Annotated in this window: 54 protein-coding genes and 1 tRNA gene (2 of these 55 running past the window's edge); 18 read left to right on the plus strand and 37 right to left on the minus strand. The window is 52.9% G+C overall.

What is annotated here, in order from left to right; all coding sequences use genetic code 11:
• The 6 genes in view from agaF to agaR are tightly spaced (at most 23 nt apart) and all read right to left on the minus strand, a layout consistent with a single transcriptional unit that may run on beyond the window.
• On the minus strand, positions 1-17 hold the beginning of the coding sequence (gene agaF, locus AC1RKC_RS20250; RefSeq protein ID WP_020828420.1) for a PTS galactosamine/N-acetylgalactosamine transporter subunit IIA. The gene continues 418 nt to the left of window position 1, outside the view; the window shows 17 of its 435 coding nt (coding positions 1-17); the start codon lies at positions 15-17; its stop codon lies off the left edge, out of view.
• A gap of 10 nt (positions 18-27) precedes the next feature.
• Positions 28-921, minus strand: a complete 894-nt coding sequence (locus tag AC1RKC_RS20255; RefSeq protein ID WP_046372743.1) for a PTS system mannose/fructose/sorbose family transporter subunit IID — start codon at positions 919-921, stop codon at positions 28-30.
• Entirely contained in the window at positions 911-1,690 is a 780-nt protein-coding gene (agaW, locus tag AC1RKC_RS20260; protein WP_020828422.1) for a PTS N-acetylgalactosamine transporter subunit IIC, read from the minus strand. The genes AC1RKC_RS20255 and agaW overlap by 11 nt, the downstream gene beginning before the upstream one ends.
• 14 nt (positions 1,691-1,704) lie before the next feature.
• Positions 1,705-2,181: a PTS N-acetylgalactosamine transporter subunit IIB gene (gene agaV / locus AC1RKC_RS20265; RefSeq protein ID WP_044553202.1), complete on the minus strand. Its 477-nt coding sequence runs from the start codon at positions 2,179-2,181 to the stop codon at positions 1,705-1,707.
• A 1-nt stretch (position 2,182) separates the two neighbouring features.
• Positions 2,183-3,466, minus strand: coding sequence for a D-tagatose-bisphosphate aldolase, class II, non-catalytic subunit (locus AC1RKC_RS20270; protein ID WP_261279818.1), 1,284 nt, complete (start codon positions 3,464-3,466; stop codon positions 2,183-2,185).
• A 23-nt stretch (positions 3,467-3,489) separates the two neighbouring features.
• Positions 3,490-4,263, minus strand: a complete 774-nt coding sequence (agaR, locus tag AC1RKC_RS20275; protein ID WP_012146552.1) for a transcriptional repressor AgaR — start codon at positions 4,261-4,263, stop codon at positions 3,490-3,492.
• 513 nt (positions 4,264-4,776) lie between these two features.
• On the opposite strand from agaR, the gene AC1RKC_RS20280 reads away from it, so the two are divergent.
• Positions 4,777-5,997, plus strand: a complete 1,221-nt coding sequence (locus AC1RKC_RS20280; protein ID WP_262017159.1) for a CynX/NimT family MFS transporter — start codon at positions 4,777-4,779, stop codon at positions 5,995-5,997.
• On the opposite strand, the gene AC1RKC_RS20285 is transcribed toward AC1RKC_RS20280, so the two are convergent.
• The 3 genes from AC1RKC_RS20285 to AC1RKC_RS20295 all read right to left on the minus strand — a co-directional run bounded on the left by AC1RKC_RS20285 (position 5,987) and on the right by AC1RKC_RS20295 (position 8,234).
• Positions 5,987-6,160, minus strand: coding sequence for a YciX family protein (locus AC1RKC_RS20285; protein WP_020828426.1), 174 nt, complete (start codon positions 6,158-6,160; stop codon positions 5,987-5,989). The genes AC1RKC_RS20280 and AC1RKC_RS20285 overlap by 11 nt on opposite strands.
• An 11-nt stretch (positions 6,161-6,171) precedes the next feature.
• Complete coding sequence (locus AC1RKC_RS20290) at positions 6,172-6,285, minus strand: YmiA family putative membrane protein (protein WP_262017160.1); 114 nt, start codon at positions 6,283-6,285, stop codon at positions 6,172-6,174.
• A 296-nt stretch (positions 6,286-6,581) separates the two neighbouring features.
• Positions 6,582-8,234 (minus strand): multidrug ABC transporter permease/ATP-binding protein, encoded by a 1,653-nt coding sequence (locus tag AC1RKC_RS20295; protein ID WP_046372741.1) that lies wholly within the window; start codon positions 8,232-8,234, stop codon positions 6,582-6,584.
• 153 nt (positions 8,235-8,387) lie between these two features.
• Here AC1RKC_RS20295 and AC1RKC_RS20300 point away from each other — a divergent pair, with 153 nt between their 5' ends.
• The 3 genes from AC1RKC_RS20300 (at position 8,388) to lldD (ending at position 12,404) form a co-directional block, all read left to right on the plus strand.
• Entirely contained in the window at positions 8,388-9,308 is a 921-nt protein-coding gene (locus AC1RKC_RS20300) for a LysR family transcriptional regulator (RefSeq protein WP_020828429.1), read from the plus strand.
• A gap of 336 nt (positions 9,309-9,644) precedes the next feature.
• Complete coding sequence (locus AC1RKC_RS20305) at positions 9,645-11,228, plus strand: L-lactate permease (RefSeq protein WP_260629830.1); 1,584 nt, start codon at positions 9,645-9,647, stop codon at positions 11,226-11,228.
• A 33-nt stretch (positions 11,229-11,261) separates the two neighbouring features.
• A complete protein-coding gene (gene lldD / locus AC1RKC_RS20310) occupies positions 11,262-12,404 on the plus strand; it encodes an FMN-dependent L-lactate dehydrogenase LldD (RefSeq protein ID WP_020828431.1) in 1,143 nt (380 codons plus the stop codon).
• A 36-nt stretch (positions 12,405-12,440) separates the two neighbouring features.
• Here the strand turns inward: lldD and AC1RKC_RS20315 are convergent, their stop codons facing one another.
• Positions 12,441-13,385 (minus strand): LysR family transcriptional regulator, encoded by a 945-nt coding sequence (locus tag AC1RKC_RS20315; RefSeq protein ID WP_273850193.1) that lies wholly within the window; start codon positions 13,383-13,385, stop codon positions 12,441-12,443.
• A gap of 148 nt (positions 13,386-13,533) precedes the next feature.
• Here AC1RKC_RS20315 and AC1RKC_RS20320 point away from each other — a divergent pair, with 148 nt between their 5' ends.
• Positions 13,534-13,923 (plus strand): tautomerase family protein, encoded by a 390-nt coding sequence (locus AC1RKC_RS20320; protein WP_020828433.1) that lies wholly within the window; start codon positions 13,534-13,536, stop codon positions 13,921-13,923.
• A gap of 42 nt (positions 13,924-13,965) precedes the next feature.
• Here AC1RKC_RS20320 and AC1RKC_RS20325 read toward each other — a convergent pair whose 3' ends face one another.
• Together AC1RKC_RS20325 and AC1RKC_RS20330 are read right to left on the minus strand one after the other, a co-directional pair.
• Positions 13,966-15,732, minus strand: a complete 1,767-nt coding sequence (locus AC1RKC_RS20325; RefSeq protein WP_046372737.1) for an ABCB family ABC transporter ATP-binding protein/permease — start codon at positions 15,730-15,732, stop codon at positions 13,966-13,968.
• A 254-nt stretch (positions 15,733-15,986) separates the two neighbouring features.
• A complete protein-coding gene (locus AC1RKC_RS20330; protein ID WP_020828435.1) occupies positions 15,987-16,664 on the minus strand; it encodes a hydrolase in 678 nt (225 codons plus the stop codon).
• 268 nt (positions 16,665-16,932) lie between these two features.
• Between AC1RKC_RS20330 and AC1RKC_RS20335 the strand changes: the two genes are divergently transcribed.
• The 5 genes from AC1RKC_RS20335 to AC1RKC_RS20355 all read left to right on the plus strand — a co-directional run bounded on the left by AC1RKC_RS20335 (position 16,933) and on the right by AC1RKC_RS20355 (position 20,984).
• Positions 16,933-17,805, plus strand: coding sequence for a LysR substrate-binding domain-containing protein (locus AC1RKC_RS20335; protein ID WP_258090640.1), 873 nt, complete (start codon positions 16,933-16,935; stop codon positions 17,803-17,805).
• 116 nt (positions 17,806-17,921) lie between these two features.
• A complete protein-coding gene (locus AC1RKC_RS20340; RefSeq protein ID WP_020828437.1) occupies positions 17,922-18,491 on the plus strand; it encodes an HdeD family acid-resistance protein in 570 nt (189 codons plus the stop codon).
• A 155-nt stretch (positions 18,492-18,646) separates the two neighbouring features.
• Complete coding sequence (gene cbpA / locus AC1RKC_RS20345; protein WP_020828438.1) at positions 18,647-19,579, plus strand: curved DNA-binding protein; 933 nt, start codon at positions 18,647-18,649, stop codon at positions 19,577-19,579.
• Positions 19,572-19,877 (plus strand): chaperone modulator CbpM, encoded by a 306-nt coding sequence (gene cbpM / locus AC1RKC_RS20350; protein ID WP_020828439.1) that lies wholly within the window; start codon positions 19,572-19,574, stop codon positions 19,875-19,877. The genes cbpA and cbpM overlap by 8 nt, the downstream gene beginning before the upstream one ends.
• A gap of 978 nt (positions 19,878-20,855) precedes the next feature.
• Positions 20,856-20,984 carry a hypothetical protein gene (locus AC1RKC_RS20355; protein ID WP_020828440.1) on the plus strand — a complete coding sequence of 43 codons (129 nt, stop codon included), beginning with the start codon at positions 20,856-20,858 and terminating at the stop codon, positions 20,982-20,984.
• Between the two features lie 109 nt (positions 20,985-21,093).
• On the opposite strand, the gene AC1RKC_RS20360 is transcribed toward AC1RKC_RS20355, so the two are convergent.
• The 3 genes from AC1RKC_RS20360 to AC1RKC_RS20370 all read right to left on the minus strand — a co-directional run bounded on the left by AC1RKC_RS20360 (position 21,094) and on the right by AC1RKC_RS20370 (position 22,636).
• Positions 21,094-21,399 carry a type II toxin-antitoxin system RelB/DinJ family antitoxin gene (locus AC1RKC_RS20360; protein WP_020828441.1) on the minus strand — a complete coding sequence of 102 codons (306 nt, stop codon included), beginning with the start codon at positions 21,397-21,399 and terminating at the stop codon, positions 21,094-21,096.
• A 203-nt stretch (positions 21,400-21,602) separates the two neighbouring features.
• The gene (locus AC1RKC_RS20365; RefSeq protein WP_493092745.1) at positions 21,603-22,013 is read right to left on the minus strand and encodes an Hpt domain-containing protein; all 411 of its coding nucleotides are present in this window, start codon (positions 22,011-22,013) and stop codon (positions 21,603-21,605) included.
• Positions 22,010-22,636, minus strand: coding sequence for a response regulator (locus AC1RKC_RS20370; RefSeq protein ID WP_020828443.1), 627 nt, complete (start codon positions 22,634-22,636; stop codon positions 22,010-22,012). The genes AC1RKC_RS20365 and AC1RKC_RS20370 overlap by 4 nt, the downstream gene beginning before the upstream one ends.
• Before the next feature lie 647 nt (positions 22,637-23,283).
• Between AC1RKC_RS20370 and AC1RKC_RS20375 the strand changes: the two genes are divergently transcribed.
• Positions 23,284-27,705, plus strand: a complete 4,422-nt coding sequence (locus AC1RKC_RS20375; protein ID WP_493092744.1) for a transporter substrate-binding domain-containing protein — start codon at positions 23,284-23,286, stop codon at positions 27,703-27,705.
• A gap of 50 nt (positions 27,706-27,755) precedes the next feature.
• On the opposite strand, the gene AC1RKC_RS20380 is transcribed toward AC1RKC_RS20375, so the two are convergent.
• Positions 27,756-28,487, minus strand: a complete 732-nt coding sequence (locus AC1RKC_RS20380; RefSeq protein WP_046372732.1) for a FadR/GntR family transcriptional regulator — start codon at positions 28,485-28,487, stop codon at positions 27,756-27,758.
• A 446-nt stretch (positions 28,488-28,933) separates the two neighbouring features.
• On the opposite strand from AC1RKC_RS20380, the gene AC1RKC_RS20385 reads away from it, so the two are divergent.
• Entirely contained in the window at positions 28,934-30,247 is a 1,314-nt protein-coding gene (locus AC1RKC_RS20385) for an MFS transporter (RefSeq protein ID WP_046372731.1), read from the plus strand.
• Between the two features lie 9 nt (positions 30,248-30,256).
• Positions 30,257-31,195 carry a 2-hydroxyacid dehydrogenase gene (locus AC1RKC_RS20390; protein ID WP_116691823.1) on the plus strand — a complete coding sequence of 313 codons (939 nt, stop codon included), beginning with the start codon at positions 30,257-30,259 and terminating at the stop codon, positions 31,193-31,195.
• A gap of 25 nt (positions 31,196-31,220) precedes the next feature.
• On the opposite strand, the gene AC1RKC_RS20395 is transcribed toward AC1RKC_RS20390, so the two are convergent.
• The 5 genes from AC1RKC_RS20395 to AC1RKC_RS20415 all read right to left on the minus strand — a co-directional run bounded on the left by AC1RKC_RS20395 (position 31,221) and on the right by AC1RKC_RS20415 (position 36,691).
• Positions 31,221-31,811, minus strand: coding sequence for a DUF1120 domain-containing protein (locus AC1RKC_RS20395; RefSeq protein WP_048760733.1), 591 nt, complete (start codon positions 31,809-31,811; stop codon positions 31,221-31,223).
• Positions 31,812-31,825: 14 nt separating this feature from the next.
• Positions 31,826-34,261, minus strand: a complete 2,436-nt coding sequence (locus AC1RKC_RS20400) for a fimbria/pilus outer membrane usher protein (protein WP_493092750.1) — start codon at positions 34,259-34,261, stop codon at positions 31,826-31,828.
• Positions 34,262-34,272: 11 nt separating this feature from the next.
• Complete coding sequence (locus AC1RKC_RS20405) at positions 34,273-34,971, minus strand: fimbria/pilus chaperone family protein (RefSeq protein WP_020828449.1); 699 nt, start codon at positions 34,969-34,971, stop codon at positions 34,273-34,275.
• A 126-nt stretch (positions 34,972-35,097) separates the two neighbouring features.
• Complete coding sequence (locus AC1RKC_RS20410; RefSeq protein WP_493092743.1) at positions 35,098-35,793, minus strand: DUF1120 domain-containing protein; 696 nt, start codon at positions 35,791-35,793, stop codon at positions 35,098-35,100.
• 205 nt (positions 35,794-35,998) lie between these two features.
• Positions 35,999-36,691: a DUF1120 domain-containing protein gene (locus AC1RKC_RS20415; protein ID WP_493092742.1), complete on the minus strand. Its 693-nt coding sequence runs from the start codon at positions 36,689-36,691 to the stop codon at positions 35,999-36,001.
• A gap of 831 nt (positions 36,692-37,522) precedes the next feature.
• Between AC1RKC_RS20415 and AC1RKC_RS20420 the strand changes: the two genes are divergently transcribed.
• Positions 37,523-38,152 carry a helix-turn-helix transcriptional regulator gene (locus AC1RKC_RS20420; RefSeq protein WP_261136587.1) on the plus strand — a complete coding sequence of 210 codons (630 nt, stop codon included), beginning with the start codon at positions 37,523-37,525 and terminating at the stop codon, positions 38,150-38,152.
• 210 nt (positions 38,153-38,362) lie between these two features.
• Positions 38,363-38,785 carry a hypothetical protein gene (locus AC1RKC_RS20425; RefSeq protein WP_261287227.1) on the plus strand — a complete coding sequence of 141 codons (423 nt, stop codon included), beginning with the start codon at positions 38,363-38,365 and terminating at the stop codon, positions 38,783-38,785.
• Between the two features lie 514 nt (positions 38,786-39,299).
• On the opposite strand, the gene AC1RKC_RS20430 is transcribed toward AC1RKC_RS20425, so the two are convergent.
• From AC1RKC_RS20430 to xerD, 7 genes are all read right to left on the minus strand, one after another.
• On the minus strand, positions 39,300-40,013 hold the full coding sequence (locus AC1RKC_RS20430; protein WP_262017163.1) for a DUF1120 domain-containing protein: 714 nt from the start codon (positions 40,011-40,013) through the stop codon (positions 39,300-39,302).
• A gap of 794 nt (positions 40,014-40,807) precedes the next feature.
• Positions 40,808-40,881 (minus strand) — tRNA-Gly (locus AC1RKC_RS20435).
• 169 nt (positions 40,882-41,050) lie between these two features.
• Positions 41,051-42,568 carry a lysine--tRNA ligase gene (gene lysS / locus AC1RKC_RS20440; protein ID WP_020828465.1) on the minus strand — a complete coding sequence of 506 codons (1,518 nt, stop codon included), beginning with the start codon at positions 42,566-42,568 and terminating at the stop codon, positions 41,051-41,053.
• 9 nt (positions 42,569-42,577) lie between these two features.
• Positions 42,578-43,676, minus strand: a protein-coding gene (gene prfB / locus AC1RKC_RS20445) for a peptide chain release factor 2 (RefSeq protein WP_104410945.1) whose coding sequence is annotated in 2 segments (ribosomal slippage) — positions 42,578-43,600 and positions 43,602-43,676 — 1,098 coding nt in all. Because the reading frame shifts where the segments join, the coding sequence is not laid out codon by codon here.
• 166 nt (positions 43,677-43,842) lie between these two features.
• Positions 43,843-45,576 (minus strand): single-stranded-DNA-specific exonuclease RecJ, encoded by a 1,734-nt coding sequence (recJ, locus tag AC1RKC_RS20450; RefSeq protein ID WP_115058104.1) that lies wholly within the window; start codon positions 45,574-45,576, stop codon positions 43,843-43,845.
• A gap of 6 nt (positions 45,577-45,582) precedes the next feature.
• Positions 45,583-46,299: a bifunctional protein-disulfide isomerase/oxidoreductase DsbC gene (gene dsbC / locus AC1RKC_RS20455; RefSeq protein WP_261136579.1), complete on the minus strand. Its 717-nt coding sequence runs from the start codon at positions 46,297-46,299 to the stop codon at positions 45,583-45,585.
• 27 nt (positions 46,300-46,326) lie between these two features.
• Entirely contained in the window at positions 46,327-47,226 is a 900-nt protein-coding gene (xerD, locus tag AC1RKC_RS20460) for a site-specific tyrosine recombinase XerD (protein ID WP_020828470.1), read from the minus strand.
• A 107-nt stretch (positions 47,227-47,333) separates the two neighbouring features.
• On the opposite strand from xerD, the gene fldB reads away from it, so the two are divergent.
• Positions 47,334-47,852 (plus strand): flavodoxin FldB, encoded by a 519-nt coding sequence (gene fldB, locus AC1RKC_RS20465; RefSeq protein WP_020828471.1) that lies wholly within the window; start codon positions 47,334-47,336, stop codon positions 47,850-47,852.
• Between the two features lie 36 nt (positions 47,853-47,888).
• On the opposite strand, the gene creD is transcribed toward fldB, so the two are convergent.
• From creD to sdhE, 5 genes are all read right to left on the minus strand, one after another.
• On the minus strand, positions 47,889-49,253 hold the full coding sequence (gene creD, locus AC1RKC_RS20470; protein WP_129984123.1) for a cell envelope integrity protein CreD: 1,365 nt from the start codon (positions 49,251-49,253) through the stop codon (positions 47,889-47,891).
• Positions 49,254-49,356: 103 nt separating this feature from the next.
• Positions 49,357-50,775 (minus strand): two-component system sensor histidine kinase CreC, encoded by a 1,419-nt coding sequence (gene creC, locus AC1RKC_RS20475; RefSeq protein ID WP_404780349.1) that lies wholly within the window; start codon positions 50,773-50,775, stop codon positions 49,357-49,359.
• Positions 50,772-51,467 carry a two-component system response regulator CreB gene (creB, locus tag AC1RKC_RS20480; RefSeq protein ID WP_261136572.1) on the minus strand — a complete coding sequence of 232 codons (696 nt, stop codon included), beginning with the start codon at positions 51,465-51,467 and terminating at the stop codon, positions 50,772-50,774. The genes creC and creB overlap by 4 nt, the downstream gene beginning before the upstream one ends.
• A complete protein-coding gene (locus AC1RKC_RS20485; RefSeq protein WP_020828475.1) occupies positions 51,467-51,889 on the minus strand; it encodes a protein YgfX in 423 nt (140 codons plus the stop codon). The genes creB and AC1RKC_RS20485 overlap by 1 nt, the downstream gene beginning before the upstream one ends.
• Complete coding sequence (gene sdhE, locus AC1RKC_RS20490) at positions 51,870-52,136, minus strand: FAD assembly factor SdhE (RefSeq protein ID WP_020828476.1); 267 nt, start codon at positions 52,134-52,136, stop codon at positions 51,870-51,872. The genes AC1RKC_RS20485 and sdhE overlap by 20 nt, the downstream gene beginning before the upstream one ends.
• 322 nt (positions 52,137-52,458) lie before the next feature.
• Here sdhE and ygfZ point away from each other — a divergent pair, with 322 nt between their 5' ends.
• Positions 52,459-53,445, plus strand: coding sequence for a tRNA-modifying protein YgfZ (gene ygfZ, locus AC1RKC_RS20495; RefSeq protein ID WP_129941752.1), 987 nt, complete (start codon positions 52,459-52,461; stop codon positions 53,443-53,445).
• Positions 53,446-53,502: 57 nt separating this feature from the next.
• On the opposite strand, the gene AC1RKC_RS20500 is transcribed toward ygfZ, so the two are convergent.
• On the minus strand, positions 53,503-54,000 hold the full coding sequence (locus AC1RKC_RS20500) for a DUF2165 family protein (RefSeq protein ID WP_493092741.1): 498 nt from the start codon (positions 53,998-54,000) through the stop codon (positions 53,503-53,505).
• A 164-nt stretch (positions 54,001-54,164) separates the two neighbouring features.
• Positions 54,165-54,839: a PAQR family membrane homeostasis protein TrhA gene (gene trhA / locus AC1RKC_RS20505; protein WP_020828479.1), complete on the minus strand. Its 675-nt coding sequence runs from the start codon at positions 54,837-54,839 to the stop codon at positions 54,165-54,167.
• Between the two features lie 183 nt (positions 54,840-55,022).
• Here trhA and AC1RKC_RS20510 point away from each other — a divergent pair, with 183 nt between their 5' ends.
• On the plus strand, positions 55,023-55,631 hold the full coding sequence (locus AC1RKC_RS20510; RefSeq protein ID WP_048760837.1) for an HD domain-containing protein: 609 nt from the start codon (positions 55,023-55,025) through the stop codon (positions 55,629-55,631).
• 40 nt (positions 55,632-55,671) lie between these two features.
• On the opposite strand, the gene AC1RKC_RS20515 is transcribed toward AC1RKC_RS20510, so the two are convergent.
• Both AC1RKC_RS20515 and AC1RKC_RS20520 read right to left on the minus strand, forming a co-directional pair.
• The gene (locus AC1RKC_RS20515; RefSeq protein ID WP_129984118.1) at positions 55,672-56,997 is read right to left on the minus strand and encodes an MFS transporter; all 1,326 of its coding nucleotides are present in this window, start codon (positions 56,995-56,997) and stop codon (positions 55,672-55,674) included.
• Positions 56,994-57,348, minus strand: the 3' portion of a protein-coding gene (locus AC1RKC_RS20520; RefSeq protein WP_048760839.1) for a DUF4286 family protein. The gene runs 299 nt beyond the window's last position; the window shows 355 of its 654 coding nt (coding positions 300-654); its start codon lies off the right edge, out of view; its stop codon occupies positions 56,994-56,996. The genes AC1RKC_RS20515 and AC1RKC_RS20520 overlap by 4 nt, the downstream gene beginning before the upstream one ends.

A 57,348-nucleotide genomic window follows, 5' to 3' on the forward strand; every position in this document is an offset into this window, starting at 1 on the left:
ATCACAATGCCTGGCATCGCCCTTTCCTCACAATAAACCGATAAATTTGCCCACGACGCCAATCACCACCGTCACGCCAATCAGCTTCACCGGCGAGAACCCTCGCTTCATCAGGAAGAAAATCAGCAGCGTAAAGCACAGCGGCAACAGATTGGGCATCAGTTTGTCCAGCACGTCGGTCTGCAACGCCACACTGGCCTTGCCGGCATGCATCACCAACGGGGTGGAAAGATGGACATAGGAAGCCACCAGCGCGCCAATCACCGTCATGCCGACAATCGAGGCGGCGTGTGATATTCGTCGGGTATGGGTTTTCAGCAGCGCCAAGGCGCTGGTGCCGGCCTGATAGCCATAATGCGCCAGCCCGAACCGCAAGCCGAAGTGAAAAACGTTAAACAGCAGCAGGAAGACGATCGGCCCGAACAGGCTGCCTTCCAGCGCCAACGAGGCGCCGATCCCGGCGCAGATCGGCAGTAGCGTCAGCCAGAACAGCGCATCGCCAATGCCGCCCAGCGGCCCCATCAGCGCCACTTTTACCGCACGAATGGTAGAAATCTTCTCCTTGTTCTGTTCCATCGCCAGCACCAGCCCGGACAGGAAGGTGACGTCGAACGGGTGCACGTTGATAAACTCCATGTGCATCTTCATCGAATTGGCCAGATCCTGCGGATTGCGATGGATCTTGCGTAATCCTGGAATTAACTGATAAAGCCAGCCACCGGCCTGCATACGTTCGTAGTTGAACGACGCCTGCAGCAGTAAGGAACGCCATGCCATGCGGTTGATATCGCCACGGGTCAGCGCCTCTGCCGGCTCGCTGTCGACATAATCGTCCTGGTCTACCTGACTGGTCGCCAGGGCCTGCGCCATACGCTGTTCCGCTTTTTGCGCCAGCAGATCGTCGGAATCATTAAATGCCATCTTCAGCATCCTCCTGTTGTACGGACGGTTTGGGCGTGTCCGCCCCGGATCGTTGGCTGTTAAAGAAATCGATCAGTGCGATCGCCAGTGCCCCCAGCGCCACCGCCAGGATCGGCAGTTTCAGGAAGGTGACGGAAATAAAGCCGAGGATGAAATAAGCCACGTAGGTTTTTTTCATCATCACTTTCATCAACAGCGAGAAACCGATCGCCGGCATCATGCCACCCGCCACTGCCAGGCCGTCCAGCAGCCAGGTCGGTGCTTTTTGCACCATGGCGCTGGCCGCATCGGCACCGAAATAAATCGGCAAAAAAGCCACGACAAAATAGAACGCGAACAGGATGCTTATGCCGAGATAATTCACCCGTTCGATACCGCGCCAGTTCAGCTCTTTCACCATCCGATCGCAGCGGTGCATCATCGGTGAAAACAGGGTAAACAGCAGCGTAATACAGCCCTGCACCGCGATAGAAAACGGCACGGCCACGCCGATCGCCACCTTGGGATCGGCCTTTGTCAGGATGGCAAACGCCGTGCCGATCACCCCGCCAATCACCACGTTTGGCGGCTGGGCGCCCGCCAGCGGCACCATGCCCATCCATACCAATTCCAGCGTACCGCCCACCAGCAGACCTGTGTACACATCCCCCAAAATCAGGCCGACCAGCGGCCCCAGCACCACCGGGCGATGAAAGTGGGTCAGTCCGTCAAACAGATCGACCCCCGCCAGCCCGGCCAACAGTGCAATCAATAACGCATCAGTTAACATGATTTCCCCCGAACTCAGAACAGCAGCTTGCCGACCGCCTCACCCGCTTCATCCGGCACCCGGCGTACCTCGCATTCAACGCCAAGCGCCGCCAGCTCGCGAAAAGCGGCGACGTCGCTTTCATCCAGCGAGACCGTTTTATGCACCTGACGCTTACCCTCGGCAAAATGCATGTTGCCGACGTTCACGAAGCGGATCGGCACCCCACCCTGCACCAGCCGCAAAACATCCTGCGGCGTTTTGCATACCAAAAAGATCTTCTGTCGATCCGCCGCCTTGTGGATCACGTCGATGGTTTTCTGCAGCGTGAAGTAGCGCGTCTGCACCCCTTCCGCCACCACCATATCCATCAGGTTCTGCTGCACAGGATCGGCTGCCGCTTCATCGTTGGCCACCACCACCAGATTGGCGCCCAAGGTGTTGGTCCAAGTAACGCCGACCTGGCCGTGCACCAGTCGGTTATCGATACGAGTCATCAAGATATTCGGCATTTCAACGCACCTCCGGATAACAGGCGGCATGGTAGTCGTCGAGCACCTGCGTCACCTTATGCATTACCCAATCCTGCGGGTCGTTGCTCAGTTCCCCGGCATTCAGCGCGCGCGCCTGGTCTGGCAGATACTGGCTCAACAGCGCTAGCGGCACCGGATGGCGGCGCAAGTTGTCGATCAGGCTATCTACCGCCTGCTGCACCTGTGGTTGCGGCCAGTAATAACGTACCCGGTCACTCAGGCTGTAGTGGCGATCGAGATACTGCTGATGAGGGTTGCCATGGTAGTAACGGCTCCACTGCTGTGGCTGTTCGCGCATGACCTGCTCCAGCGTGGCGCACAGCTGCGCCGATTGGTGCTCGCCAAGCCATTCACGTTCAATGTGATCCAGTGCGAACAGCGCTTCGCGCAGTGCGAAAGTCAGTGCCGGGCCGACTTTCAGGATGGCAAAATGATCGCCCACCAGCTGTCGATAGGCCTGCGGCGGTTGGTAATCCGTCGAGTGCGCCTCGTACACCATGCCCGGCTGCCGTTCGATAAAGCGGCTCAGTTCATGGGCCCGTTGCGGTTGATAGTGCTCCACGCTGTGATGATCAAACTCAACGCCCGGCTGCACCACCAGCGCAATGGTTCGCGTCCAGGCATCGACCAGTTCGGCTTGCTGCCAGGCCAGGCGATGGATTTCAAGCGTTTGCTGCACCGCCCGTGGCGTGGTGACCTGCATACCTTCCAACGCCTCTTGCGCGCCGCCCGGCACCGGCACTTCGGTTCCGATCACATACACCGGCGGCTCACCGCCGCTTTGCTGCCAGGCGCGTTCAGCAATGGCGCACAAACGTGCCGCACGGGCAGCGACGGTTTCATCATTTAGAGGGAAAGGATCGCCAGCGCAGGACATGGAGCAATCGAGGTGGATTTTGCGAAAACCGGCGCGAACATAATCGTCGATCAGCGTTTCCGCCAACTTCATTGCTTCTTCTGCCGGCCGATCCTGCCAGGCGTTGGGGCCGAGATGATCGCCTCCCAGCCACAAACGATCGCGTGCCAACCCTTCCTCGTCCGCCAATTGCCACAGGGCGTCGCGGAACTGTTCCGCCGTCTGGCCGGTGTAGCCGCCAAACTGATTGACCTGATTCGAGGTGGCCTCGACCAGTACCGGCGTACCGCGCGTTTTGGCCTGCCGCAGGGCCGCTTTCAGCACCCAGGGGTGAGCGGAACAAACGGAAAAGATCCCGACCGGTTTACCGGCCTTGTGCTGCTCAACAAGCTGTAACAACTGCTGCATGAATCCCCCACGCAGGCGCCGTACTACCGATCGGCGATGACTACCTCCACGCCCAACTCGGTTAACGCCCGCTCGTAATCGTCCGGAAGAAGGCTGTCGGTAATCAGCCGATGAATTTGTCCGGCTTCGCGAATCATGCAAAAGCTCTTGCGACCAAACTTGCTGGCATCCGCCACGGCGATAATCTCGCGCGCCACCTCGCACATCACGCGGTTGAGGTGTGCCTCTCCAGGGTGAGGCGTGGTGATACCGGCAACCAGATCGAAACCGTCGACGCCCAAAAACAGTTTGTCGAAACGGTACTGGCGCAATTGCTGCTCGGCAGCCGGACCGTAGAGCGAGTAAGAATTACGGCGCACGCTGCCGCCCAACACCATCACCTCCACCCCATCATTACCGGAAAGCTCATAGGCAATGTTCAGCGCATTGGTCATCACCACCAGATCGCGTCGTCCTTTCAGGAACGGCACTATCTGGGTGGTGGTGGAACCGGAATCGAGGATCAGCGCGTCGCCATCACGCACATAGCTTGCCGCTACGCTTGCGATCTGCGACTTCACATCGCGGTTCAACCGTCCTTTGTCATGCAGTGGACGATCGAAGGCAAATTGCTGATTGAGCATTGCGCCGCCATAGGCCCGTAGCGCACACCCTTTTCGTTCCAGAAAGCGCAGATCGTTGCGGATCGTCACCGTGGATACTGCAAACTGTTTGCTGAGCTGCTCCACACGAACGCTGCCGTGTTCGCATAACAGATCGATAATGTGTTCACGGCGCTTTGCGGTATTCACTGGCATGAGCTGCGGTCCTCAGGTTTCCGGCCAGGCCGGGGAGAAGATGGCTTTCGCTCTACTGCGCAGGCATTACAGCAAAGCGAAAGCAATGAAATTGTGATCGCGGTTACAGCGCTGTTTTAGCAGAAAAAGTGGCTAAAAACCTTTCGAATCGAAATGAAGTGAAAATTAATTGCCGCAGCGAAAGGCAAAATGAAATGTCAGGGCGAGCGCGGTAGCCGGGGTGAGAAGCCTGCCGCAATGCGCAGAACGAAAGCGTCCACGCGACGGCCAGGTTGGCCGACTTTTAGTTCGCTGGGTGATCGGGATCACATAATCGTAATTATGCGTATTCTGCGTGCCGCTTGCGGCAGGGGAAAGGCTTGCGCACTGCTGAATCGGCCCCTTGTCAGGCCAGGGGTTCTTCCCTACACTTTGGCGCAGATATCGGCCCCTGCCGGTACGTAAGCGTTAACGTCAATCAACGCATCATGCCGTGCAGAATTGATTGACTGCATGCCCTGGTGCGAGGAACTGATGCCCCAATCCGCTGTAACCCCCACGTCTGCCGCAACAAAGCGCAGCCGTTTACGTCACCCATTGTTACTGGTTGCCGGCATTATGCTGGTCGCTGCCAACTTGCGCGCCGCATTAACCAGCGTGGGCCCGCTGCTGGAACAAATCCAGCAGCAATTGATGCTTTCCGCCACCTCGGCTGGCCTGCTTAATTCACTGCCGCTAATCCTGTTTGCCGTGCTGTCGCCGGTCACGCCCGGTCTGGCGAAGCGCATCGGCATTGAGCGTACGCTGGGCATGGCATTGCTGTTGCTGGTGATTGGTATTGTGCTGCGCTCGATGCCGCAAACCGGCATGTTGTGGTTGGGCAGTATTTTGATCGGTGCGGCCATCGCCTTTGCCAACGTGGTACTTCCCACGCTGGTGAAACGCGACTTCCCGAGCCGAGCCGCCGCCATGATTGCCGCCTATGCGGCAGTCATGTCACTGGTAGCCGCAACCGCCTCAGGGCTGGCCGTGCCGCTGGCAGCGTTGAACAATCTCGGCTGGCGTTTTTCCCTGCTGTGCTGGAGCCTGCCAGCGCTATTGGCGCTGATTGTCTGGTTGCCGCAACTGCGCCGCTCACCCGCCTTGACAGCCAGTCACGCAGTGCAAACTCAGCCGGTATCGGCCCGCTCTCCGTGGCGCAGTGCACTCGGGTGGCAAGTGGCATTGTTTATGGGCTTACAGTCCATAACCTTTTACACCATTATCGGCTGGTTCAGCGCCTTCGCCGCCAGCCATGGCACGTCGCCGCAACAGGCCGGTTTTGAGCTGTTTATTTACCAGGTGGTAGCGATCGCCGCCAACTTTGTCATGGTGTTTATTCTGCCGCGCGCCCGCGATCAGCGCGCCATCGCGCTATGCAGTTCTCTGCTGATTTTTATCGGCGTCGCCGGTCTGCTGCTGCTGCCGGGTTACTCTTTGGTGTGGTTGATTTTTGCCGGGCTGGGGGCGGGGAGTTCTTTGGTGCTGGCGCTGTCCTTCTTTGGCCTGCGCAGCAGCCATCATCATCAGGCCACGCAGTTGTCGGGCATGGCGCAATCGGTCGGCTATCTGTTGGCGGCGCTGGGACCCACACTGTTCGGTTTGTTACACGATCTGACTCAGGGCTGGCGATTGCCACTGATCATTCTGTTATGCCTGACGTTATTGCAAATGCTGTTTGGCATGTTGGCCGGGCGCAATCGAGTTATTCGTTAACCTCAGGAGGAAGCGAGTGTTCCGGCCCTGGCTCCCTGGCATCGTCCTGCCAGAGGTCGTTAATGAAATCCCGTTGTTCTCTCGTCAACTGCCAGGAAGGGGGGATTTTGGCCGGACTCTGACCCCGGTCGCCCCCTGTGCGCTTTACGCGTTTTTTTTCCATCACTCTATTTCCTAAATAAACAGCCAATAAATCACGGCGGCGACGGCCAACCAAAATATCCCGCAGCCGATAAATACGCACAGCCAAGCTTTACGTTTGATATCCGCGTCATCCTTGCTTATCACAGTCGCCCCATCCAATAGATTAAACTAATTAAAAATGAATTATTGATCTATTTAAACGATCAATAAAGTAGTTTATTACTATGGATATTTCAAAAAAACCTGCTATTGGCGTACATGGAAAGGGAGGGGTGTCGACAAAGCATTATGATTAACAAGGTTATTCCTGATAAATACTGGCTTGCATTAGCCAGTGGCAGCCCAGTCCAAACGGCTGTATTGAGAGGCGGTACTCTGTGGTATTTGGCCGTTTTTGCGCTGTATCAGCGATGCGGGCGGCGTTAGCAGCCCGCTTGGCATTAATCAATATGGGAAACGGAGTCCCTGCTGGCGTGTTCACGATCGCTGCCGGTCAATTCGCTAAGCTGCCCATCGCGCATTTGCAACAGGCGGTCCGCGTGTTCGAAGTAATGATCGTCATGACTAATGGCAAACACCGTTTTACCCAGTGCGCGCAGTTGTGGCAGCAGCTCACGATAAAAGATGCGTCTGAATTGCGGATCCTGATCCGCCGCCCATTCGTCCAATAGCAGAATATCTCGCTCTTCGGCCACCGCCAGCAACAGCGCCAGACGCTTGCGTTGCCCCTGGGACAACTGAGGATTAGTCACCCGAAGACCGTCAAACTCCAGCTTGTTTTTCATGTTCAGGCGATGAAGCCAGCTTTCCACCAGTTCAGCATCCGGCTGCTCGCCCTCAGGCCCCTGCAAATGCTGGAACGGATGAAAATCGGTGAAAATGGCGGAAAACAACCGGCGATAGTCATGCATGTCCGCCGGATTCTGCGCAATGCCATCCAGCAGTATCTGCCCGCTGACCGGTTGGTACAGTCCGGTCAGCAGCATGGCCAGCGTCGATTTTCCGCTGCCATTGCCACCAATCAGGAACACCAATTCGCCGCGGTGCAGCGTCAAATTCAGCGGGCCCACGGCGAATCCGGCCTTTTCTTCCGTCGCGCCATAATGGAACATCACCTCACGCAGCTCCAATGTTTGCCAGGCCTTGGTCGTTCCCGCCGGAAATTCCTCTTGATAGTCGGCGAGCCGTAAGGATTTGACCTTGTTGAAAGCCACTTCTGCGCTAATCAGCGTAGGGAATGCTCCCACCGCCTGCAGCAACGGCGTGCGCAGGAACAGCAGCGTCAGTGAATAGGTCGCCGCCACGGCGGTATCGGCCCAGCCCAGGCTGTTGGCCATATAGAACACCAGGCCTATCGCGCCCAGCATCATGATATTCGACCAGTTCACCGCGCTTAGGTGGAAGGTATCAGCACGAATAATATGATGGCGATACTCTTCGGCATCCGGCTGGTAGGCCTGGCGGTAAAGCGCTTTGGCGCGATCGCGGTTCAACGCCAGCTCTTTGCGGCCGTCAATGGCTGACTGATAGTGCTGATAGAGTCGCTCTTCAGATTCACGCACGTTGGTCAGGTGACGATAGACCCGCGATACCAGACACCCGCTGCCAAACACCGTCACCGCGACCCAAATAGCGGTCACCGCCAGCATCTGCGGCGACAGCCAGCCCAAATAAGCTGCCGACCCCAACGTCAATATCACCCCCTGAACCAGTTCGGGCAAACGCACAAAAGCCAGGGTAATATTGCGAATATCGCTGGCCAGGCTCGCCAGCAATGCCGCACTGCCAAGCTGCTCGATCCGCTCAATATGGGTATCCATGATCCGCTTCACCAATTGACCGCGGAGCCGAAACACGAAGTGGTGGCCCAAGGCGGTCAGCGCCAACTGCGAACCCAGCGTCACAGCCATCAGCAATGCCAGCAACCCGAGAAACTCCGGCAATACCGCCAGCGGATCGCCCGCCGCCGTCATCAGCCGCAGGTTGATAAAGGCAATGATGCCGATACCTAATGCCGCGCTGGCCATGGTCAACGCCATTACCGCCACAAACGGCCAGCGATATTGGCGGTAAACCACCCGTAGCAACTCCATGAAAAACCCTTACCCTGAAATATTGAGATGGCAGGCATTGTAAGCGGCCAAAAAGTGATATCAATAACAATTCTCATATTGTCGTCGACGATTGATTCCTGCCCGAGAGGATTTACACTGGCTGGAGATCTGGGACAAGGAAAACCAAGACTGATGCTGCCTACACATGAATATGCCAACGATCTGATCCTGTTCGCCTTAATTGTTGACTGCGGTTCTTTCAGCAAAGCCGCAGAAACGGCCGGCATCACCAGCTCGGTGGTCAGCAAGCGTATCGGACGTCTGGAGAAATCCCTCGGCGCGCGCCTGCTTTACCGCACCACGCGCAGCCTGACGCTGACGGAAAATGGCCGCAGCCTGTATCGCCAGGCCAAAGAGATCAGCGCCAAAATTCAAGATGCTTTGAATGTCGTCAGTGAAAACAGCGACGAGTTGACTGGCGTCATCCGCATGTCGGTACCGACGATTTCTGGCGAGTTGCTGCTCAGTGAGAGCGTGGCCGAATTTTGTGCGCGGCACCCGAACCTGAAAGTAGAGATGCGGCTGGAAAATCGCTTTGCCGATCTGGTCAACGAAGGGATAGATTTGGCGATCCGCACCGGCACCCTGCCGGACTCAAGCCTTATCGCACGCCACATTCTTGACTCCCGATGGGTAATAGTCTGCTCGCCCGGTTATCTGCAACAGCATGCCGAACCCCATTCGTCCGACGATCTGCTCAAGCATAATTGCCTGACCTACACCTATCAGGAAAGTGGTACCGACAACTGGCTGATGAAGCCACCGGGCGGCGGCGAAATTTATGAGCTACAGGTTAAAGGCAATTTGTCGGCCAATAACGCGCGGGCCATCCGCAAGGCGGCGATCGGCGGTTATGGCATTGCCATGGTGCCACGCTGCATGGTGTTTGAGGATTTGCAGGCAGGAACACTGGTAGAAGTCTTGTCCGGGCACTGTGGCAAGATATTAGGCGTTTACGCGGTCTACCCTTATACCCGCAATTTACCCTTAAAGACCCGGTTGTTGATCGAACATATCATCGCGGGCTATCAAAATATCAGCCATTATTTTTGAGGCCGATCACAATATTATTCCCACCAGCAGTAAGATGCCGACGAGGGATTACGTCATTTTTGGGGATAATCTATGGTCAATTAACGCCTAATTAATGTGATCCAGCCCCACCCACATCTTAAGTGAAAATTCAACTCATTGATTTTTAGATAAATACAACCTCACCTTTCATATACCAATAGTCTCATTTCGTAATCATCACGCCTAAGCATTTCAATGTTAAAAAATTGCCGTATAGCACCGCCTCCAATGTTGTGATTAGAATAAAAATGTTGCGGTAATTAACTATTTAGCTACATCTCCGTGAAAATAAAAATAATAACCGAAGAGGATCTTATGTCCCTTTTTTTCAGCGTTGCGCCCATCGTCCTGCTGATTTGGATGATGACCAAAAGGAATGGCGTTCCCTCTTACCTCGCTCTGCCGCTGACGGCTGCCGTCGTGTATACCGTGCAGCTACTGTGGTTCGACAGCGCTCCCCTGCTGTTGCATGCCAATATCGTCACTGCATTTGTGGCGGTTTTAACCCCTATCACCATCATCGCCGGTGCGATTTTGCTGAACAAACTGATGCAGATCAGCGGGGCGGAAAACGTGGTACGCCGCTGGTTGGAGAATATCAGCCCCAATCCCGTGGCCCAGTTGATGATCATTGGTTGGGCATTCGCGTTCATGATAGAAGGCGCCAGCGGCTTCGGCACGCCGGCGGCTATCGCGGCCCCGATTCTGGTGGGGTTGGGCTTTAACCCACTGCGGGTTGCCCTGCTGACGCTGGTGATGAACTCGGTGCCCGTTTCCTTCGGCGCCGTGGGCACCCCCACCTGGTTTGGCTTTGCCAATCTGGGCCTGTCGGACGCCAGTCTGCTGGAGATTGGCCGCCAGACCGCGCTGATCCACTTTGTCGCCGGGTTTGCGATCCCGCTGCTGGCGTTGCGTTTTATCGTTTCCTGGCGGGATATTCGCCGCAATCTGCCTTTTATTTTGCTTAGCGTCCTGAGTTGTACCCTTCCCTATCTGCTGCTGGCGCAGGTGAATTATGAGTTTCCGGCGCTGGTCGGCGGCGCCATTGGCCTGGCGGTGTCGGTGTTGCTGGCCCGCGCCGGCATCGGCCTGGTTCGGGTTGATAAAAACCAGGAACTCGGCCAGTCAGTGCCCTTTATCCTGGTGCTCAAAGCCATGACGCCGACCCTGCTGCTGATTGCTATCCTGATAGTGACCCGCATCCACCAATTGGGCATCAAAGCGCTGCTCAACAGTACGGCACCGCTGTGGCAAGGGAGCCTCGGCTGGTTGGGTGAGCTGCGCGTCAGCGACGCCCTGATTATCGAGCTGCAACAGGTGCTCGGCACGCAGGCCGCTGCCAGCTACAAAACGCTGTACGTGCCCGCGCTGATCCCCTTTCTGCTGGTGGTGGTGCTGTGTATTCCGCTGTTTCGGCTGAACCGTCACCAGGTCAAACAGATGTTTAGCGAAACCGGTCAACGGATAGCCAAGCCCTTTATCGCCCTGTTGGGGGCCCTGGTGATGGTCAACCTGATGATGCAGGGAGAAAACGACGCGCCGGTGATCCTCATTGGCAAAGCGCTTGCGGCACTGACGGGGGAAAGCTGGCTGCTGTTCTCTTCTTTCCTGGGTGCGCTGGGGTCGTTCTTCTCTGGCTCTAATACCGTTTCCAACCTGACGTTCGGCGGCATTCAACAGTCGATCGCCCTGAGCAGCGGACTTAACGTCAATCTGACGCTGGCGCTGCAATCCGTCGGGGGCGCCATGGGCAATATGGTGTGCCTGAACAATATTATCGCCGTCTGTTCGATCCTCGGGATCGGCAACGCCGAAGGAAAAATCATCAGAAAGACCGTGCTGCCGATGCTGGCGTACGGAGGGATCGCCGCCGTCATGGCCCAGATCCTGGCTCTCTGATCCAAAGTACGTTATCGAAAGAAGGTAAAAAACATGATCATCTCCGCCTCAACCGACTATCGGGCCGCCGCGCAAGCCAAGCTTCCGCCCTTTCTGTTCCACTATATTGACGGCGGGGCCTACGCGGAGCATACGCTCAAGCGCAATACCGAAGATCTGGCTGATATCGCCCTACGCCAGCGTGTGCTGCGCAATATGTCGGACCTCAGTCTGGAAACCCACCTGTTCGGCGAAAAGCTGGCGATGCCGGTAATACTGGGCCCGGTCGGGTTAACCGGCATGTATGCCCGTCGTGGCGAGGTACAAGCGGCCCGGGCTGCTGCGCAGAAAGGCATTCCCTTTACGCTGTCTACGGTTTCGGTATGCCCGATAGAGGAAGTCGCGCCGGCCATCGATCGGCCCATGTGGTTCCAACTGTACGTGCTGAAAGACCGTGGCTTTATGCGCAATGCGCTCGAGCGTGCCAAAGCGGCCGGGGTGAAAACGCTGGTGTTCACCGTTGATATGCCGGTTCCCGGCGCGCGCTATCGCGACGCCCATTCCGGTATGAGCGGCCCTAACGCTTCCCTGCGCCGCGTGCTGCAGGCCGTTACTCACCCACAGTGGGCCTGGGACGTTGGCCTGCTCGGCAAACCTCACGATCTGGGCAATGTGTCGGCCTATCGCGGTAAACCGACCAGTCTCGAAGACTATATTGGTTGGCTCGGAGCCAACTTCGATCCTTCCATCTCATGGAAAGATCTGGAGTGGATCCGTGAATTCTGGGAGGGGCCGATGATCATTAAAGGGATTCTGGATCCCGAGGACGCCAAAGATGCAGTGCGATTCGGCGCCGACGGCATCATCGTATCCAACCACGGCGGCCGTCAGTTGGACGGTGTACTCTCAACCGCACGCGCCATGCCGGCGATCGCCGATGCGGTAAAAGGCGACATTACGCTGCTGGCCGACTCCGGCATCCGCAGTGGATTGGACGTAGTACGAATGATCGCTCTGGGGGCCGACAGCGTACTGCTGGGGCGCGCCTTCGTTTACGCACTGGCCGCCGCCGGGCAGGCCGGTGTCGCTAACCTGCTGGAACTGTTGGATAAAGAGATGCGCGTCGCCATGACGCTCACCGGAGCAAAAACCATTGCTGAGATTGGCGCAGGCTCTCTGGTCCACGGACGCGGCTAGCCCCCTCTCCTGGCGGCTCCTGAAGCCGCCAGGCACTCAGCGGATGAAAAACCCTTCGGCAAAGGCGCTGCGCAAATAACGGCTGAACTCCGTCACTGCTCGCGATACCTGCGGCGCATAGGGGCGCACTACATAAAGACTGTCGGCAAAAGCACCTATAGGGCGCCAGGCCGGCAGTACCTCAATCAACCGGCCGTCCGCCAATGCCTGCTGCGCACTGAAGTCCGGCAGCAAGGCAATACCCAGCCCTTCTGCCGCCGCATCACGTATCGATTCACTGTTGTTGGTGGCAAAAGGACCGCTGACCGGCACGAGGGTCTTTTCAGCTTGGCCCGGCAGCCCCTGTTTCGCGACGAAGCTCCACTCCGGCGCTTCGGTACCGCGGGGATAGTAAAGGCACTGGTGCCGTTGCAGCTCCGCCGGTGACGTCGGCATGCCGTGCTGTTTCAGGTAGTCGGCCGACGCCACGGCCACCGTTTCGGTTGAGCACAACCGCCAGGCGACGTGGGTGTCGGGCAGGCTGTCGCTGTGGCGGATCGCCAAATCAAAACCCTCGGTGGCCAACGACACCAGCCGATCCGAAACCTCAAGCTGCACCCGCACCTCAGGATTTTCGCGTAGAAAACCGGTAATACGCGGCACCAGTTGCTGGCGGGCAAACGCCACCGGCGCCGTGACCCGCACCGAACCGCGCAGCGGCCCGGCAGAATCGCAAATGCCGGAAAAGCTCTGTTTGATTTGTGCGAAAGGCTGGCGCAGTTCCTCGACCAGCCTCAGCCCGGCATCGGTCAGCCTGACGCTGCGAGTGGTGCGCTGCACCAACGGCACCCCTGCCAGCATTTCAATCTCTTTGATTTTTTGGCTCATGGCCGCTTTGCTGACGTCCAGCCGCTCTGCCGCACGGGTAAAACTCCCCTGCTCAGCCAATACGGTAAGCCAGTGCAAATGGGTCCACAGGGTTTCTATTTTTGGATTTTTCATCGTCGACTGTTCATTTATATAAACAATGAGTTCAAGTATAGCGCTTCTTCCCGCGCCAGCGCTTGGCTAAGATGGATCCTCAAAGGCGATGTCAAAACGCTGCCCTGCGCGCATCAATAACTATTAACCCACTGACAGGATTATTAAAATGCCATTACTCATCTTTGACGTCATCGAAGGTCGCAGCGATGCCCAACTGCAAACACTGCTCGACGCCGCCCACCGAGCCGTCCTCAGCGCCTTTGAGGTTCCCGTGCGGGACCGCTACCAGATTGTTCATGAAAATAAGGCTAAGCATATGGTGATTGAAGATACCGGCCTTAACCTGACGCGCACCCGCAATCTGGTGGTGGTTCGAGTGATTACCAGCCCGCGCCCCGAAGAACAAAAACAGAAGTTTTATGCCGAGCTTAGCCGTGAGCTGAAAGAAAGTTGTGGGATTGAAGGTAGTGATTTGATGGTGTCCATCACCACCAACAGCAAGGGAGACTGGAGCTTCGGCAACGGCGTGGCACAATACCTGACCGGTGATCTTTAGCGCGCCGTCCCCCAGACTGAGCATCGACTGGGGGACGCACTTTCAGGGCTGCTGCTCTTCGCTATATTGGTTTTGCCACATTGCAGCATAGCGGCCGTTGGCAGCCAGCAAGGCGTCATGCCGCCCACGCTCAACAATCTCACCGGCCTCCAGCACGATGATTTCGTCGGCATCCACCACCGTCGACAGCCGGTGCGCAATCACCAACGTGGTATGGTCGCGGCTCACTTCACGCAGATGCGCCTGGATTTCGCGTTCGGTCTGGGTATCCAGCGCACTGGTCGCCTCGTCGAACACCAGAATCGCCGGATTTTTCAGGATGGTGCGCGCAATCGCCACCCGCTGCTTTTCCCCACCCGACAGCTTGAGCCCGCGTTCGCCCACCCGAGTTTCATACCCGTCAGGCAGGCTGACAATAAACTCGTGAATATGCGCCAACCTAGCCGCGCGCTCGATCTCTTCCTGACTCGAACCGGTTTTACCGTAACCAATGTTGTAGCCCAACGTATCGTTGAACAACACGGTGTCCTGCGGCACGATGCCGATTGCCGCACGCAGGCTAGCCTGCTTCAGGCTGCGGATATCCTGGCCGTCAATCGAGACAGCGCCGCCGCTGACGTCATAAAAACGAAACAACAATCGGGATAGCGTGGATTTACCGGCCCCCGAAGCACCGACGATCGCCACCGTGTTGCCGGCCGGGATGGTGAAACTGACGTTTTTCAGGATCGGCCGACGCTCATCATAGCCAAAGCTGACCGAGTCAAAACGCACCTCCCCTGCGCGCAATTGCAGCGCCGTCGCATCCGGCCTGTCGACAATTTCCTGCTCTTCCTGCAGCAGATCGAACATGTTCTCCATGTCGATCAGCGCCTGTCTGACTTCAGCATAAATGAACCCGAAGAAATTCAGCGGCTGATAGAGCTGCAGCAGATAGGCATTCACCAATACAAAGTCGCCGACCGTCATCCGCCCCTGCACAATGCCCTGCGCCGCCATCGCCATCATCACGATCAGTCCGATGGAAATAATGGCGGTTTGTCCGAGGTTGATGGCGGTAAAACTGAACTGGTTTTTGATGGCGGCGTATTCATACAGGCGACGCGACATGTTGAACCGATCGGCCTCGAAGTCCTCGTTACCGAAATATTTAACCGTCTCGTAATTCAGCAGGCTGTCGAGTGATTTGCTGTTGGTATCGGCGTTGGCTCGGTTGAGCTCACGTCTGAAGCGGGTTCGCCAACTGACGGCCATCACGGTGAACAGAATATAGCAGCCAACCGTCACCACAATCGCCAGCGCAAACCAGCCGTTTAACAGATGCCACATGATCACCGAAACCAAGGTGATTTCGAACAGAATGGGGAAAATGGAGAACAGCAACCGCGAAAGCACCGTCGCCACCGCCTGAGTGCCGCGTTCGATCGACAGCGACAGCCCGCCGGTCTGCCGCTCCAGGTGAAAACGCAGGCTCAACGCGTGCAGTTGTCTGAAGACGCGTAGCCCCAGTAGCCGGGTCGCATTCTGGCTAACGTGCACGAACATCACGTTGCGTAATTCTTCAAATAACGCCCCCCCAACACGCGCCACGCCATAAGCCAGGATCAAGCCGATGGGAATGGCCAGCATTTTGGCGGTTTCACCGCTCAAGGCATCGACCATGGCTTTATAAGCCAGCGGCACCAGCGTGATACTGACCTTGGAGACCACCATAAAAACAAAGGCAATCACCAGGTAATAACGCAGCCGGGGGTTCTCTTTGGGCCACAGGTAGGGCAGCAGAAACTTCAATAAGCGGGAACGGTCCATATCAGGTATCTATTGTCTCGGTCAGCAGTGCGGCATGGTTTTTTATATTCTGGCACGTATGCCACGAAAAACCTTCGGCAATTCTCCGATGCGGCTCTTTTGAACCCTGATCACCTGAATGGCACACCTCGGTGGTGAGGAATGACATGATGTTTACATCCCTGCTGCATACATGCGCGGGCCTAATGCCCAGCCCGAAGTATCGACGCAATGGCCCCCATGGCATTAGGCTGACCATGGAGGCGCACAGCGATTTATTTCTCCGAGTCTAAGGTTTCGTGATGCGTGATGACGTCTTGCGCCTTGTTATAGCTCTCGATAAGCAATTGATATGACGGGAAGATCAAGGTGTAGATCTCGGCCCACTGTGCCGCATCCTCACGATTCCAGGTTTGTTGAATCTCTGACGCCACAGCCCCGGTATCCATAGGGACAGCGCCGGCCTGAACCACCCGCGCCAGGGTAATTTCCTGCGCCATTTTTGAGTAGGTACCGGACGCATCGACCACGACGAACACCTGATAACCGTCGGCAATTGCGCTAATAGCCGGGAAAGCCATACAGACACTGGTAATGGTACCGGCAATAATCAGCTGTTTTTTCCCGGTGGCCTTCACCGCCTGCACGAAGTCGGCATTATCCCAGGCATTAATCTGGCCGGTGCGTGCCACGTATTGCGCATGCGGTGCGTTCGCATGGATTTCCGGGATCAGTGGCCCATTTGGCCCCTGTGGCACCGAAGCCGTGGTAATCACTGGCATGTTGGCCAGCGTGGCAATTTTCGCCAGAGCGGTCGCATGGCGGCGCAGGTCGGGCATCGGCATATCGCCGATGGTTTGAAATAAGCCGCTTTGGTGGTCGATCAGCAGCATTACGGCATCGGCCGGGTTGATTACCGGACGCTGGTTATTAAAGTTTGCTGGGGCACTCATAGATCCTCACTTGTTCATCCTGAAACGTTAGCGGTCAAAGAGCTGCTTTTCCTGAACTCAGCAGGCTAAAGCGAGTCATTAAATTTAGGCGACTGGAATATGACAGTTCCGATTGTCCAAGGCTTTTCATCGATATAGCATGCACTTATGAATGGAAGCCTCATATTTAACCTAGCAATGAATCAAATCGGCAAACAGGCCAATTATTGGAAATGAGTGTTTCATCAATGGGAAAATGGTCTTTATGATAGATTTCAATGAAATGTTTATGTTTGCCAAGGTTATTGAATGCGGAGGCTTCCTTGCTGCAAGTAAGAAATTTGGTATCCCCAAATCCACGCTGTCCCGAAAAATATCCGCACTTGAACAACGCCTTAATGTCAGACTGATACAACGATCAACCCGAAATATAATGATCACGGAAATCGGTAAGGAATATTACCAATATTGCGTGCAAATGATCGCTGCGGCAGAAAAAGCGGAAAACCTGATCAATAACAAAAGTGACCAACCCACGGGTAAAATCAGGATTACCTGCCCCACGATTCTTATGGATCTCGGCCTGTCAAAAACCCTGGCGAAATTTATGCAGGCTTACCCCGAGGTGGTACTTCAGGTAAAAATATTCAATCGTGACGTGGATATTATTGCAGAGGGGTACGACATCTCATTTCAACTGATGGGCAAAGAATCCAAAAACAGCAATCTGATTATGCGAAAAATTGCCGACATCTCCTCTTCTTTTATGCTGAACCCTGCCGGCAGGATCCACCCCAACCAGGTGCAAGAACCGTCAGATCTGCATCAACTCCCCACCGTTGGCTGGCTATCTTCCCATTTTCAATCCGCATGGACGTTCAACAAAGAAGGCCGGGAAGTCAAGATAAGCAATGAGTCCTGCCTGCTGTGTGACGACATCAGATTACTCAAAGAGGCGATTCTTTGCGGCAGGGCTACGGGTTGTTTGCCGCTAAAGCTGGTACGTCAGGAAATTCACGATGGCACCCTGACAACCGTGCTGAATGATTGGCAACTGGAGCCGCGCAAAATTGTCGCTATTTATCCTTCGCGCCAGGGCCTGCTGCCCGCCGTCAGGGCATTGATCGACTTCGTTGTCGAAGATTTCGCACAGGATGGCTGACTTATTCGATTGAAAACAACGATTACGCACAATTATCCTCCCGCACTTGGCGACAGGTATTATAATAAAAAAGACAATACGAGATAGGATATCCAAACAGTTTAAGGAGATACGTCATGTTAAATATGGGTCCACGCCATTCGCTGATTATCGATGAACAAAGTTTAAAGAAACAACGTACCCCGCTGTTAATCATCTCTATATTGCTGCTGTTAGGCGGTATTTTTTGCCTGTTCAGCCCCTTCGCCTCCGGCGCCGCGCTGAGTATGGTCATGGGCATTTTCTTGCTGCTGAGTGGGTTCGGTCTGATTTTCGGCATGATAGCTAACCGAGTACAAAATACCTGGCCGATGATCGGCGGTATTCTGCTAGGGGTCGCTTACCTTATTATCGGCTACGTGTTTATCACCACCCCGGCGGTAGGCATTTTCGCCATGGCGGTCTATCTTGCCGTACTCTTCGCTCTGGGCGGCATCGTACGACTGATTGCTGGCTACAAATTACGTGATGTCAGCGGCAGTTGGCTGCAGTACGTGATTGGTATTTTGGATCTGATCATTGCCTGGATGCTGTTCAGCGCCGATCCTATGACTTCCGTCGTACTGGTCACCACCATTGTCGGTATCGAAATGCTGTTCAGCTCTTTTGGCCTGTTCCAGGTTGCTCGCCAACTGAAGCGCTCGTGATTTCAGGCGGGGCCACTCGGCTCCGCTTTTCTACCGCACAGCCGACAATTACCCCGATACATCGGCGGCCAAGTGCCCTAATATTAGTAAGGTTTCACGCAAAGCAGGTTCAACTACTCCCCCCTGACGAAAGATTGAAATGAGATGATAACGCTATGGAATTCAAGGACTATTATACCATTTTAGGGGTCAAACCATCAGATGACATCAAGGCGATAAAAACCGCCTATCGCCGGTTGGCGCGAAAGTATCATCCTGATGTCAGCACAGAAAAAAATGCCGAGGCACAGTTTAAAGAAGTGGCCGAAGCCTACGAGGTGCTGAAAGATGACGAGCGCCGTGCTGAATATGATCAACTGCGTCAACATCGTAATGACCCTAACTTCGGCCGCCAAACCCAGCATGCTCACGCAAATGCAAATAATGCCGAAGACTTTTCCGACATCTTTTCCTCCATGTTCGGCGAACATGCGCGCGGCCAGCGTCAGCGCCAAAGCCGAGCCATGCGCGGGCAAGATATTGAAATGGAAGTGGCCGTCTTCCTGGAAGAAACGCTGGCCGAGCAAGCCCGCACCATCCGCTATAGCCTGCCGGTCTATAACGCCTTTGGCATGGTGGAGCAGGAAATCCCTAAAACCCTTAATGTGAAGATCCCTGCCGGCGTAGGCGACGGCGAACGCATTCGCCTGAAGGGCCAGGGCGGCCCGGGGATAGACGGCGGTGCGAATGGCGATCTCTACCTTATCATCCGCATTGCGCCACACCCCATGTTCGACGTCGTAGGCCACGACCTGGAAATTGTGTTGCCGATTGCCCCTTGGGAAGCTGCGCTCGGCGCCAAGGTGCCAGTCCCTACTCTCAAAGACAGTATTTTGTTGACCATCCCTGCCGGTAGCCAAACCGGACAACGTCTGCGCGTTAAAGGGAAAGGCTTGGTCAGTAAAAAAGAAACCGGCGATTTGTATGCCGTGATCAAGGTTGTGATGCCGCCGAAGCCGGACGAAAAGAGTGCTGCACTGTGGCAACAGCTGGCGGAAACTCAGACGAGCTTTGATCCGCGCAAAGAGTGGAGTAAGCAAAATGGCTAACCTAAAAGTAACCTTCACCATTACCGAGTTTTGTCTGCATACCGGCGTGACAGAAGAAGAGCTAACGGAGATTGTCGGGCTGGGCGTGATAGAGCCGCGCAACCCGGCAACGGAAGAGTGGATCTTTGACGATCGCGCCTTGATCACTTTTCATCGAGCTCAGCAATTGCACCATGAACTTGCGCTGGACTGGCCAGGTATTGCCGTCACCCTGACGTTGCTCGAAGAGATTGAGCAGTTACGTAAAGAGAACAGCCAGTTGCACCAACGGCTGGCGCGATTCGTTACCAGGCCCTGACAGGGCGAAAACAGCCCATTGCATCGCGCCCACCTTCGCTCAGAAAAACAATTTCGTTGCAATAAATCCGCTGAGCGAATGGAGGGCGATAAAAATAGGCTTTAACTACTTAAAATAAGCGTTCATGTTTTTTAATAAGCACTGTTAATAAAGACATGTCATTAAAAACAGTATTGACACTGTTTGATAAACCCGTAGATTGGTAATCAACAGCAGCGTAATGATAGCAGCTGTTAATAGTAAAAGTGTTAAGTAAGTTATTATTAAGTTATTTTGCGATAAAGGCCACGAAGTTTTTTAGTATGGGTCATCGATGCTGAGAGAAGTTACAGTCTTGCTCGATGAAGCTTTAAGGCCACGTTGTAAGTACCGACAATCGCAGGGTGTGTACCAAAATGCGATGATGTAAGGCCATGATAGAACTGTTTTTTGTTTGCGATCAATGAGTAAGACAGTGAAAGCGGATCGCAATAGAAGTGAGGCTATGCATCAAAGAATAGATATCGCGAGGGGAGATGTACGAGTTGAGATGCCATACCTTTGATTATTTTGGTAGGCGGTAATGTGAACTGGTAAATATAGGGGAGGTTTGAGTTAACCCAATATTATCTGTGATTAACCTGTACATTTAGTGTAGAACTTTAGCAGTAAATAATAGTAAGTTCATTAATGTTAAATCAGAAGTCAATAGTACCTTAAAAGCCCTGGCTGCAACGGTCAGGGCTTTTATCATTTATGGCGACATAGCCAGCAGTTTGACTTACCCTGCTATTAGACGACAGTCCCCCCCCTCGGCAATGTCACCTCTCCTGCTAGGCCAGTGCCACTCTCACTTCGCCCACTGATTGATTTTTCACCTTCACCCGCCCCCATGTTTAGGATTTTTACCCAAAAGAGCGCATTAAATGTAATGTTGTTAGGACTTATCTTAAAATGCAGGCGAGGATCTTTTTAAGTATGTGGCTGCCAGGGAAAAAGATGAGCGAGAAACAGCGTAAATCGGGCTATCAGGTTGAGTATGGGGAACAATGGAAGCCGGAAAAAACCTCTGCGTGGTTTTGGATCCTGCTGATTGCTATTATCGGTATTTTGGTTGCCATTTCATGATGATAGTAGGCCAAGAATCAAAATGACTGCAACTGAGGGAATACCTCAGCGGCCCACCCCGCTGAGTAGAGTAAAGCAATATTTATAGCTCGCAGTGGCACATGAAAAACTAACGTTGATTTCTATGGTTAAGCATTTTACCCATTTTCTCTGATTTATACTGCGAATAATTCCGCTGGGTTTCAGGGTATTCCAATTGGGATAGAATATCATTGTAAGCCTGATAGCAAGGTTGTTCGCGGCTGGCGTTACTGCCATTGAGCAGTTCTTCCGGCATCGCCCCTTCTTTGACTATACGTTTAAGGAACATTCGAATACCTTCAGAAACTGTCATCCCCATCTCTTTGAAGACCGCTTCCGCGCGCTCTTTTAAGTTGGTGTCAATTCGGGCCTGCACAATACTGTCGCGTGTCATAAAACCTCCTGGTGACATTTATCTCATCCTGATAAAGGCATTATTGCGCTGGCAGCGGCGGATAAACATAAGAACTACGCTCTGCTGTTTGACGCTATTGACGGTTTTTATGAAAGCAATAACCATATTGTGTGTAAGGAAAGGATGACAGAAACGTAAAGCGGCGTTAGATGATCTGCCGCCATACCTTCACCGCATCGGAGCTAGCGCAAGTCGCGCAAACACCTGTCGAGCGATGATATTAATAATTCTATTTTCTTCAATCCGCTATGAATGTCTTCGACGCTCATTTTGGCCAATTGTTGGCTCTCTAGTATCACACAGGCTGCGGCAATTTCTTTCGCACACACGGTTTGCGCGGAGCCTTTTAAGCGATGCACGGTTCTGGCCAATGCAACCCGATCGCCTTCTCTTGCCTGAGTCTGAGCGACGACAATCTCCTTCATATTTTCTTCATTGGCTAAGTAAAGTAGGTTATTAATGAAAGAGAGATCGTTACCGGCAAGTAGAAATAACCGGTTAATATCCACATGGGCAGCGAGTGACGACAGAGAGTCACCTGGACTATTTTTATTTACGTCGTCTTCATGTATTTTTTCATTCAAAATATTCAATCCAAATTATTTCTTATACAAAATTCATAAGTTTCCATCATACTATTCAGTTCCAGCTTGGCCATGACTCTTCTTTTATAAGTGCCTACCGTTTTGTCACTTATATTCATCTGCAAACCAATATCAACCAGCCTCATCCCTTTGGCCAAATAACGTAGCACCTGTAGCTCTTTCGTGGAAAGATTGGCAATAGCATGCTTGTCTTTATCTTCAGCCGGCTGCAGTGCGTGTTGCCGTGCCTGTTTCAAGGGAAAATAACCATAACCCGCGTTAATTGCCGCCACAGCGCTGTGCAGATCAAATAAGTTGTTTGCCTTACTGATGAAACCATCCGCCCCGGCACTGACACAATTTTTAATATAAAAAGGTTCGTCCTTTCCTGACAGCATCAGGATACTTCCGCTGAACTTACGCTTGCGCAAACGCTGTACCAGTTCGATTCCGCTGATAGAGTGAATGTCAATATCAACGATAACCAGGTCAGGTTTATGTTCCTCAATTAATGATAACGCCTCCAAACCATCACCTGTTTCACTAATTACCCTAAGGCCTTCTTTTTCCAACAACACTTTAATGGCAAAACGCGTGACAGGATGGTCGTCGACAACCAAAACGCTTTTCATCGGTAACTACCTCTTTATTTTATTCTATTCATTACGGCCCTGGACCACCCAAAAAAAATCATAAAAAAATATTAAATTTCAGATCAACGGTAGTACTGTTTACAATGAAAGAAAATCACATCCATTATCTTATATTAAACCTCAAAAATCATTCACCGCAACAATGAATCATACTATAGCTCCGAGGCTGCCACCACAGTGAAAACCCTCTTACCCTATGTTTTTATTGAGTATATTTAAAATATTAAGATACGACACCCATTATTCTGCTCTTGTGAAGATCATATCATTATTGCGAATCTGCCGCCTATGTACCCTGAAAAATGCGAGTCACTCACAAATTAACCGGTGTAAGGGAAACATTACACAAAACGACGCCAACGATTACAAAACATTAAGGTAACACTTACATAATTGAAAGGGTGTTCTGATGGGTTCACTCATGACTCAGTTATAATCTACTGCAACAATATCTCAACTCTCCTTACCCTCCTCATGTCCATAAAGTTATTGTTTACCTCAATCTATTACGTTATCGCACAATGGATTAACAACAGATGCCTCATTTATCCAATATATAGTCTGCATATAGTCTTATAGTTATCGATGAATATTTATCACCATCGAATGAATCTGTAAAAATTTAAATGAATGTCTTCCTGCAGCCCCGCAGAACAAGAGGTGTTTTTTTGTTAGTAAACAATAGACTAGCTAATTGGTTTGTTCTGGCACGCAAAAATAGCTCCGTGGGCCTTGTTTTTTTGTTGGTGTTAACTCTTCTGGCGTTGGCGGTGCCGACCATTCACGCGGCAGAATTGACCTCGGAAGAAAAAGAGTGGCTTAGAGCCCATCCAGAGCTGCACGTCGGCACCTATGATGGAGGATTGCCCCCACTGGAAGATATGGTTAAAAACCAGTTAACCGGTTTTGCTCCCGACGTGCTTAACGAAGTCGCCAGTAGATTGAAATTGAAAGTAAAAGTGAAAGAGTATCAAAATCGTCTCGACATGATGCAGGCGCTGCAACGGAACGAAATCGACGTAGTCATGAACATGTCCCCGACGTTCTCTGGCGCCAAATATCTGCGCTACAGCCAGCCATACGGCGATAACGATCTGATCATTATCAGCGCCCGCGACAATCGCCATATCCTTGATCACTCAGATCTCGCCAAAGCTTCAGTTGCCGTCGTAACCGGTTCGCCTGAAGCTGCGTTGATTCCAGATGTGTATCCCGCGATCAGGCTACACGAATTCCCCAACCAGGCTGCCGCCATGCTCAGCGTCGAGCGAGGGGAAACCGACGCATTTATCGGCAATCGCTACACTATTCGCTACTATATTGCTCTTAACAAAAGCGAAGCCTTCCGTACCGTTGGCAATGCTTATTTGCCGTTGCAAACACTAAGATTCGCCTTTCCCCGTGAAAATCAGTTACTGGCCACCGCATTCGATGTCGCCATTACAGATATGGGTTGGCGCGAGCAACAGGCGTTATTTGAAAAGTGGGTGTCCCCCTTCCCCGCACGATTACCCAAAACGGAACGCATCAACCTGTCCCCCGACCAAATTACCTTGCTAAATCAACTGCCCTATCTGCAAGTCAGCAATCTGGAATCCTACCCACCGTTTTCTTTTCGCAATCAACATGGCGAACCCAGCGGGCTGGTCGAGGATTATTTCGATCTGATACGCCGCCAGTTGCAGCTTAAATCTGAGCGTGTCAGGGTACGTTCACTGAATGAATTGATGCGAATGATCAAAGAAGGCGAGATCGATATGGTCCCCGGTTTGCCGCCTACTGCAGAGCGTATGCAGTTCTTAGCGTTCAGCCAACCCTATGCACGTTTTCCGTTGATGATAGCAACACGAAAAGAAACCAGTAATATCGAGGGCATTGAGAGCCTCGGTAAGGCGCGGGTAGCGATATCCGAGGACGCAGAACCCATCCCGACGCTGCTGCGCAAAAATCCAAAGTTGATTCTGATTCACACCGATACAGCCGAGCAAGGTCTGCAGCTGTTGGCCGATCGCCAGGTGGATGCCTACATTGGCAACCTGGTGGTCACCGATCGCATTATTACCGAGCAGTACCCCAATATATTAAAGGTCGCGGCACCGACCGGTTATTATGCCGAGCTGGCGGTTGCGGTCACCAAAAAGTACGCCTACGTTATCCCATTGATCAACCAGGCCTTGGCTAATATCAGTACCGACCGCAAAGAGCAGATCCGCAGCGCCTGGTTCCCTATCACCTTTCAGGAAAACGTCGATCTTCTGATTATCATCAAGAGGATCCTGCCCGCCATATTGGCCGTCGGTTTTATTATGGCGCTGCTTATCATCGCCTACTGCCGCTTACGCAAAGAGACCCGCCGCAGGATCCTGGCCCAGATAACCCTGGCCGACCAGCTCAGCTTTCAACATGCACTGCTGGAAACCATCCCTTTTCCGGTATTAGGCAAGGATCACAACGATCGTTATATCGCAGTGAACAGCGCCTTTGAAAAACTGACCGGCCATGCGTCCGCACATATGTTGGGCAAAACGCCTGACGAATGCGGCTACATCGACGCCATCGTGTCACTGGAACGCGAGCCGGAAAACCGAGCAGCACTATCGGCCGAGGAAGGTATCCACCGCTCACTGCGCTATGCCAATGCCAAAGGAGAGCTACGGGAGGGATTGTTCTGGCTAAAACCCTTCTTCAGTGTTGACGGAGGGCCCGGCGGCAGCGTAACCGTGTTGGTTGACGTCACTGATATACGCCGCTCTGAAGAACGAGCACTGATCTCTGAAGCCCTGTTAACCGACGTGACCGAATCACTGCCGGTTACCGTATTTCAAGTCTGCCTATCGGTGGATGGCGATATGCGTTTTACCTACGTAGCAGGTGCCGCAGAAGCCACCTTCGGCTTATCTGCCGAAACCATGATGGCCGACCACAAAAGCTTCCACCAGCGAGTGAATGCCGAAGATCTGCCCATGCTGCAGGAAAATTTAATCCGCATGCAAGGCACGCTGGCCCCCTTCCAGAACGAGTTCCGTATGCAGGTCAAAAATAACCAGTGTTGGATACGCGTCAATTCAGGCAGAGGAAAACGCGAAAGCAACGGGGATGTACTGTGGGGCGGTTATTTTGAAGATATTACCCACTCCCGCCAGCAGGAACAGGCGCTGTTCGAAGCGAAAACCAAGGCTGAAGCCGCCGCCCGTGCCAAAGCCACCTTCCTTGCTACCATGAGCCATGAGATACGCACACCGGTACACGGCATTCTTGGCTGGTTGGAACTGCTGGAAAGAACCCAGTTGGATGATGAACAAAATAGAATGCTGAATACCGTGCAAAATTCTGCGCAGCATTTAACCCAAGTGATTGACGATATTCTTGATTTCTCCAAGCTGGAGGCGGGCCAGGTCTCACTGGAAAATTTGGCGATCGATATTCGAGTATTCCTGTCAGAACTGATGCAAACCCTCAGTCTGCAAGCGTTGAAAAAAAACCTGACCTTGCATCTTTATCTCGACAGTCGGGTCGCACAGAAACTGATGTTCGATCCGGTCCGATTGCGTCAAATTTTAATGAATTTTCTCAGTAACTCGCTGAAGTTTACCCGTTCAGGCCATATTACGTTGCAGTTAGTTCTCCTTGCCGATCAGCAAAGTCGGCAATGGTTGCGTTTCAGCGTCATCGATACCGGTATCGGCATTCCTGCAGACATGCAGCAGCAGCTGTTTCAACCTTTTCAGCAGGCAGAAGCGTCCACCACTCGTCGTTTTGGCGGTACCGGCCTGGGGTTAGCAATCTCCAAAGGGCTGGCACAGCAGATGAACGGGGAGCTCACCATGCTCAGTCAACCTGGTGAAGGTACCACCCTCAGTTTCGACGTTCATTTCGATGTTTATGCTCCTTCACCGGCGTTACCGGCGCTGTTGGGCACCCGCGTTACCCTATGGTGTGATGACAAGGTTATCACCCAAAACCTGCGGGAAATGTTGCTGGCGTTAGGCCTTACCGTCACCTGCCGGTCCGGCTCGCAGCAGACTGCGCTTATCCTGTCCGGCTGCGATCTGCTGTTTATAGAGGAAAACATGCTGGCAACGATTGCAATACCTGCCGCAGCCCGGGAAAAGGTGGTCACTCTGAGTATTAAACCGCGGTCTGACAATGCTGCGGACCGGCATACCCTCAATGTCACGCCATTATCCTGGGAAAGAGTGCACAAACTTTGCGTCACCCTGTTAATCGAGCAAAAAAAACAGGCGACAAGCTCCATGGCACTACCAGAAACAACCACCATCGATACCACCCTAAGCCGTGAACATGCTCTGGCGAACGGAAGTTTGATTTTGGTTGCCGAAGACCACCCTATCAGCCGAGAACTGATCAAGCATCAGCTGCAAATATTGGGTTATAGCTTTGATATTGTTGAGGATGGTCAGCAGGCTTTGCTGGCAATAGAAAGCACAAAATATGGCCTGGCGATTATCGATTGCCACATGCCCTATATCGACGGTCTGGAATTAAGTCGTCTGATCCGCAAAAAAGAGGCTGCGAATAATAGCGCAAGGCTGAAGATTGTCGCGCTGACAGCGGGCGTCCTGGAAGAGCAAGAAGATCAGTGTATTGCTGCCGGTATGGATGCTTACCTGACAAAACCCATTGATATTAAAGGGTTGAAGGATATTCTCACCCGTTATATTGCACCAAGAGCGGTAACTGCAACTGCATTCACTTCAGCTTGCTCAGAGGCGTCATTCAATATAGACATGGTCTCTTTGAATAAGCGATATGGTTCAGAAGAAAAAACCAGAGTGGTCGTGGGCATGATGCTTGGCAATCTGGAGCACGGGCTACATCAACTGGCCACAAGCCGTGCCTCAGCGCAGCAAGGGTTGATCGTGCGTCATTTGTCATTGGACCTGGGTGCGCTGAATTGCCATATGCTGGCCACGCGGGCGACAAGATTGGAAGCCAGGCTAAATCAGGGCAAAGCGAACCTCACCGATGATCTGCAGGATTTCAAACGGGCAATTGAGCAGTTGATCATGCAATTGCATATGCTGTAGCTACTGTTTCGCCGAAGCAAAAGCAATGCCCGGTGCCGACAGCTCTATTTTTAACTGATGTGTTCAAACATCTGCTGATAGTTTTGCCACGGGCTTTTTTGAGCTGCATGTTCGAGGATCAACCGCATGCGCCAGCGGGCAGCCTGCGGATCCTTGTTCTGTACCGCCACCAAGAGTTCACGATGTTCATGCACCGCTTCTTTGGTTAAGCGCACGTCGGCTTCCAACGTTTGTTTAAATGAAAATGACATGGCAGTGGCCAAAGCATTCCCTAATGAGCGCATAAAAGCATTGTGGCTGGCATCCAGCAATGCCAAATGAAAAGCGAGGTCGCCTTTCTCAAACAGGTGTTTTTTACCCAGTTTTTGGCCCTGCCCCATGATGTTACAGGCGTCATTCAAACGGATGATGTCCTCCTCCGTGGCATGGAGGGCGGCTAACGCGGCAATGTTAGGTTCAAATATCAAACGCGTAACTAACAGCTGTTCCATCAATGAGTGGTCGAACCCTTTTTCATCCAGCCAAGACATGACGTCAACATCCAGAAAGCTCCACCGATCCTGCGGGTTCACCGTACTGCGTTTCTTCGCCTGAATATTAATCAGTCCTTTGGCCGCTAATACTTGCAGCGCATTTCGTACCGTGGTGCGGGAAACGGCGTATTGTAGCGCCAAATCATTTTCGCCAGGCAGAGAATCACCGGCGCTCCAGTCACCATCCATGATTCGGCGAGATAATACGCTGATCAACGTTTCAGATATGCTGCAGTTTGTGGTTTTCATTGACAGGTGTTTCTTCTAATTAGTTTTTCAAGAAAGAATTTTAGCTTATTCATGACATGATTATATTGATCATTAACATAACACATTGCCGATTAACCCAAGTGATTTTACGTGATAGCATGCGCTAACAGGCAGCCCATACTGGAGAGGTTGTCAGGAACAGTGGAACGAGTCACGACATCCCAGAAAACAAAAATAAATAACGATTATTTTCAGCACATTAAAAACAGAATGACAACAATTAATACAATAACTATTTAAATAACCTACCAAAAACGCCACAAATTTTGGTGTAATTCCAACAAAAATAAAGATAACATGACCAAGCCAGTTATTATAAAGCGTTTGTAAAACTCAACCTTAGACACATAAAAACAACACAGAGATAAACACAAACGGAATAAAACAACATCTCTGCCATTTAACCCTACTACAGGCAAAATAAAATGGATAATGACCTTCATCTTTCAACCGTAAAGAAAATGAACCTAAGACTTATTCCATTCATCATGATTCTTTACTTAATCGCATATATAGATCGCGCTAACATTTCAGTCGCCGCATTACAAATGAATGCTGATTTAGCATTAACCGCAGAAATGTATGGCATTGCGGCTGGCATATTTTTTGTCTCTTATATCCTGTTTGAGATCCCCAGCAATATTATTCTCACCCGAGTGGGGGCTAAAATCTGGATCGCCCGCATTATGGTCACCTGGGGGGTGATTGCCATGGGAATGAGCTTGGTACAAACACCGCTGCAACTCTACACCATGCGTTTTCTGCTTGGCGTGGCGGAAGCCGGCTTTACGCCTGGGATCATTTACTACCTTTCCTGCTGGTATCCGCGCAGCGACCGCGCGCGTGCCATGTCGATGTTTTATATCGGTGCGGCACTGGCTTCGCTCATTGGGTTACCAATCTCCGGTGCCATTCTGCAGATGAATGATGTGCTGAATATCGCTGGCTGGCGCTGGCTATTCTTGCTTGAGGGGGCGCCGGCGATATTATTGGGTATCGTGGTTTACTTCTACCTGGACAACAAGCCGGAAGATGCCAAATGGCTGGGGCCACAGCAGCGGGCCTGGTTGGCAGGCGTACTGACACAAGAAGCCAAACAAACCCCTACGCAGCAAGAGCATCATTGGCAAGCTGCGTTCAAAAACCGCAAAGTGTGGCTACTGAGCCTGATGTGGTTGTTGCAAGCCTTTGGCACCATCGGCATCGGTTTATTTCTGCCATTGATCATCAAAGGCGTGGTCAGCGAGCAAAGCAATTTCATCATTACCCTACTTTCCGCCGTTCCCTTTTTGTTCGCCTGTATGTTTATGTACTTTAACGGTCACTATTCCGACACCCATCACGCCCGTGCTGTGCCATTGGGGTTACCGCTCATCCTTTCAGGCCTGTTGTTGTTGGCGGCAATTTACAGCACAAACATGGTAATAGCTTACGTTTTATTGGTTTTCACCATTGCGCTGAATTGGGCGATCATACCCATTTTCTGGGCAGTCACGACGGAAACGGTGTCCGGCGTAGCGGCAGCGGCTTCCATTGCGCTGATCAACGCCGTGGCTAATATCGTTGGGCTGGCGCTACCGCCGGTTATCGGTCGAATCAAAGATATGACCAGTAGCTATGATGCCGCCTTGATTATGGTGGCGATCGCCCTGGTACTGGGGGGAATTATCGGTTTACAAGTCGGACGTTGGAAACACATAGCTAAACTGCCGATACACCAAGATACGCCAGAACATTGAGGGGAAAGTATGGAAAACGTTATTTTGCAGATAGCGCCGGTGCCCATGCAATTGACTCAGCGCTTGCACCAGCACTTCACATTATTTAATGCTGCCCAGCTCACTACAGAACAACAGATTGAATTGATACCTCGGGTTCGTGTTTTACTAATCAACGGTGAAACCCCGTTGGACGACACCACTATGGCGCGCTATCCCAATCTGCAGTTGATCGCCGTTTTTGGTGTGGGGTATGAACGTGTAGATGCTCAAGCCGCCTACAAGCGTAATATTCAGATTAGCAATACGCCGGGTGTACTCACCGACGACGTTGCCGATTTGGCCTTTGGGCTGATGCTGGCGTGCTCCCGCCAGATTGTCGGTGCACAGCGCTTTATCGAACGCGGTGATTGGGCTGGCCAGAGCTACCGTTGGACAAACAAAGTCAGCGGTAGCCGGCTCGGCATTCTCGGCCTGGGTCGTATTGGTCGGGCTATCGCCCGGCGTGCTTCGGCGTTTGATATGTCGGTAAGCTATCACAGCCGTACTCAGTACGCGGACTTTGCAGGTGAGTACTGTGCAACGCCGCAAGCACTGGCGGCGCACTGTGATTTCCTGGTGGTGTGCGCTCCTGGGGGAGACGGTAGCCGCGATCTGGTCAATGCCGAGGTGTTACAGGCTCTCGGCCCCACGGGGATTTTAATCAATATCGCTCGCGGCTCGGTCGTAGATGAGGCTGCTTTGGTGAACGCCATTGAACATAAGTTGATTGCCGGCGCGGGGCTGGACGTGTTCTGCGATGAACCGCACGTGCCAGCTACGCTGCTGCAACGCGATAACGTGGTGATCACCCCGCATATGGGCAGCGCCACGGAAAGCACCCGTAAGGCAATGTCGGAGCTGGTTTACGAAAATATTAGCGCCTACTTTGCCGGCAAGCCTTTGCTTACTGCGACAGAAAAACCGTAACGGGCTCACATCACCCTTCTGAAAATCAGTCTATCAACTCCAACGTCAGGTGAGCTTCGCTTACCTGACGGGAAGCGATACGGGCGGCACTCTCCGGCATTATGGGTTCAATCTCGACGCGTGCAGTAAAACTTTGCCCTTTGACCAATTGACCATTTTGCACAACAGCAAATACCTTACCGGGTTGCAACATCAAGCTGGATTCGGGTGCGCCATCAAGCAGTCCGGCCTGAGCCGATGATGCAACCTGCACATTCTGCCCATCCAGTTGAAAGTTCAGCAGTCGGATATTAACACTGCCCTGCTCACCGTAGCGTAGATCGCCATTGGCGGCACGATCACCGCGTAGCGCCAAACGCATCGTCTGGCTATAAGGACACACCACATTGAGGATCAGCGTACGCTTGCCTGGCGTCACCGCATTGCTACCCGCCACGTCCTGCAGTTGCCAACGCGATTGGGTACCATAGTCGATTACTGGCGTGCCAGCGGACAAACTGCATCGCGTGTCCACAGGTAAGAATGATTGGGCCTCAGTAATACGGGTATCAATGGCCGAAAATACCGGCTGGCTCATTGTTAACCCCAACACCAGAGCCGTAAAAATTTTTCTCATATCATGTTTTCCTGTCAGCGGCATACTGCATCGGCAGTTTCATACAAGCCGCTGGTGCCAGCCTGTGCCGGTAATGAAAGGGGAAATGAACATATCGTTTTACCGGAAACCTGCACGTCCAGTTTGTTGGATTCAGCCGCATCGGAAATAAATACGCTCCCCTTGTTGCCAACTACGGTGACAAAATTGCCAGCCGCATCAAATACGCTAGCGCCGTAAGGCAAAGGTTTATTCTCGACATCTTTAACATCGACTAACACCCGCCGAGTGCGTATCACATGAAAATCGACATAACTCACTGAACCACGTGCCGCCTCAGTCTCCTGCCAGGCATTGCTGATATCGACATTTTTCGCCAGGCTGCGGGTATCCACCTGAATGGCGGAACGCTTATATCCGCTAAGGGATGGCAGAACAGCATAACCGCGCCCATCAGTCCAAATTGGGCCTGCTGGAGAGTCCAGACGAACACCGGCTTCTTCTCCAACTTTAGCGATGCCGAAAGTATCATTGACACGGTAAGGAGAAAGCGTAATGCCGTGGGGGTGAGCCACAATGGCTCCCGAGGCACGTGCCGACCAAGACGTGTAGTTGTCCGAATCCTGGCTTATGCTGCCGCTTAGCTGGCTGACCGGAGTAACCTTATCGATGCTGCCGGTAGCGGATGTGCGCCGATTGCGGAAATCACGTTCGCTGGAGAGGCTCCATCCCCCATCCTGTTGGCCGCGATCGCTATAACGCATTCCGCCGCGGCTGCCGTTACGTGAGCTGTTATTAAGGTAGCTGCTGATGCTGCGGCTGTCGCCAAATGGGATATTGACCGTGATATACAGGCGAGTTTCCGCATCGCTGTTGCGGCTGCCGGTATCGTGATCCAGGGTGGCACCAAGGTAAACGCGATTAAACTGTTTACTCCAACCGCCGCGTACGTAATTTGTGGCATCGCCAGCAAAGGTGCTGCTGCGGGCCCAAGACAAAGACAGGTTGCCGAGGCTTGCCAGCGACCAACTGATGCCACCGCCATACTGGTTTCTGTTGCGACCGGCAGTATCCAAACTATCGGTTTGCAGTGCATCACTTAAATCTCGATAGCCAGACGTTTGTTGAACGGCATTGACGCTAACCCCAATGCGCTCAGTTAGCTTATGGCTTAACACTGCAGTAGCCGATAGCCCCTTGTTGCCGTGGGTATCGTCCTGCGCGGCAGTGGTTTGCATAGAAAGAAACGTAGCATTAAACAGCTGACTATCCACGCCTACGGCGGCTGCGCGATAAGGTGAAGAACCGAGCAACCCCGCGTTGAGGGCCGTGTAGGGATTAAGCACCCAACCGTTAGCCAGAGTACCGATCAACGGTGCTTCGCTGCTACCTTGCTGATCAAGCTTACCGATGCCAAATGACATTCCTGGAGCAACAGCAGGCCCATTCATCAACAGGGTGGAAGCGGGTACGGAAAACTGGCGCTTCTCACCGTTGCCGCCGGTTACCGTCACTAACAGATCGGAACGGGTATTTAGCAACGAGAACCCCTGCAGGCGAAATGGCCCGGCAGGCACGGTAGTGCTATAAACCAACACGCCAGATTGACGGACTTCCACTACCGATTGACTATCAGCAATACCTTCGACCAATCCCGCTCCACCGCGACTACTTTGCAGGGCGGCCTCCGGGAACACCTGGAACCCCAACACCTGCCCCGTGCCAAACATCGAGTTGGACAAACTAACCTGCCCGGCCTGAAATACCTTTTTAATCCCCGAGAAAGTGCGCTGCGCATAAGCTGCCTGATGCTGCATTTGATCTTTGCCATTGAAACGGGAAAAAGTCTGTTGGCTACGAACAATCCAGTCGCTGATATTAAAGCCGGCCTCCGTCCCCAATTGCATAAAGTTCGTACCCGCAGAGGCTCCGGCAGAATCCATATACTGTGCATCGTAATTCAGCATGCCGGCAAAGCCGCCGTGGTTCCAACTCCCTCTATCCATATCGGGAGCGATCACTGCTTCTGGAGGTAACACCACATCAACCCTAGCCTCGCCCGGTTCAAGGTTCACTTCGGTTTGAGGCCAGGCAGTTTTCAGATCAAAACAGGCGATTTTCTTACTGTAACCAGGTGGTGATATCAGGCCGGCCTCTTTCTGAAAGGCCTCATCGGCACACAACTTTCCGCTCTGATCAAAACGAACTTTAACCTTACCCCGGGCGTTGCCATTAATCGTCAAGGCCACAGTGGATTCACCAGGCAAAAAACGTGGCGACTGACGAAACCACTCGGCAAGCTTAGGATCAATGCCTCGCGCCAACATTGCCTGGTGATCAAACTCAACATCATCCGCTCGTTCATCTGGCACAGCAGCCAACACAGGCGAAGTCGTGGCCAATGCAGCCAACAGAGCCAATGACAGAACTGAAAGTGTTGGCCATACGTTAACGTGATCGTCGTGTCGCATCAGCCCCACCGTCAATGGCTTAATTCAGCATCATAGCTGTTGACGGTATAGCCCCAAGTGGTGGCCGGAGAAATTCGAACCTGCTGACCGACGCCAGCTTTCTTGCCACCGTCAGGTGTAAGCGTGAACGTTTGGCCTGGTAAAACATAACTGTTAGGCAGCATCCAGTGGGTATTATCCGGTAGCGTTGTCACTCCCTGGCCCAGCCGCACTACGTAAGGCGATGGATTATTAACCATTAAGCTGTTGCCACTTTGCTTCCAGACCAGTCGCTTCCAGGGGGCAGGGTCTCTTTCCAATCCTGTTGGACGGATAATAACCGGCAGGTTTTGACGCACTGTCATGCGTACTTCATTTTTACCTTTTTGCTGCGGCGGCACACCTTCAAAAATGACGCGTGTCAGACGTTCAGTTGTCAGCGGCGTTTTGTTGGTCAGAATAAAACGTACGCGCTGGGTTTTACCTGGCTCAACGCGCGCCGCTGGCGGGGTAACACTCACCAGGGTTTCAGGATCATCTTTGATATTTTCCAGCGTGGTCAACAGCAATACCGGAAAGCCATCGGTATTTTTAATGTTAATTGCACCTTCGCCATCATCTTGTTCGACCACCACTACTGAAGTCTCAGGCACCATACCGGTTGCATGGCTGCTGGCAGAAAATAGCAGCAAGGAAACCGCCCCAATATTAAACAGGGAAGAAAGGGTCATTATTTTCACCATTCGTATTAAAAAGGGCCGTTGCTGAGGGTACATCCGATACAGCGGCCAAAGGGGCAAAAAGGCCCCGTCGGAGGGCGGGGCAATGGCCGAGCGCACACGCCCGGCTAAAAGGAGTTAAAGGTAAACAAGCTCGATAGTGGACGACCCGTTTAACTGCACAGGTTTGGTCAGGTCCAAATCGGAAGCTTTATTGATATAGGCTCGTACCGTTACTTTACCGGTGAGTTTTTGGAAGGCGACAGGTTCGGAGGCACCACTGGTAGCCCAAGATACCTGACGAACGGCAGTGTCATTATATAAAACACCCTCGCCGCCTTTTGTCCAAGAGGCTTCGCCAACGTTCTTATAGATACTGTCAACATTCTTGCTATCTACAATCACGCTGCTATCTTCGATTTTGATGACATATCCCCCGATACGATGGGTACCATCAAGCCCCAACCCCACAATAGGCACATTACTTTTGCCAAAGATATTAACCAGACTGGCGCCACCGGCCCCATCGGTAGTCGCCCCCGCCACGGTATTTGGACGGTTATTAGTGGCTTTCAGAGCCACTTTCGCTGGGGCTGCACAACTGATGGAAAGATCCAACTGCTTCTCATCCAAAGCAGTAAATTCGTCCAGCGACAGCGACCCTGCTTTAATTGTGCCGTAATCAATAGTGCCCCCACCGGAGACCATTGGCGTACAGGCCGCAGGCGTAATAGTCCCTATGACCTTTACATCTATACTTGCGGCGAGAACTGGCAGAGAAGTGGCTGCCAATACGGCCAACACACAGAGATTTAATTTTGTCTTATTCATCATAAAATGATTCCTTTCTTCATATCGAAAATATGTATTGCAGGCCAATAAATTAATAATCGCCGCCATCAATCATTATAAAGTCAATATACACAAGAAAATTAACTCAATAAGGAATTGAAATTAAAACCCCATATGGAAGCATCACTAACAATCAACCCACTGAAATATCCTTTTCAGGAAACCAATATCGAGTTGAAAATATACCTTATAGGTACACCAGCTCGATGGTGCTTAAGCCATCCAAAATAACCGGTTTGGTCAGATCCAATTCAGAAGCTTTATTGATATAGGCTTGCACCGTTAAGTTTATGGTTAAGTTTTTGAAGGCCGCAGGCTCTTGGACCATGCCCTGCATCCAAGAAAGCTGACGTTTAACACCAACGCTATAGAGGCTACTATCTTCACCCGTCCACTTCCCTGTACTCCCTCCTCGTGTGATGAATGGAGTAACGCTACCGTCGGCTTTAAGCCCCGTGGCGCTGATCGCGTATCCCCCGATACGTGCTGAGTTACTGAGCCCAAGCCCCACCACTGCAGTTGCTCCACTCACTAAACCACTTACGGGAGAAAGACCTGCACCTGATACCGCATCTTCAGTATCAACGCCAGCCAGCGTATTCGGACGACCATTTTTCGTCTCCAGCGCCAACTTCACCGGTGCATCGCAAGCAATGGTTAAATCCAAATTCTTTCGTTCTAACGTAGTGTAAGCATCCAACGTCAAAGAATCAGATTTGATAATGCCATAATCAACGGTACCATCACTGGTCAACGTAGGAGTACAGCCGGATGGCGTAACGCTACCGGTAACCTTTACTTCTATATCTTTTGCCAACGAAGGCAAAGATGTGATTGTCAACACGGCCAACGCACAAGCGGTTATTTGCATTTTTTTCATTCGGATATTGCTCCTTTTCCCTAAGTAAAATAGCGGATATTTTCGCCAGTCCCATTTGAGGCAGAGTATGACAAGATATTTACAAAGTTAAAAACGAAACCAACACACAAAATCAAATACGATTGAAAACATCAATCTTGTAATACAATCAATTGTTCCTAATGAAAAAAAACATAAAACAGCCATTTTCATGGGATTTAATTCTGATTTTTTTTACTTTTCAGTCTATGAGACCAGAATCATCGTGCTTGCGACATAAAATCACAGAGCCGTCCTGGACTCACCACAGCGGCGTGAACGTGAAAAGTGTCAGATACTGAAGATTCGCCTTACGCCTATTTGTTATTCATATGACTTATGGCGGTTTTGATCCTGCGAGCAATGCGTCTTACTCAGAAAATTGACCTGCACCAATTCAGCAGGCAAGGGCTGTCACGAAAGCCTTTCAAAAGATAATCCATATGCTAACTCAGTAAAGAAAGGGAGTGATTCTTCATGAAATCAATAATAACCACCGAAACCAAGAGATAAAAAACAACAAAATAACAACAAGAAGTCAAATGCAAACCAACGAACAAAACTCCAACCTTGTATTACAAGAAAATCCTTTACGAACTTAATGTCCATCACATAATCCTAAAAAGGATAAAACCTCCGTTTTTTTATTAGAATTAAAATACATAGTCAAACCAAACATAACTAGCGATATAATCGTCAAACAAAGCATAATTCAGACTTATCATTGATAGCTATCACCCCCCCCCCCTGCTAGCCAATGATAACCCTAATACGTGCTGATATGGAAAATAACATTTACTGCTAGGGAAGCTTATGTTCAGAGAATCTATAACCGTATTTTTATCAGATAAAAATCGCTACTTCACACATGGCATCAAATTGGCGTTAGAGAGCTATTTTCGATCAAAGAATGTGAATGTGCGTTTTACTGAAAATGCCTTCGAATACAGAATGGCAGACGTCATCTTCCTGGCGGCCAACCCAAGCGAAAGCACTCTGCCTCATTATCTGTATTCACAGGCAAAAGCTTGCTGCCCGCTGGTTTTCTTGATCGATGATGAACGAATAGCAGCACCAGCTTCCCACTCAAGTGGACGGAAGAAATTCACTCATATCTCTCGCAACAAAAGTGTAGCGACTTTATTAGAAACCTTCGACCGCGTCATATTAGCCAATGTCATTCAAAATAAAAGAAATCGCTGCGATTTTGGTTATGCCTCCCGATTCGCCAGGTTCTCTACCAGAGAGTATGAAGTCATTCATTATCTCTCTTTAGGACTACCCAACATTTTGATTTCACGGAAACTGAATCTGAGCGAAAAAACCATCAGCCAGCATAAACGTAACGCGATGCGAAAGCTGAATTTTAAACGCAATGCCGAGCTGCATTTTTGGCTGCTTTGTGGCGGTTTAAAGGATGTGGGGCGGCATGTTCTGATGTAACTCAAGAACAGGAAAATTCATGATTATTTTCAAACGTCTTTGCTCAAATAATAGACCAAACATGGAAATAAATGCATTTTTCTCTATGCAGTTAACAACGTCACCTATCGGTTTTTCTGATTGTTCAATTAAAAGTAAACGGATAATAGTCAACTCAACAGCAACGCAGCAGAAGGCAGGTCAAAGCAAGTTGAAGGAAAGCAAAAAGTGATGCTAAACCGCGCAACCCTGCTTGGTTCAATCAGCATGTTACTATTATTACTGGCGCTGCTGCCTTCACTTTTGAAAATGATTAACGTGTCTGCTATTCCTGCGGTGTTGAACTCTACTCAAGATGACCGCCCATCGCCTCATACTCCTCCGAGCGAAGACACAGGAGAGCCAAAAGGCGGAAAGCATCAACTGCTGTTAACCGACAACGATACCCTGCCAGAGCAAGCTGAGTTCATAATCAGACGGGGAGAGAATAAGATACTCAGTAAGAGCCTGGCAGATTCACATAAATGCTATTGCGATATATCGGTTGAAAGCGCTTCGGCCAAATTCGATTTTCAAATCATCCAGCAGGAAGTGAAAAAATTTGTCCGTAAAAGAATATTGTCACGTAGAAGGTTGGCAGGTTTGAGTTTTTAGAGTCACTAAAAATATTAAAATAAACAGCATAGAAAGTAGCCCGTATTTTTCAAGTACGGGCATTTATTTGATAAAGTGATATCTGGCAAGTCATCCTATGAACACTTTATGACAGTCGGCGAATCCCCGAGGTAAAAACTGAGCTTCCTATGACTCTATACGAATACGCCCTGTGGCTCCAACGAAAGGAGTGCAATGGGTTTCTTATCGAGGAAGAGGTTTATACTGCCGATCGGCACTTCAAGCTAGCGATGGTTGTACGTAATCTGAAGCGCTTTGGCCAGAATATCGGGTATAGGGCAGTATGGAACGTCACGAGTATACGCGACAATATTCGACGGTTATTACTGGTCTTTAGTGCCACTTACCCTGGAGTGGCACACCTACCAATGGTTTTTCATTCAACGCCAGCGAACCAGTCTTAAACTCTTCAAACCTCAAGCGAAACATCGCTTATAATCAGCCTGATGAAATATCCCCCACCGCAAACCAATACTAAATCGAAAAATATGGCTTACAGATAAACCAGTTCAAGGGTGGTCAAACCGTCCAAGATGACCGGTTTAGTCAGATCCAATTCAGAAGCTTTATTGATATAGGCTTGCACCTTTACTTTACCGGTGAGTTTTTGGAAGGCGGCAGGTTCTTTAATACTCCCGTTCTTCCACGAAAGCTGACGTTTAACACCAATGCTATAGAAGTTATCACTTTCCGCTATACCATAGTATTCTTTCCATTCTCCGGAATTACCCTCGCGGGTGATGAGTTGAGCGTCAGTACCATCGGTTTTAAAAGTCACAGCCGCGGCCATGAGCGCGTAACCTCCTATACGTGCTGAACCACTGACCCCAAGTCCAACAACTGCTGTTGCAGTACTGAGCGCTGAAGCTGCTGGAGAGAGAGCGGCACCAGATATCGCATCTTCAGTAGCAACGCCAGCCAGCGTATTGGGTCGTCCATTTTTTGCCTCCAGCGCCAACTTCACCGGTGCATCGCAAGTAATGGTTAACTCCAAAAATTTTTGCTCTAACGTAGTGTAAGCGTCCAACGTCAAAGAATCAGATTTGATAACTCCATAATCAATAGCACTATTACCAGACAGCGTTGGTGTACAGCCCGATGGGCTAATAGTACCAGCAACCTTTACCTCTATGTCTTTTGCCTGGGAGGGCAAAGATGTAATAGTCAACACGGCCAACGCACAGGCAGTTATATGCATTTTTTTCATTCTGATATTGCTCCTTTTCCTTAAGTGAAGCAGCGAATATTTTCGCCATTCCTATATGAAACAGAGTATGGCAAAACATTTACAAAGTTAAAAATGAAACCAATGCACATAGCTAAATACGATTAAAAACATCAAACCTGTAATACAATTAATTGCTCCAGGAGAAAATAAACACTCAATAGTCAAACTTACAGGATTTAATTCTGATTTTTCTTTTTTTTTAGCCTATGAGGCCAAAAACACTATGCTTGCGACATAAACTCGTCGAGTCGTTCTTAGCTTACGCTAGCTGTACACCTATGAAAAAAATGAGATATTGAGAAATAGCCCTCTTTTAAGTATTAAAAAATATAAAACCTCAACATTGTATTACTATGAAATTACTTTTAGCCATCGCTCTGTTACGTTTCCCATATCCTGGTGCTTATGTTCTCTACGCTGGATGATAGCCTGCCGCCTAATATCACTCAGCACGATGGCATAGATGAACCGACGGGTTTAAGGTACAACAATGGTGGCCTGGCACAGCGAACCGAGCTTAAACCCGTCGGAACGGCACCCGACAAGCATCAAAGCTACGTATAATGTCGCTTAAGGAAAAACACAAAATACGTGGGAAGAGGCTGGCATATTCGCATAAATGCGATTTCACTTATCGGTGTAAACGCTTCGGCCAAATTCAATTTTCAAATCATCCAGCAGGAAGTGAAAAAATTTTTCCGGAAAAGAATACTATCACGTAGAAAGTTGGCAAGTTTGAATTTGGAATCGCTGAAGAGGTGACCAGAAGTGTTTGGAGCGGGTGAAGGGAATCGAACCCTCGTATGCAGCTTGGGAAGCTGCCGTTCTACCATTGAACTACACCCGCATCGGTGTGCGGCAGTCATTATAACCGGTTATCCCTGCCGGGCAAGCGGAGATAGCATGTAACTGCTGATGTTTTAAGCAGTTAGCAGCCATGGGCTTCTTATCCTGCCCCACAGGCAAAAAAAACCGGCGCAGTTACCTGCACCGGTTGATATTTACTCTACGAAACGTTATTTCTGCGGGCGCATGGCCGGGAACAGGATCACGTCACGGATGGTGTGGCTGTTGGTGAACAGCATTACCATACGGTCGATACCGATACCCAGGCCTGCAGTTGGCGGTAAACCGTGCTCCAGCGCAGTGACGTAGTCTTCGTCGTAGAACATGGCTTCATCATCGCCGGCGTCTTTCGCATTAGCCTGGTCAGCGAAACGCTGCGCCTGGTCTTCTGCGTCATTCAGCTCGGAGAAGCCGTTACCGATTTCACGGCCGCCGATAAAGAACTCGAAGCGGTCGGTGATTTCCGGGTTGTTATCATTACGACGTGCCAGCGGGGATACTTCCGCCGGGTATTCAGTAATGAAGGTCGGTTGAATCAGATGGCTTTCCGCCACTTCTTCGAAGATCTCGGTCACTACGCGGCCCAGGCCCCAGCTCTTCTCAACCTTGATGCCAATGGATTCGGCGATAGCCACCGCTTTGCCCATGTCAGCCAGATCGGCCAGATCGGTTTCCGGACGGTATTTTTTGATCGCTTCGGTCATGGTCAGCTTTTCAAACGGCTTACCGAAGTCGAACACTTCATCACCGTACTGTACCTGAGTGTTACCCAGCACTTTCTGGGTCAGGGTACGGAACAGGGATTCGGTCAGTTCGATCAGATCTTTGTAATCCGCGTAAGCCATGTAGAGTTCCATCATGGTGAACTCTGGGTTATGACGCGGAGAAACGCCTTCGTTACGGAAGTTACGGTTGATCTCGAACACACGCTCGAAACCGCCGACGACCAGACGCTTCAGGTACAGCTCTGGCGCGATACGCAGGTACATATCGATGTCCAGCGCATTGTGGTGTGTCACAAACGGACGTGCGGAAGCACCGCCAGGGATCACCTGCATCATAGGAGTTTCGACTTCCATGAAGCCGCGTTCCACCATGAAGTTACGCATTGCCGCCATGATCTGAGAGCGCACCTGGAAGGTCTTGCGCGATTCGTCGTTGGCGATCAGATCCAGATAACGCTGACGGTAACGGGTTTCCTGATCCGCCAGACCATGGAACTTGTCCGGCAGCGGGCGCAGGGCCTTGGTCAGCAGACGCAGTTCGGTGCAGTGGATGGACAGCTCGCCGGTCTTGGTCTTGAACAGCTTGCCGCGCGCGCCAACGATATCGCCCAGGTCCCACTTCTTGAATTGTTCGTTGTAAACGCCTTCCGCCAGATCGTCGCGCGCAACGTACAGCTGGATACGACCGCCAACGTCCTGCAGCGTGACAAATGACGCTTTACCCATGATACGGCGCGTCATCATGCGGCCGGCCACTGTGACTTCTACGCCCAGCGCTTCCAGCTCTTCGTTGTCTTTTTCGCCGTACGCTGCATGCAGCTTGTCTGACGTGTTGTCACGACGAAAATCATTCGGGAACGCAATGCCGTTCTCGCGCAGCGCAGCCAGTTTCTCACGGCGTGACTGCAACTCGTTATTGAGATCCAACGCCTGATCGGCGCCTTGTGGTTGTTGCTCAGACATTTCTGTTCCTTATAACCCGGCTTTCAAACTTGCCTCAATGAATTTATCCAGGTCGCCATCTAATACGGCCTGCGTGTTGCGCGTTTCAACGTTAGTGCGCAAATCCTTGATGCGGGAATCATCCAGCACGTATGAACGGATTTGGCTGCCCCAACCGATGTCCGACTTGTTGTCTTCCATCATCTGTTTATCAGCATTTTTCTTTTGCATCTCAAACTCATACAGCTTGGCACGCAGCTGTTTGAACGCTTGATCCTTGTTCTTATGCTGAGAACGGTCGTTCTGGCACTGCACTACGATGTTGGTCGGCAAGTGGGTAATACGCACCGCCGACTCAGTTTTGTTTACGTGCTGACCACCCGCACCGGAAGCGCGATATACGTCGATACGCAGATCCGCCGGATTGATTTCAATATCAATGTCGTCTTCCACTTCCGGGTAGATAAACACCGAACTGAAGGAGGTATGACGACGGCCACCGGAATCGAACGGGCTCTTGCGTACCAGGCGATGTACGCCGGTTTCAGTACGCAACCAGCCAAACGCATAGTCGCCGATAATCTTGATGGTGGCGGATTTCAGCCCCGCGACGTCGCCGTCAGACTCTTCAATCACTTCCGTTTTAAAGCCTTTGGCTTCGGCCCAACGCAGGTACATGCGCAGCAACATGCTGGCCCAGTCTTGCGCTTCGGTACCGCCGGAGCCTGCCTGGATGTCCAGGTAGCAATCAGCACTGTCGTATTCACCAGAGAACATACGACGAAATTCTAGTTGCTCCAGCTTGGCAGACAGTTGATCAAGCTCAATGACGGCTTCGTTAAAGGTTTCTTCATCGTCGGCTTCCACCGCCAATTCCAGCAGGCCGGTGACATCTTCGCCACCTTGCTCCAGTTGGTCGATGGTTTCAACGATGGCTTCGAGCGCCGCGCGCTCTTTACCCAGCGCCTGTGCGCGCTCGGGTTCGTTCCAGACGTCAGGCTGTTCCAGCTCCGCGTTGACTTCTTCTAGGCGTTCTTTCTTGGCATCATAGTCAAAGATACCCCCTAAGAACGGCAGTCCGCTCGGACAGGTCCTGAATACGGTTTTTTACCGGATTAATTTCAAACATGGTTTTTAGCGTTCTTTTTCGTTAGATGTCGTCGATGGCGAAATGCCATTAGAACCGGTAATTCTATCGGATCCAGGCGTCAGTTTATAGCGAGTTGCTCAGTTTTTGTGGGCAAGAAATGTGGCCGGGGCAAGGCAGGCTAACCCCGGCTAAAGGGAAGTGCGAATCAACGCGGCCAGAGATGCTGAATCAACAGCTGCACGTTGCGGTTGCCGCGAAACTCATTGACGTCGAGTTTGTAAGCCAGTTCGACCTCACGCACGCTGCTGTCTGGCCACAGCGTGGTATCCACGTTGAAGGCGATACCGTCAAGCAGCGGTCCGCCACCGAGCGGCTCGACCATCAGCTTCAGGTGTTTTTCACCCACCAGCCGCTGTTGCAAAATGCGAAACTTGCCGTCAAAGGTCGGCTCGGGGAAAGCCTGCCCCCAGGGGCCGCCCTCACGCAACAGCTCGGCGGTTTCCAGCGAAAGCTCTTGCAAGGCCAGTTCACCGTCAGACCAGATAACCCCTTCCAGCATCGCCGGATCGAGCCATTCTCCGACCAGATCGCCAAAGCGCTGGCGGAACTCGTCGAATTTGGCCTCTTCCAACGACAGTCCGGCCGCCATGGCGTGGCCACCGAACTTCATCATTAGCCCAGGATTGAGCGTATCCAGCCGTTCCAGCGCATCGCGCATGTGCAGACCGGCTATCGAACGGCCGGAGCCTTTCAAAATGCCCTCGCCCGCCGGCGCGAACGCGATCACCGGGCGATGGAAGCGTTCCTTGATGCGTGAAGCCAAAATCCCCACCACGCCCTGATGCCATTCCGGATGGTACATCGCCAGCCCGTACGGCAAGGCGGTGCTGCTGCGTTCCAGTTGGTCGCACAGCTGCAAGGCTTCAACCTGCATGCCTTGCTCAATCTCGCGCCGCGTCAGGTTAAGCGCATCCAGATCGTTCGCCAGCATACGTGCCTGTGCAATATCGTCGCTCAGCAGCAGCGCCACGCCAATCGACATATCGTCCAGTCGCCCGGCAGCATTGAGGCGTGGGCCCAATGCAAAACCAAGATCGTTGGCCGCCAGCTGACGCGCGTCGCGGTTAGCCACTTCCAGCAGCGCACGAATGCCCGGTCTGCACTTGCCGGCGCGAATACGGTTCAGGCCCTGATACACCAAAATACGGTTGTTGGCGTCGAGCGGTACCACGTCGGCAACCGTACCTAGCGCCACCAGATCCAACAGTTCGGCCAGATTTGGCATCGCCAGCGCCCGTTGTTCAAACCAGCCGCTGTCCCGCAGCCGGGCACGCAGCGCCAGCATCAGGTAGAAAGCCACCCCGACGCCAGCCAGGGATTTGGACGGAAACTCGCAGCCGCGTAGGTTCGGGTTGACGATCGCCTCCGCTGCCGGCAGGGTTTCTCCCGGCAGGTGGTGGTCGGTCACCAGCACCTGTATACCTTTAGCGTGCGCCACATCGACGCCCGCGTGGGAAGAGATGCCGTTATCCACGGTCAGGATCAGCTCGGCACCGCGCGTCGCCGCTTGCTCCACCACTTCGGGGCTCAGGCCGTAGCCGTCCTCAAAGCGATTGGGCACCAGATAGTCGACGGCACTGCCACCCATACTGCGCAGCGCCAGCACCGTCAGGGCGGTACTGGTGGCGCCATCAGCGTCGAAATCCCCCACCACCATGATGCGACGATGATCGGCCAATGCCTGTTGCAGGATCCCCACGGCGGTATCAATGCCGTCCAACTGCTGCCAGGGCAGCATGCCTTTGACGCTGCGCTCCAGCTCCTGCTCCGCCTTCACGCCGCGCAGCGCGTATAAACGGCGCAGCAGCGGATGCAGGCTGGCAGGCAAATGGCTGCCGTCCGCCGTTTCACGGCGGCGAAGCTGTGTTTTGATGCTCACCGGCGATTAACCACCGGTTTTAGTTGCGGTCTGATGTGCGTCCAGCATGGCGGCCATCTCTTTCGGTCCCTGATAACCTGGGATCATCATGCCGTTTTCCAAAATGATCGCCGGGGTACCCTGAATGCCGAACTGCACGCCGAGCGCGTAGTGTTTGCTGATGTCGGTTTTACAGGTTGCCGGGGATACTGCGTCGCCTTTCATTGCCTGGTCGAAAGCTTTGGCTTTATCAGCGGTACACCAGATGGACTGCATGTCTTTTTCGGCCTGGGAATTCAACCCCTGACGCGGGAACGCCAGATAGCGGACGGTAATGCCCAGATCGTTATACTCTTTCATCTGCTCGTGAAGCTTGTGGCAATAGCCGCAGGTGATATCGGTAAACACGGTGATCACGTGCTTTTGCTTCGGCGCTTTATAAACGATCATCTGATCTTTCAGCGCTTCCAATTTGCCGGTCAGCAGTTGATTGGTGACGTTGATCGGCTCTTTGCCACTGACGTCGTACAGCGGGCCTTGCAGAATGTGTTTGCCGTCTTCGCTCACGTACAGAACGCCGTTATCGGTCAGCACAGTTTTCAGGCCGTTCACCGGTGAAGGCTGCACGTCCGCCTGCTGAATGCCCAGGCTGCCAAGCGCTTTTTGAATTGCCGCATCGTCGGCATGGGCCGCGCCGGTTACAGAAGCCACCAGCAGAGAGAGCAGCATTAAACCTTTCTTCATTCTTCCAATCCTTTTGAACCCGGCGTGTCAGGCACGCGGGTGGTGCTGTTGATGTAGCTGTTTAAGTCTTTCGGTCGCTACATGCGTATAAATTTGCGTGGTCGAGAGATCGCTATGTCCCAGCAACATCTGTACGACACGAAGATCCGCCCCATGGTTCAGCAAATGGGTGGCAAATGCGTGACGCAACACGTGCGGCGACAGCCTCTCGCTGTCTATGCCCGCTAGGATCGCATAGTGTTTGATACGATGCCAGAACGTCTGTCGGGTCATTTGCTGGCAACGATTGCTGGGGAACAACACGTCCAGCGCCTGGCCGTTGACCATCCACGGGCGGCCGTGTTCCAGATAATTTTCGATCCAGTACACCGCCTCTTCACCCAGCGGCACCAGCCGTTCCTTGTTGCCTTTACCTATCACCCGCACCACGCCCTGGCGCAGACTGACGTCACTGATGGTCAACCCGACCAGTTCGGAGACCCGCAACCCGGTGGCGTACAACACTTCCAGCATCGCCTTATCACGCAGTTCCAGGGGCTGATCGACACAGGGGGCCTGCAGCAACGCATCGACCTGCGCTTCGCTGAGATCTTTCGGCAGCCGCTGCGGCAGCTTAGGTGAGGCAAGCAGCGCGGTGGGATCGTCGGTGCGCATATTTTCACGGTACAAATATTGGAACAGGCGGCGCATCGCGCTCAGCAAACGCGCGGAGCTGGTAGCTTTGTAGCCGCCCTCCACCCGTTCGGCGAGAAACGCCTGCAGATCCAGCGCCTGCGCCTTTACCAGCGAAATGTTTTGTTGGTTCAGCCAGGCGACCAGCGCCTGCAGATCCAGCCGGTAAGAGGCCAGCGTATTCTCTGCCAGATTGCGTTCGAGCCACAGCGCATCCAGGAATTGCTCAATCAACGCATGATCTTGCTGTTGCACGCGGTCCTCTCTTTGTTACGTTTATGCCACAGGCATTATGCCTTAAACCGGTACAAATCGGGTATACTCGACGCAATTCTACCTACGGCAATATAAACGGTTTACACATGAAGATTGGTCTGTTTTACGGCTCCAGCACCTGCTACACCGAGATGGCGGCAGAAAAAATCCGTGAGATTCTGGGTGAAGACCTGGTCGACCTGCACAACCTGAAAGACGTCTCTCCCAAGCTGATGGAAGAGTACTCCATCCTGATCCTCGGCATCCCCACCTGGGACTTCGGTGAGCTGCAGGAAGACTGGGAAGCAATTTGGCCGCAGTTGACCACGCTGGATTTAAAAGGGAAAATCGTTGCCATGTATGGCATGGGCGATCAACTCGGTTACGGCGAATGGTTCCTCGATGCACTCGGCATGCTGCACGATCATATCGCCCCGCTCGGCGTACAGTTTATTGGCTTCTGGCCCATCGACGGCTTTGAGTTCACCAGCCCTAAACCGCTGAGCGCCGACGGCAAACACTTTGTCGGCCTGGCGCTGGATGATGTGAACCAATACGACATGAGTGAAGACCGCATGCAGCAGTGGTGCGAACAGATCCTATTGGAAATGGAACCCCTGCTGTAATGCCTTTGGGCGCGGTTGCCGCGCCCAATTGCTTGCCTATTTCCACAACCGGAAGCGGTTTTCCTCTTCTCCTGCTGGCGTCTCGCCGCTTAAACGTGCCGGGTCGGCCACCTGATACCAGTCCAGCTTGCGCGTCAGCAGCATAATCCCCGCCAAAATCGCAAACAGCAGCCCCGCGCCCAGCACCAATGCGTTATCTTCCGACTGCAACAGCAGGTACAGCACGCCATACAGCATCAGCAGGCTGGCGGCGAACAGCGTACCGCGCAACCGGCCGCGCAGAACCGCACTGAGATAAAAGGCGATCAGTCCACTGCAGGCGAGACTGGCCAGCAGATAGGCAGTGGCGAAACCGAAATGTTCAGAGAACGCCAGCAGGATCAGGTAGAACAGCACCAGCGCCGCACCGACCAACAGATATTGAATCGGATGCACCCGCAGCCCGGTCAGGGTTTCGAACAGGAAGAACGCCATAAACGTCAGGCCGATAAACAGCACTGCGTATTTCACCGCGCGTTCGGTCAGTTGATAGTGATCTACCGGCTCGATCAGGCTGGTGCTAAAAGCCGGCAGTTTGTCTTCGTCGAGGATCCCGTCATCGTAGTGAAAAGCACTGTTGATATTGTTAGCGAACCAGGTGCTGCGCCAGCGAGCGCTAAAGCCTTTCTCGGTCACTTTGCGCTCGTCTGGCAAGAAGTTGCCGAGGAAGTTCGGATGTGGCCAGTTGCTCTGCAGCGTCAATTCGCTGCTGCGCCCAAGCGGCACCAATGACAGGCTGCTGGTTCCCGCCAGTGTAAGGGTGAAATCGGCATCCAATCCGGTTTTCTGCAGCGAAGCCAATGTTAGCGGAGCATGGATCCCCTGCGGCAACACGTTTACCTGAGTGCCCGGCTCGAAGGTCGTCTGCGACTGCGCGCTGATAAGCGGCGAGATGCTTTTGATACCACGTGAATCACTCAACGAGACCAACAGGAAAGGTTGGCCAATCACGACATTGCTGCGTTGCAGGTCACTCAGATCCGGCTGACCGAACTTCACCTGAAACTTCAGCGGCCCCTGGTACACCTGCGTTTGGTAAATCCCCAGCTTGCGCACTTCCACGTTCGGCTTGCCGTTCACCTGCAGGTTTTCCGGCAGCAGATAGCGATGATGTCTGACCATTTGCACCACTTTCTGCCCCTTATCGTCGGTCTTTTCTTCCCTTTCGGTGTAAGGAATGACAATCAACGGCCCCAAAATACGCTGTGCGCGGCTGGTGCTTTCACTTACCTGCCCCACCACGCTCTGGCGGTAGCCGCTGCGCTCTTCAATCACATTCATTAACTGCGTCACCGGGATAATCATCAAAATCATCAATCCCAGCAGAGTGGCTATTTTCCAAAACAGTACCGATTTCATCATCGCTGCGCGCTCCTTGTAGGTAATGGCGCCACGATAATGGCCTTCGGTGAAAGCAGGATGTGGTTATGTGAAGGGAAGGTGAAGTCAGAGAGGGAAGGTGAAGTCAGAGAGATAAGGTGAAAATAGCCGCCACGCCGTGCGGTTGGCGATTGTGCAACCGGATAGATCCCCGGTGCAAACGCGCCACTTCCTGTACAAAGCTCAGGCCCAGGCCGCTGCTTTTCGGCTTGTCGGCCCGGGCCAGCGAATAGAAACGCTCGAACACTTTGTCCAACGCGTAATCCGGGATACCGCTGCCGTCGTCGCTGACGGTGATCCGGTAATGGCCTTCATCGCGTTCGCCACGCACGTTGATCGTGCCGCCCGCGGGGGTGAAATCCAACGCATTGTCGAGCAGATTGGTTAATGCCTGGCCGATCAGTAACCCATCACCGGTCAGGGTGATCTCTTCTAGAGCGTCTACCTGCAATAAAATACCGCGCCGTACCGCCTGCGCTTCCTTGCCGGCTACCGCCTGACGCACCAACGCCGCCATCGCGATCGGCGCCGGTTCCAGCCCGGGGCGGCTTTCCAGCCGCGCCTGAACCAGCAGCTTGTCCACCAGTTGCTGGATGCGCGTACTCTGTTGTTCGATATTGGTCAGAAAGCGCTGAGCGGTAGCCGGGGGTGGGAACTCCTGCAACAGCTCCGCTGCGCCGCGGATCGCCGCCAAGGGGCTTTTTAACTCGTGGGTCAGAGTGTGCACATACTGTTCGATGTAGGCTTTGCCCTCCAGCTTCACCCGCATGCTTTCGAGCGCCTGCGCCAGTTGCGTCAGCTCATGGCCGCCCATTTTTGGCAGCGGCACGCTTTCACCTTGCGCGACGCCATCGGCGTAACGCACCAATCGACCAATCGACCGGTTAATCCACCAGACAAAACCCAGACCAATCAGCAATGCAATGCCCAGCAGCAGTGCCCCTGCCCAAAGAATGCGGCGTTCGCTGCGTTTGATCACCGGCGCCATGGTGCTGTTGGGTTTTCCGACGCTAAGCACGCCGATTATCTTGCCTTGCTCCAGCACCGGCGCGGCGACATACATCACCGAGCTGTTTTCATCCTGTGGATCACTTCGCGTACTGCGGGCGCCATACTGGCCGCGCAGCGTCAGATACACGTCATTCCAGCGAGAATAATCCTGACCCAATGCCCTGCCGCTAGAGTCAAAAATGACCTTACCCTGCCGATCGGTAAGATAGACATGATATTCACTGCGATCTTTGCGAATACCGGCAATATTGGCGCCAATGGGCCGTTGATTGAGTTGGGCGAAAGCCTGCGCCAACTGGCCGTGTGCGACGTCAGTACGCTGCATGTCCAGACGCGCGATTTGCGCCAGCAGGTTGGCGGTATCCACCAGCGTGCCTTCGGTTGCGCGCCGCACACCAGGCTTCACTTCCTGCACGAAAATGCTCAGCACGAAATAGCCCGCGACCGCCACAATCAGGAAATACCCCAGCAGCAGGCGCAGGCCTATTCTCATGGTTGGCGGCTCACGCTATAGCCCAGGCCACGATGCGTATGAATGGGCGGTTCGCCCGGATCTATCTGACGTAGCTTGGCGCGCAAGGTTTTGATATGGGTGTCGACAGTGCGGTCCAGACTCTCTTCCGCCTGGGCCCAAACGCTGTCCATCAGCTGTTGGCGGGAAAATACCCTGCCGGGCGCCAGCAGTAAGGTTTTTAACAGCAGGAATTCATAGCGGGTCAGCGGTAACGGCTGCTGATGGTAATAAATGGTCGCCGCCGGTTCATCCAGCCCAAAAGGGCCGAAGCTATACAGCGTGGGCTGCTGCAAGCGATGTTGTTTTTGCAAACGACGTAAAATGGTACGAACGCGGGCGCTGACCTCTCGCGGGGAAAAAGGCTTGGCGACGTAGTCGTCGGCACCGATTTCCAGCCCGATCAGGCGATCGAGCTCGTCGCTGCGAGCCGTAAGAAAAAGAACGGGCAAATCCGCCGCCTGCGACAGCAGACGGCGACACAGTTCAAATCCGTTGATATCCGGCAAGCCGACATCGAGGATAGCCAACGCGGGCGCCCCTTGCGCCAATGCTTGCAAGGCCGGTTCGCCACGTTCGAACCAGCGCACCTGAAAGCCTTCGCTCTCGAGGGTATAAATCAGCGTATCGGCAATGCTGGGTTCATCCTCCACCAGCCACAGCGTCGGCTTCATCAGGGTTCCTCATCATCACTGGCCGGCGGATACAACAGCTGTTGGCGCAAATGTCGCCATTCGGCCTTGGCCATGCTGTCGGAAGCCAACCATAAGCGACGACGCTTTTTCCCCTGCATCGGTTGCAACGTCAGCAGAATACCGAAGCGCAGCATCCAGGGTTGCTTGACCAACTGCCATTCCTGGCCTTGCCAGCCCACACGCTGGTTCTCGAGCAGGCGCAACTCCCCCTGACGCGACGCAATGCGTTTTTGGCTACGAATGCATTCAAACACCACCAGCGTCAGCAACACCAGCCAGATTGGCCCGTAGCCTTCCGGCCAGGGTGAAATCAGGATCAGCAGGATCAGAACGCCATGCGTCAACAGCGAAAGTAACTGGGTGCGCCAGGAAATACGAACATCACATCGCCACTGGGCCACGGTCTTTATTTCGCGTCTGGATCAGTGTCACCATTCTCTGCAGTTCACTGTCCTGCGGAGCGCCATGATTCATCAGCCAGTTGAACAAATCGGGATCGTCACTCTCAAGCAGGCGGATAAACAGCGCTTTGTCTGTGTCATTCAACCGATCGTACTCATATTCGAAGAACGGCATGATCGAGATGTCCAGCTCACGCATGCCACGGCGACAAGCCCAGTGAATACGTGCTTTGTTATTAATATCCATGTTGTTATGACTAACCTCTTTTCAGCGTGGCAACGCCATCGCAGGGTTCAACCGACACACTGTATGGCAACACCGGCGCGATATAATTCCATCAGCCAAAGATCTGTCTGCAAGGGTAACCTTTGGCCGCAAGCCTATAGAGTAACAATTTGACATACTCGCCGGGAAGGACGTTCTCTGCCTAAAACGTAATTAAGCGCTAAATGTCAAAAAAAGCGCTGCTGCAGCGACAAGCGTGAATAACAGTTTGCAAAGCCCGCCGCCTCTTTTACCATGGGGCCAACACACCTTCAGGTAAGCTAACGTTAAGCAGGATCTTACTATGGCGTATAAAATTCCATTTCCACCCCGTCAGCCTTCCGCCTCTTCCCATCTGCCCCTGACCTTAATCTCGCTGGAAGATTGGGCACTGGTGACGCTGAACGGGCCCGACACGGTAAAATACCTTCAGGGCCAGGTGACCGCTGACATCGAAGCGCTGGCGGCGGACCAGCACGTGCTGTGCGGCCACTGCGACGCCAAAGGCAAAATGTGGAGCAACCTGCGTCTGTTCCACCGTGGCGAAGGCTTTGCCTATCTGGAACGCCGCAGCGTGCTGGACAGCCAACTGGCTGAAATCAAAAAATATGCGGTGTTTTCCAAACTCACCATCGCCGCCGATAACGAAGCGGTGCTGCTGGGCGTAGCCGGTTTTCAGGCACGTGCGGCGTTGACGGGCATTTTCAACAGCCTGCCGGACGCAGAACATCCGGTGGTGCAGGACGGTGAAACCACCCTGCTGCACTTCACTTTACCGGCGGAACGTTTTCTGTTGGTTACCACCGCAGCGGTAGCCGAACAACTGGTCGCCAGGCTGCACGAACAGGCGGAACTCAACGACAGCCAACAGTGGCTGACGCTGGATATCGAAGCCGGTTATCCGGTCATTGACGCCGCCAATAGCGGGCAATTGATCCCACAGGCCACCAATCTACAGGCACTGGAAGGCATCAGCTTTAGCAAAGGTTGCTACACCGGTCAGGAAATGGTGGCGCGCGCCAAATTCCGCGGCGCCAACAAGCGGGCGCTGTACTGGCTGGAAGGCAAAGCCGGACGGGTGCCGCAGCCGGCCGAGGATCTGGAACTGCAGTTGGGTGAAAACTGGCGCCGTACCGGCACGGTATTGAGCGCCGCCAAACTTGCCGACGGCACGCTGTGGGTACAGGTGGTGTTGAATAACGATCTGGAAGCCGACAGCAAGCTGCGTGTGCGCGATGATGCCGCCAGCGAATTGGCGATCAAACCGCTGCCGTATTCACTGGAAGCCTAGAGTACCCCCCGGCTTTATCTGAGGGCGCAACCTGTTGCGCCCCTGCTGACATATCCGTTACTCGTCTAACTCCCCATCGCGTTGCACCAGGTAAATCAGCACCAGAATAATGGTGACAAAGAACCGAAAGGCGTCCGGCACTCCGTTCCATTGTTTCGACATCCACATGCCGAACCATTCGCCCCCCACCGACATAAACCCCACCTGCCAGGTCAGAAAACCGAGCGTCAGACCCACCACCGCCAGTTTTTTCTTTCTGTTGAACGCCACGGCGGGCAGTTTCAGACCACACAGCAGGCGCACACCGCCCACCCAGCAGAGCAGTGCCGTTAGGCTTTCCAAGAAAATAATGCCGATGTAACCGGCATGATGCAGCCAGGGAGACTGTATGGAACGGTAGGTGATGGTGGCATCTGGGAAAATGGTGTCCATCATAAAGAAATGACGCACAAAGGCGAAGTTGGAACCGTAATCCGTAATATTGCCGAAAGCGACCAAGGTGGCAAATAGCGCAATCGCGCACACCAGCAGCGCTTTGGATAAGCGAATAATCATATTGATGAGTCCTGAAAGATTAACGTAAACACCGAAGGTGCAAAGTCGGGCTCAGGAATAAACAGAAAAATGGGCTTGCTGGATACCCGAAAGAAACAAGCGCCTCTTTTTTAACTTAAAAGAAACGCTTAATCAACATGATACTAACGCTGCGGGGGTGCACGTCAGACGTAAAGATAAATCGCCATAAAGTGGCACAGGCTGCCGCCGAGCACGAAGCCATGCCAGATGGCGTGTCCAAAGCGGAATCGCTTCGAGGCGTAGAAAATCACCCCCAGGGTGTAAACTACACCGCCGACTGCCAGCAGCGTCACGCCGCCTAAGGCCAGACGCGTCGCCAACTGATAGATCACGATCAGCGACAGCCAGCCCATGGTCAGATAGGTCACCAGCGACAGTGCTTCAAAACGGTGGGCGAACGCCAGTTTGAACAGCACGCCCAGCAGCGCCAGGCCCCAGATAACCGCCATCAACCCTTTGGCCAGGGGTGAGTTCAACCCCACCAACAGAAACGGCGTGTAGGTACCGGCAATCAAAAGGTAAATGGCGCAGTGGTCAAATTTTTTCAGCCAATGCTTGGCCTTTTGATGGGGGATCGCATGGTACAGCGTGGAGGCCAGGAACAGCAGGATCATGCTGCCGCCATAAAGACTGTAGCTGGTAATGGCCGTGACATCGGCACCGCTGTCGACCGCCTGCACCAGTAGCAATACCAGGCCGACAATGCCAAAAACCAACCCAATACCGTGGCTGATGCTGTTGGCTATCTCCTCCGCCCACGGATAGGCCGCAGCGGCGATTTTTTCAGTCCCGGCTTTCACTACGCCCGTTTTTCCCATAAAGCACAACCCCTCAAAACGCTCAACATTGTTCGAAATTACCGCAAAGCAGCTTAACTGAGAATAATTTCAGTGTACACGTGTACGCTAAAATAAAACTGTGTACGCGTGTAACCATCGAAATCCCCCGCTCACTGGTCTACAATCGATCCGCTTCAACCCATCTACCTTGAGGTTTACACCATGTCATCCGCTGTACCCGCGTTAGATTTCGGCTCCATGACCCAGGTCATCCAGTTCCTGATGGAAATCGACAAGTTGAAAAGCGTGCAACGCCGCACCAAGGTGCTGGGCACCCAACGCCAGGAAAACTCCGCCGAACACAGTTGGCACTTTGCCGTAGGCGCCATGAGTCTGGCTCCTTACGCCGGTAAAGACGTAGATATTCAGCGGGTGATCCAAATGGCTCTGCTGCATGACATCGTTGAGATCGATGCCGGCGACGTGCTGGTATACGATCTGGCGGCACGTGCAGCGATCCACGATCAAGAGGTTGCCGCGGCACGGCGCCTGTTTGGTATGCTGCCGGACGCTCAACGCGAGTATTTCACCGCTTTATGGCAGGAATATGAAGATGGCGAGAGCGCTGACGCACGCTTTGCGCTGGTGCTGGACCGCACCATGCCGATGCTGATGAACCTGCATAATGAAGGCCAAAGCTGGGTCGAAAACGGCATCAGCCTGGAACAGGTGTTGTCACGCAATACGATGATTGAAGAAGTTTACCCTGAGCTGTGGAAACACCTGCTGCACCACCTGCAGGACGCCCAGCGCAAGGGCTGGTTGAAGTAACTCGATGCAGGCCGGGTGCATCCCTCACCCGGCACCAGCTTCACAGCGGCTTGTGCGCCGTTTCCTTTGCGGCAATCACCGCCCACAACGTGATCAGCAACGCCACCACCACGTAGGCCGAGATCGCCAGCGTGCTGTCGTAGGACTTGAACAGCGAAGCGATAATCAGCGGCGCAAACCCACCGCCGATAATACCCGCCAGCGTATAGGCCAATGACGAACCGGCATAGCGCACCCTTGTCGGAAACTGTTCGGTGATAAATGCCGCCTGCGGGCCGTACATCGCCGCATGGATCAACAAACCGACCACCACCGCCAGGCAGATCAGCACCGGCTGGCTGCTGTCCAGCAGCATGAAGAACACAAACGCCCATACCATCGCCGCCAGCGCTCCGCCGATATACACCGGCCTGCGGCCAAAACGATCCGACAATGCGCCAAACATGGGGACGGTAATCGCGTTGCCGATCGCCCCCAGCATGGTGGCAGTCAGCGCCAGCGGGCGCGGCAGGTTCAGCACCGTGGTGACGTAGGTCAGCGTGAAGACCACCACCAGCGCATAGAGCACGTCGGAGCCAATACGTGAACCGCCGGCAATCAACAGCGGACGCCGATGCTGGGTGAAGACCTCACGGATTGGCGCATGAGTAACGTCCTTCGAGGCTTCCAGCTTCAGAAACGCCGGCGTTTCCCCTACCCCACGGCGCAGCCACAGGCCAAACACCACCAGCACCAGGCTCAGCAGGAAGGGGATACGCCAGCCCCACTGTTGGAAATCTTCTGCCGACATCGCCACCGTCACCAGCGTGATCAGGCCGGTGCCAATCAGCGTGCCGCAGGAAGGACCGACCTGAGCAAAGGAGGCATTGCGCCCCCGCTGGTGCGGTTTGCCGTGCTCCATCGACAGCAGTACCGCACCGGCCCATTCGCCTCCCAACGCAATCCCCTGAATAAAGCGCAGCGTCACCAACAGCAGCGGGCTCCAGATGCCCCAACTGGCGTAACCGGGCAACAGCCCCATCAGCGCAGTAGTCACGCCCATGATCACCAGCGTCGTCACCAGCACAAAGCGCCGCCCCAGCACGTCGCCGAGATGACCGAACACGATGCCGCCAATCGGCCTGGAAACGTAACCGACCGCATAGGTGGAAAACGCCAGAATGGTACCCACCAGCGGGTCGAAAGACGGGAAAAATACGTGATTGAAAATCAGCGCCGCCATGATGTTGTAAACGGTGAAATCGTACCATTCCAACGCGGTGCCGATAGAGCTGGCGGCCGCCAGCCTGCCGGTTTTCGGTGGGTGAGCGGCAGAGTCGTCAGCGGACAGGTTCAAGGTCGGCGTTTCGGTGGTTGAAGTGCTCATGATGACAGCTCCTGAGTGGTCAGTTGCCAGCCAAGGGCATAATGCAGGGCTTCGGCAGCGGGGATTTTCAGTTGGCGGCAGGCCAGTTCGCTCAGCCGCTGGCCAGCCTCGGCGCTGCTGCTTTCGATCAGCAGCATCGGCAACAGATGGCGATTCTCACGCGACTCTTTCGGCAACGGCGAACTGAGCTCCGCGTCCGGCGACAGCAGGCTACTGCGCACAAAGCCTGGTTGCTCAGCCAGCAGAGCCCCCAAATGGCTGATGCTGGCTTTCAATACCTCCGGCTGCGCCGGTGTGAGGTTAACGATAGCCAGGTAACTGCCGCAGCCCTGACCGGTCACCGCCTCCACC

The organism is Serratia sp. GW822-FHT06E05, from assembly GCF_058799445.1.

Excerpts from the sequence above, each read along its gene's own strand:
- AC1RKC_RS20255 (WP_046372743.1), bottom strand. The coding sequence starts at position 921 with ATGGCATTTAATGATTCCGACGATCTGCTGGCGCAAAAAGCGGAACAG.
- agaW (WP_020828422.1), bottom strand. The coding sequence starts at position 1,690 with ATGTTAACTGATGCGTTATTGATTGCACTGTTGGCCGGGCTGGCGGGG.
- agaV (WP_044553202.1), bottom strand. The coding sequence starts at position 2,181 with ATGCCGAATATCTTGATGACTCGTATCGATAACCGACTGGTGCACGGC.
- AC1RKC_RS20270 (WP_261279818.1), bottom strand. The coding sequence starts at position 3,466 with ATGCAGCAGTTGTTACAGCTTGTTGAGCAGCACAAGGCCGGTAAACCG.
- agaR (WP_012146552.1), bottom strand. The coding sequence starts at position 4,263 with ATGCCAGTGAATACCGCAAAGCGCCGTGAACACATTATCGATCTGTTA.
- AC1RKC_RS20280 (WP_262017159.1), top strand. The coding sequence starts at position 4,777 with ATGCCCCAATCCGCTGTAACCCCCACGTCTGCCGCAACAAAGCGCAGC.
- AC1RKC_RS20285 (WP_020828426.1), bottom strand. The coding sequence starts at position 6,160 with ATGGAAAAAAAACGCGTAAAGCGCACAGGGGGCGACCGGGGTCAGAGT.
- AC1RKC_RS20295 (WP_046372741.1), bottom strand. The coding sequence starts at position 8,234 with ATGGAGTTGCTACGGGTGGTTTACCGCCAATATCGCTGGCCGTTTGTG.
- AC1RKC_RS20300 (WP_020828429.1), top strand. The coding sequence starts at position 8,388 with ATGCTGCCTACACATGAATATGCCAACGATCTGATCCTGTTCGCCTTA.
- AC1RKC_RS20305 (WP_260629830.1), top strand. The coding sequence starts at position 9,645 with ATGTCCCTTTTTTTCAGCGTTGCGCCCATCGTCCTGCTGATTTGGATG.
- lldD (WP_020828431.1), top strand. The coding sequence starts at position 11,262 with ATGATCATCTCCGCCTCAACCGACTATCGGGCCGCCGCGCAAGCCAAG.
- AC1RKC_RS20315 (WP_273850193.1), bottom strand. The coding sequence starts at position 13,385 with ATGAAAAATCCAAAAATAGAAACCCTGTGGACCCATTTGCACTGGCTT.
- AC1RKC_RS20320 (WP_020828433.1), top strand. The coding sequence starts at position 13,534 with ATGCCATTACTCATCTTTGACGTCATCGAAGGTCGCAGCGATGCCCAA.
- AC1RKC_RS20325 (WP_046372737.1), bottom strand. The coding sequence starts at position 15,732 with ATGGACCGTTCCCGCTTATTGAAGTTTCTGCTGCCCTACCTGTGGCCC.
- AC1RKC_RS20330 (WP_020828435.1), bottom strand. The coding sequence starts at position 16,664 with ATGAGTGCCCCAGCAAACTTTAATAACCAGCGTCCGGTAATCAACCCG.
- AC1RKC_RS20335 (WP_258090640.1), top strand. The coding sequence starts at position 16,933 with ATGTTTGCCAAGGTTATTGAATGCGGAGGCTTCCTTGCTGCAAGTAAG.
- AC1RKC_RS20340 (WP_020828437.1), top strand. The coding sequence starts at position 17,922 with ATGTTAAATATGGGTCCACGCCATTCGCTGATTATCGATGAACAAAGT.
- cbpA (WP_020828438.1), top strand. The coding sequence starts at position 18,647 with ATGGAATTCAAGGACTATTATACCATTTTAGGGGTCAAACCATCAGAT.
- cbpM (WP_020828439.1), top strand. The coding sequence starts at position 19,572 with ATGGCTAACCTAAAAGTAACCTTCACCATTACCGAGTTTTGTCTGCAT.
- AC1RKC_RS20355 (WP_020828440.1), top strand. The coding sequence starts at position 20,856 with ATGAGCGAGAAACAGCGTAAATCGGGCTATCAGGTTGAGTATGGGGAA.
- AC1RKC_RS20360 (WP_020828441.1), bottom strand. The coding sequence starts at position 21,399 with ATGACACGCGACAGTATTGTGCAGGCCCGAATTGACACCAACTTAAAA.
- AC1RKC_RS20370 (WP_020828443.1), bottom strand. The coding sequence starts at position 22,636 with ATGAAAAGCGTTTTGGTTGTCGACGACCATCCTGTCACGCGTTTTGCC.
- AC1RKC_RS20375 (WP_493092744.1), top strand. The coding sequence starts at position 23,284 with ATGAATGTCTTCCTGCAGCCCCGCAGAACAAGAGGTGTTTTTTTGTTA.
- AC1RKC_RS20380 (WP_046372732.1), bottom strand. The coding sequence starts at position 28,487 with ATGAAAACCACAAACTGCAGCATATCTGAAACGTTGATCAGCGTATTA.
- AC1RKC_RS20385 (WP_046372731.1), top strand. The coding sequence starts at position 28,934 with ATGGATAATGACCTTCATCTTTCAACCGTAAAGAAAATGAACCTAAGA.
- AC1RKC_RS20390 (WP_116691823.1), top strand. The coding sequence starts at position 30,257 with ATGGAAAACGTTATTTTGCAGATAGCGCCGGTGCCCATGCAATTGACT.
- AC1RKC_RS20395 (WP_048760733.1), bottom strand. The coding sequence starts at position 31,811 with ATGAGAAAAATTTTTACGGCTCTGGTGTTGGGGTTAACAATGAGCCAG.
- AC1RKC_RS20400 (WP_493092750.1), bottom strand. The coding sequence starts at position 34,261 with ATGCGACACGACGATCACGTTAACGTATGGCCAACACTTTCAGTTCTG.
- AC1RKC_RS20405 (WP_020828449.1), bottom strand. The coding sequence starts at position 34,971 with ATGACCCTTTCTTCCCTGTTTAATATTGGGGCGGTTTCCTTGCTGCTA.
- AC1RKC_RS20410 (WP_493092743.1), bottom strand. The coding sequence starts at position 35,793 with ATGATGAATAAGACAAAATTAAATCTCTGTGTGTTGGCCGTATTGGCA.
- AC1RKC_RS20415 (WP_493092742.1), bottom strand. The coding sequence starts at position 36,691 with ATGAAAAAAATGCAAATAACCGCTTGTGCGTTGGCCGTGTTGACAATC.
- AC1RKC_RS20420 (WP_261136587.1), top strand. The coding sequence starts at position 37,523 with ATGTTCAGAGAATCTATAACCGTATTTTTATCAGATAAAAATCGCTAC.
- AC1RKC_RS20425 (WP_261287227.1), top strand. The coding sequence starts at position 38,363 with ATGCTAAACCGCGCAACCCTGCTTGGTTCAATCAGCATGTTACTATTA.
- AC1RKC_RS20430 (WP_262017163.1), bottom strand. The coding sequence starts at position 40,013 with ATGAAAAAAATGCATATAACTGCCTGTGCGTTGGCCGTGTTGACTATT.
- lysS (WP_020828465.1), bottom strand. The coding sequence starts at position 42,568 with ATGTCTGAGCAACAACCACAAGGCGCCGATCAGGCGTTGGATCTCAAT.
- dsbC (WP_261136579.1), bottom strand. The coding sequence starts at position 46,299 with ATGAAGAAAGGTTTAATGCTGCTCTCTCTGCTGGTGGCTTCTGTAACC.
- fldB (WP_020828471.1), top strand. The coding sequence starts at position 47,334 with ATGAAGATTGGTCTGTTTTACGGCTCCAGCACCTGCTACACCGAGATG.
- creD (WP_129984123.1), bottom strand. The coding sequence starts at position 49,253 with ATGATGAAATCGGTACTGTTTTGGAAAATAGCCACTCTGCTGGGATTG.
- creC (WP_404780349.1), bottom strand. The coding sequence starts at position 50,775 with ATGAGAATAGGCCTGCGCCTGCTGCTGGGGTATTTCCTGATTGTGGCG.
- creB (WP_261136572.1), bottom strand. The coding sequence starts at position 51,467 with ATGAAGCCGACGCTGTGGCTGGTGGAGGATGAACCCAGCATTGCCGAT.
- sdhE (WP_020828476.1), bottom strand. The coding sequence starts at position 52,136 with ATGGATATTAATAACAAAGCACGTATTCACTGGGCTTGTCGCCGTGGC.
- ygfZ (WP_129941752.1), top strand. The coding sequence starts at position 52,459 with ATGGCGTATAAAATTCCATTTCCACCCCGTCAGCCTTCCGCCTCTTCC.
- AC1RKC_RS20500 (WP_493092741.1), bottom strand. The coding sequence starts at position 54,000 with ATGATTATTCGCTTATCCAAAGCGCTGCTGGTGTGCGCGATTGCGCTA.
- trhA (WP_020828479.1), bottom strand. The coding sequence starts at position 54,839 with ATGGGAAAAACGGGCGTAGTGAAAGCCGGGACTGAAAAAATCGCCGCT.
- AC1RKC_RS20510 (WP_048760837.1), top strand. The coding sequence starts at position 55,023 with ATGTCATCCGCTGTACCCGCGTTAGATTTCGGCTCCATGACCCAGGTC.
- AC1RKC_RS20515 (WP_129984118.1), bottom strand. The coding sequence starts at position 56,997 with ATGAGCACTTCAACCACCGAAACGCCGACCTTGAACCTGTCCGCTGAC.